The 47,237-nt window shown below is 63.9% G+C and carries 41 protein-coding genes and 3 pseudogenes (1 of these 44 only partly in view); 21 read left to right on the top strand and 23 right to left on the bottom strand.

All coding sequences use genetic code 11. The features are described 5' to 3' along the window. The 4 genes and pseudogenes from NCR93_RS23615 to NCR93_RS23600 all read left to right on the top strand — a co-directional run. Positions 1-150: pseudogene (locus NCR93_RS23615) on the top strand (acetyl-CoA C-acetyltransferase); the annotation flags it as partial. A gap of 131 nt (positions 151-281) precedes the next feature. Continuing rightward, positions 282-1,025, top strand: coding sequence for an acetoacetyl-CoA reductase (phbB, locus tag NCR93_RS23610; RefSeq protein WP_008349175.1), 744 nt, complete (start codon positions 282-284; stop codon positions 1,023-1,025). A 79-nt stretch (positions 1,026-1,104) separates the two neighbouring features. Next, the gene (locus NCR93_RS23605) at positions 1,105-1,323 is read left to right on the top strand and encodes a hypothetical protein (RefSeq protein WP_008349174.1); all 219 of its coding nucleotides are present in this window, start codon (positions 1,105-1,107) and stop codon (positions 1,321-1,323) included. Positions 1,324-1,488: 165 nt separating this feature from the next. Then, positions 1,489-1,827, top strand: a complete 339-nt coding sequence (locus tag NCR93_RS23600; protein ID WP_008349173.1) for a hypothetical protein — start codon at positions 1,489-1,491, stop codon at positions 1,825-1,827. On the opposite strand, the gene NCR93_RS23595 is transcribed toward NCR93_RS23600, so the two are convergent. The 5 genes from NCR93_RS23595 to NCR93_RS23575 form a co-directional block, all read right to left on the bottom strand. After that, a complete protein-coding gene (locus tag NCR93_RS23595) occupies positions 1,793-2,422 on the bottom strand; it encodes an isochorismatase family protein (protein WP_008349172.1) in 630 nt (209 codons plus the stop codon). The genes NCR93_RS23600 and NCR93_RS23595 overlap by 35 nt on opposite strands. After that, positions 2,419-3,459: a 2,5-dihydroxypyridine 5,6-dioxygenase NicX family protein gene (locus NCR93_RS23590; RefSeq protein ID WP_175982098.1), complete on the bottom strand. Its 1,041-nt coding sequence runs from the start codon at positions 3,457-3,459 to the stop codon at positions 2,419-2,421. The genes NCR93_RS23595 and NCR93_RS23590 overlap by 4 nt, the downstream gene beginning before the upstream one ends. Before the next feature lie 17 nt (positions 3,460-3,476). Then, complete coding sequence (locus tag NCR93_RS23585) at positions 3,477-4,292, bottom strand: alpha/beta fold hydrolase (RefSeq protein ID WP_175982099.1); 816 nt, start codon at positions 4,290-4,292, stop codon at positions 3,477-3,479. Positions 4,293-4,967: 675 nt separating this feature from the next. Next, positions 4,968-5,723 carry a maleate cis-trans isomerase family protein gene (locus NCR93_RS23580; protein WP_275445957.1) on the bottom strand — a complete coding sequence of 252 codons (756 nt, stop codon included), beginning with the start codon at positions 5,721-5,723 and terminating at the stop codon, positions 4,968-4,970. Between the two features lies 1 nt (position 5,724). Continuing rightward, a complete protein-coding gene (locus tag NCR93_RS23575) occupies positions 5,725-6,951 on the bottom strand; it encodes an FAD-dependent monooxygenase (RefSeq protein ID WP_175982101.1) in 1,227 nt (408 codons plus the stop codon). 155 nt (positions 6,952-7,106) lie between these two features. On the opposite strand from NCR93_RS23575, the gene NCR93_RS23570 reads away from it, so the two are divergent. Continuing rightward, a complete protein-coding gene (locus NCR93_RS23570; protein WP_175982102.1) occupies positions 7,107-7,760 on the top strand; it encodes an HAD family hydrolase in 654 nt (217 codons plus the stop codon). A gap of 9 nt (positions 7,761-7,769) precedes the next feature. Here the strand turns inward: NCR93_RS23570 and NCR93_RS23565 are convergent, their stop codons facing one another. The 3 genes from NCR93_RS23565 to NCR93_RS23555 form a co-directional block, all read right to left on the bottom strand. Further along, positions 7,770-8,186, bottom strand: a complete 417-nt coding sequence (locus tag NCR93_RS23565; protein WP_008349165.1) for a ferredoxin reductase domain-containing protein — start codon at positions 8,184-8,186, stop codon at positions 7,770-7,772. 277 nt (positions 8,187-8,463) lie between these two features. Further along, positions 8,464-9,561, bottom strand: coding sequence for a glycosyl hydrolase (locus tag NCR93_RS23560; RefSeq protein WP_175982103.1), 1,098 nt, complete (start codon positions 9,559-9,561; stop codon positions 8,464-8,466). A 549-nt stretch (positions 9,562-10,110) separates the two neighbouring features. Then, a complete protein-coding gene (locus tag NCR93_RS23555) occupies positions 10,111-10,497 on the bottom strand; it encodes a hypothetical protein (protein WP_239295003.1) in 387 nt (128 codons plus the stop codon). 118 nt (positions 10,498-10,615) lie between these two features. Here NCR93_RS23555 and NCR93_RS23550 point away from each other — a divergent pair, with 118 nt between their 5' ends. Then, the gene (locus tag NCR93_RS23550; protein WP_008349162.1) at positions 10,616-11,302 is read left to right on the top strand and encodes a CBS domain-containing protein; all 687 of its coding nucleotides are present in this window, start codon (positions 10,616-10,618) and stop codon (positions 11,300-11,302) included. A 10-nt stretch (positions 11,303-11,312) separates the two neighbouring features. On the opposite strand, the gene NCR93_RS23545 is transcribed toward NCR93_RS23550, so the two are convergent. Continuing rightward, positions 11,313-12,059 carry an SDR family NAD(P)-dependent oxidoreductase gene (locus NCR93_RS23545; RefSeq protein ID WP_008349161.1) on the bottom strand — a complete coding sequence of 249 codons (747 nt, stop codon included), beginning with the start codon at positions 12,057-12,059 and terminating at the stop codon, positions 11,313-11,315. A gap of 209 nt (positions 12,060-12,268) precedes the next feature. Between NCR93_RS23545 and NCR93_RS23540 the strand changes: the two genes are divergently transcribed. From NCR93_RS23540 to NCR93_RS23530, 3 genes are all read left to right on the top strand, one after another. Next, positions 12,269-13,588, top strand: a complete 1,320-nt coding sequence (locus NCR93_RS23540; RefSeq protein ID WP_250532290.1) for a hypothetical protein — start codon at positions 12,269-12,271, stop codon at positions 13,586-13,588. A gap of 666 nt (positions 13,589-14,254) precedes the next feature. Then, the gene (locus NCR93_RS23535; RefSeq protein ID WP_239295004.1) at positions 14,255-15,469 is read left to right on the top strand and encodes a trypsin-like serine peptidase; all 1,215 of its coding nucleotides are present in this window, start codon (positions 14,255-14,257) and stop codon (positions 15,467-15,469) included. A 140-nt stretch (positions 15,470-15,609) separates the two neighbouring features. Next, the gene (locus NCR93_RS23530) at positions 15,610-16,368 is read left to right on the top strand and encodes a TetR/AcrR family transcriptional regulator (protein WP_175982681.1); all 759 of its coding nucleotides are present in this window, start codon (positions 15,610-15,612) and stop codon (positions 16,366-16,368) included. 9 nt (positions 16,369-16,377) lie between these two features. On the opposite strand, the gene NCR93_RS23525 is transcribed toward NCR93_RS23530, so the two are convergent. Then, positions 16,378-16,605 carry a hypothetical protein gene (locus tag NCR93_RS23525; RefSeq protein ID WP_033536506.1) on the bottom strand — a complete coding sequence of 76 codons (228 nt, stop codon included), beginning with the start codon at positions 16,603-16,605 and terminating at the stop codon, positions 16,378-16,380. 62 nt (positions 16,606-16,667) lie between these two features. Continuing rightward, complete coding sequence (locus NCR93_RS23520) at positions 16,668-18,077, bottom strand: aromatic acid/H+ symport family MFS transporter (protein ID WP_008349153.1); 1,410 nt, start codon at positions 18,075-18,077, stop codon at positions 16,668-16,670. A 400-nt stretch (positions 18,078-18,477) separates the two neighbouring features. On the opposite strand from NCR93_RS23520, the gene NCR93_RS23515 reads away from it, so the two are divergent. Then, complete coding sequence (locus NCR93_RS23515; protein WP_175982680.1) at positions 18,478-21,918, top strand: response regulator; 3,441 nt, start codon at positions 18,478-18,480, stop codon at positions 21,916-21,918. On the opposite strand, the gene lpdA is transcribed toward NCR93_RS23515, so the two are convergent. Further along, positions 21,915-23,657 carry a dihydrolipoyl dehydrogenase gene (gene lpdA / locus NCR93_RS23510; RefSeq protein WP_175982679.1) on the bottom strand — a complete coding sequence of 581 codons (1,743 nt, stop codon included), beginning with the start codon at positions 23,655-23,657 and terminating at the stop codon, positions 21,915-21,917. The genes NCR93_RS23515 and lpdA overlap by 4 nt on opposite strands. Positions 23,658-23,878: 221 nt before the next feature. Here lpdA and NCR93_RS23505 point away from each other — a divergent pair, with 221 nt between their 5' ends. Next, positions 23,879-25,189, top strand: a complete 1,311-nt coding sequence (locus NCR93_RS23505) for a DUF2325 domain-containing protein (RefSeq protein WP_175982678.1) — start codon at positions 23,879-23,881, stop codon at positions 25,187-25,189. On the opposite strand, the gene NCR93_RS23500 is transcribed toward NCR93_RS23505, so the two are convergent. The 4 genes and pseudogenes from NCR93_RS23500 to NCR93_RS23485 form a co-directional block, all read right to left on the bottom strand. Next, on the bottom strand, positions 25,186-25,587 hold the full coding sequence (locus NCR93_RS23500; RefSeq protein WP_008349149.1) for a winged helix-turn-helix domain-containing protein: 402 nt from the start codon (positions 25,585-25,587) through the stop codon (positions 25,186-25,188). The genes NCR93_RS23505 and NCR93_RS23500 overlap by 4 nt on opposite strands. 113 nt (positions 25,588-25,700) lie before the next feature. Next, positions 25,701-28,199, bottom strand: a complete 2,499-nt coding sequence (locus NCR93_RS23495; protein ID WP_502799858.1) for a two-partner secretion domain-containing protein — start codon at positions 28,197-28,199, stop codon at positions 25,701-25,703. Positions 28,200-28,244: 45 nt separating this feature from the next. After that, a pseudogene (locus tag NCR93_RS32155) lies at positions 28,245-28,367 on the bottom strand (ESPR-type extended signal peptide-containing protein); the annotation flags it as partial. A 365-nt stretch (positions 28,368-28,732) separates the two neighbouring features. Next, the gene (locus tag NCR93_RS23485; protein WP_008349143.1) at positions 28,733-29,218 is read right to left on the bottom strand and encodes a molybdopterin-dependent oxidoreductase; all 486 of its coding nucleotides are present in this window, start codon (positions 29,216-29,218) and stop codon (positions 28,733-28,735) included. A gap of 223 nt (positions 29,219-29,441) precedes the next feature. Between NCR93_RS23485 and NCR93_RS23480 the strand changes: the two genes are divergently transcribed. The 3 genes from NCR93_RS23480 (at position 29,442) to NCR93_RS23470 (ending at position 32,625) form a co-directional block, all read left to right on the top strand. Further along, the gene (locus tag NCR93_RS23480; protein WP_175982677.1) at positions 29,442-30,278 is read left to right on the top strand and encodes an alpha/beta fold hydrolase; all 837 of its coding nucleotides are present in this window, start codon (positions 29,442-29,444) and stop codon (positions 30,276-30,278) included. Between the two features lie 120 nt (positions 30,279-30,398). Continuing rightward, on the top strand, positions 30,399-31,637 hold the full coding sequence (locus NCR93_RS23475) for an MFS transporter (RefSeq protein ID WP_033536488.1): 1,239 nt from the start codon (positions 30,399-30,401) through the stop codon (positions 31,635-31,637). A gap of 73 nt (positions 31,638-31,710) precedes the next feature. Continuing rightward, positions 31,711-32,625 (top strand): NHL repeat-containing protein, encoded by a 915-nt coding sequence (locus NCR93_RS23470; RefSeq protein WP_175982676.1) that lies wholly within the window; start codon positions 31,711-31,713, stop codon positions 32,623-32,625. 12 nt (positions 32,626-32,637) lie between these two features. Here the strand turns inward: NCR93_RS23470 and NCR93_RS23465 are convergent, their stop codons facing one another. The 4 genes and pseudogenes from NCR93_RS23465 to NCR93_RS23450 form a co-directional block, all read right to left on the bottom strand. After that, positions 32,638-33,531: an ABC transporter substrate-binding protein gene (locus NCR93_RS23465; RefSeq protein WP_372492544.1), complete on the bottom strand. Its 894-nt coding sequence runs from the start codon at positions 33,529-33,531 to the stop codon at positions 32,638-32,640. A gap of 128 nt (positions 33,532-33,659) precedes the next feature. Continuing rightward, positions 33,660-34,610 (bottom strand): annotated as a pseudogene (locus tag NCR93_RS23460) (ABC transporter permease subunit); the annotation flags it as partial. 100 nt (positions 34,611-34,710) lie between these two features. Next, positions 34,711-36,255: a sugar ABC transporter ATP-binding protein gene (locus tag NCR93_RS23455; protein WP_175982674.1), complete on the bottom strand. Its 1,545-nt coding sequence runs from the start codon at positions 36,253-36,255 to the stop codon at positions 34,711-34,713. Then, positions 36,245-37,486 (bottom strand): ROK family transcriptional regulator, encoded by a 1,242-nt coding sequence (locus NCR93_RS23450; RefSeq protein ID WP_175982673.1) that lies wholly within the window; start codon positions 37,484-37,486, stop codon positions 36,245-36,247. The genes NCR93_RS23455 and NCR93_RS23450 overlap by 11 nt, the downstream gene beginning before the upstream one ends. 311 nt (positions 37,487-37,797) lie before the next feature. On the opposite strand from NCR93_RS23450, the gene msrC reads away from it, so the two are divergent. Together msrC and NCR93_RS23440 are read left to right on the top strand one after the other, a co-directional pair. Then, the gene (gene msrC / locus NCR93_RS23445; protein ID WP_175982672.1) at positions 37,798-38,292 is read left to right on the top strand and encodes a free L-methionine (R)-S-oxide reductase MsrC; all 495 of its coding nucleotides are present in this window, start codon (positions 37,798-37,800) and stop codon (positions 38,290-38,292) included. Between the two features lie 126 nt (positions 38,293-38,418). Next, positions 38,419-39,402 (top strand): substrate-binding domain-containing protein, encoded by a 984-nt coding sequence (locus tag NCR93_RS23440; RefSeq protein WP_175982671.1) that lies wholly within the window; start codon positions 38,419-38,421, stop codon positions 39,400-39,402. Positions 39,403-39,408: 6 nt separating this feature from the next. On the opposite strand, the gene NCR93_RS23435 is transcribed toward NCR93_RS23440, so the two are convergent. Beyond that, a complete protein-coding gene (locus NCR93_RS23435; RefSeq protein WP_008349133.1) occupies positions 39,409-40,581 on the bottom strand; it encodes a fumarylacetoacetate hydrolase family protein in 1,173 nt (390 codons plus the stop codon). Between the two features lie 101 nt (positions 40,582-40,682). Here NCR93_RS23435 and NCR93_RS23430 point away from each other — a divergent pair, with 101 nt between their 5' ends. Further along, a complete protein-coding gene (locus tag NCR93_RS23430; protein WP_008349131.1) occupies positions 40,683-41,429 on the top strand; it encodes an IclR family transcriptional regulator in 747 nt (248 codons plus the stop codon). Here NCR93_RS23430 and NCR93_RS23425 read toward each other — a convergent pair. After that, positions 41,408-41,950: a universal stress protein gene (locus NCR93_RS23425; protein WP_175982670.1), complete on the bottom strand. Its 543-nt coding sequence runs from the start codon at positions 41,948-41,950 to the stop codon at positions 41,408-41,410. The genes NCR93_RS23430 and NCR93_RS23425 overlap by 22 nt on opposite strands. A 272-nt stretch (positions 41,951-42,222) precedes the next feature. On the opposite strand from NCR93_RS23425, the gene NCR93_RS23420 reads away from it, so the two are divergent. From NCR93_RS23420 to NCR93_RS23410, 3 genes are read left to right on the top strand one after another with little or no spacing between them, the layout of a single operon-like run. Further along, positions 42,223-43,374, top strand: coding sequence for an HlyD family secretion protein (locus NCR93_RS23420; protein ID WP_175982669.1), 1,152 nt, complete (start codon positions 42,223-42,225; stop codon positions 43,372-43,374). 4 nt (positions 43,375-43,378) lie between these two features. Then, positions 43,379-44,965 (top strand): DHA2 family efflux MFS transporter permease subunit, encoded by a 1,587-nt coding sequence (locus NCR93_RS23415; protein WP_008349125.1) that lies wholly within the window; start codon positions 43,379-43,381, stop codon positions 44,963-44,965. 1 nt (position 44,966) lies between these two features. Beyond that, complete coding sequence (locus NCR93_RS23410) at positions 44,967-46,514, top strand: efflux transporter outer membrane subunit (protein WP_175982668.1); 1,548 nt, start codon at positions 44,967-44,969, stop codon at positions 46,512-46,514. Here NCR93_RS23410 and NCR93_RS23405 read toward each other — a convergent pair. Beyond that, on the bottom strand, positions 46,511-46,750 hold the full coding sequence (locus NCR93_RS23405) for a hypothetical protein (protein WP_175982667.1): 240 nt from the start codon (positions 46,748-46,750) through the stop codon (positions 46,511-46,513). The two genes, NCR93_RS23410 and NCR93_RS23405, sit on opposite strands and share 4 nt — an antisense overlap. Before the next feature lie 219 nt (positions 46,751-46,969). Between NCR93_RS23405 and NCR93_RS23400 the strand changes: the two genes are divergently transcribed. Next, positions 46,970-47,237 carry the 5' portion of a response regulator gene (locus NCR93_RS23400; protein WP_175982666.1) on the top strand. 200 nt of this gene lie beyond the right edge of the window, so only the first 268 of its 468 coding nucleotides appear in the window; it begins with the start codon at positions 46,970-46,972; its stop codon lies off the right edge, out of view.

Below are 47,237 nucleotides of genomic sequence, written 5' to 3'. Positions count from 1 at the left end.
ATCGCGATCGGTCATCCGATCGGCGCGTCGGGCTGCCGGATTCTCGTCACGCTGCTGCACGAAATGCAGAAGCGCGATGCGAAGAAGGGTCTGGCGTCGCTGTGCATCGGCGGCGGCATGGGTGTCGCGCTGGCGGTGGAACGTCCGTAACGAATGCAGTACGACGGCGCCGCGCGCGCGTCCCGACGCGTCATCAAAACAATATCAGCGTTGGGCAAGATGGCCGCGTCGGCGCCATTCCGAGATTCATTAACCTGAGAGAAATGACGAGGAGTATCAGCATGACTAAGCGAATCGCAGTGGTGACGGGCGGCATGGGCGGTCTGGGCGAAGCAATCAGCATGAAGCTGCACGACGCGGGTTACGCGGTCGTCGTGACGCATTCGCCGGGCAACGCGAAAGTCGGCGAATGGCTTGCGAGCATGGACCGCCAGGGCTACAACTTCCGCGCGTATGGCGTGGACGTCGCCGATTACGATTCCGCCCAGCACTGCGTGGCGAAGATCCAGGCTGAAGTCGGCCCGATCGATATCCTCGTGAACAACGCCGGTATCACCCAGGACACGACCTTCAAGAAGATGACGAAGGTGAACTGGGATTCCGTGCTGCGCACCAACCTCGACTCGGTTTTCAACATGACGAAGCCGGTCTGCGAAGAGATGGTGTCGCGCGGCTTTGGCCGCATCATCAACATTTCGTCGGTGAACGGCTCGAAAGGTCAGATCGGCCAGACGAACTATTCGGCGGCGAAGGCGGGCATGCACGGCTTCACGAAGTCGCTCGCGCTCGAAGTCGCGAAGAAGGGCGTGACGGTGAACACGATTTCGCCGGGCTATCTCGCGACCAAGATGGTGACGGCGATTCCGCAGGAAATCCTCGACACGAAGATTCTTCCGCAGATTCCGGCGGGCCGTCTCGGCAAGCCCGAGGAAGTCGCGGCGCTCGTCGCGTTCCTGTGCTCCGATGACGCGGGCTTCGTCACCGGCTCCAACATCGCGATCAACGGCGGCCAGCACATGAGCTGATGTCCGCGAGCGGCGCGTGTGTCAGCGCGCGCCGCTTCGTGTTCGCATCGAATCGATCTTCATCTGAAACACCCGTGCCATGCACAACGTCAGCGCGCGCGCACTCCTTTATAGCGTCGGTCATCTCGATTCGGCGATCGAACATCTCGAGCAAGTGCTGAGCCTCGAAGGCGCGAACTCGCTCTTCTCCAAGACATACTGGCGCGGACGCGTCGTGCAGGCGCTTTCCACACCGGGACTCGCGCCGTCGCAGCATTCGCGCCTGCAACGCCTGCTGGATCGCATCGCTCAGGCCTGAGCGGAGCAACAAAGCGCGCACGCGGTCGACCGTGAAAACGCGCGCAGGCAAGGCCCGCGCCGCCGCTTGTCCGGCCCCGTCGTGCAGCGTCATTCCTCTGATCCGTGAAGAAATTCGCGTCCGCTTGTACCATTCGGCCGTGTCTCAAATTCACGGTTCGCCAGCATGTTCTCTTACATCAGATCGATGATTTCGACGCCGCGCAGGTTCGGCGCGTTCGGGGCGCTCGCGCTCGCGTGTCTGCTCGCGGCCTGCGGCACGACGAACGGCGTCACGGCCGGCGCGCAGCCCAACACCTACACCGTCACCGGCAAGGCGACGGGCACGCGCATGTCGTGGGTGACGGCGCGCAACGCGGCGATGGACGCCGCCTCCGAATACTGCAAGCAGCGCGCGCAACGCGTCGCGATCCGGTCGGAAGCGACGAGCGGCGTGCGCTCGCTTCAAGAGCAGACATCGACCGTATCGTTCAGCTGCGTGCCGGAGAACGACGCGCGCGGCTGAGCAATTCATCCGACGACATCACGGCCGCGTACTTCTGCGCCATATCGAAAAGATTGGCGTCATGCGGCGCGAGCGCGCGATCGCCGACGCAATCGGATAGCACCACGGGACGAAAGCCGAACTGCATCGCATCGACGACGCTCGCGCGCACGCAGCCGCTCGTCACCGCGCCCGCGACGGCGAGCGTGGTGACGCCGCGCATGGTGAGCCACGCGGCGAGCGACGTGCCGAAGAACGCCGACGGCACGTTCTTGCGCACGACGAGCTCGCCGTCTTCCGGCGCGAGTTGCGGCACGATCGCGCTGTCGTGCGCGTGCTCTTTCAGCGTCAGCATGCCGGGGACTTTGAGCGAGAAGATGTTGGCATCGGCGTCGTCATCGGCATAGACAATGCGGCTATGCGCGATCGGCCAGCGCAACTCACGCGCCGCGCGCAGCAGCGGCACCGTGCGCTCGATCGCCTGCGCGATGTTGCCGCCGCCGAACACGTCCGGATTGGCGAAACCGTTCACGAAGTCGACGATCAACAGTCCGATGCGGCCTTCGATGCGAAGGTCGTTGCCGAAACCTTGCCGCTGATAAACCTCGTCGTTCATGACGTTTCCTCGATGGTTCTTCCTTCGCGCACGACGTCCACGCCGTCGAGCGAGACGGTGCAGCGGCGCAAGGGGATGTCGATATGGCAAGCCGTCGTGCGCTTGCCGCCGCCTTCGTTGTTCGGACCGAGCGAGAACAGGAAGTTGCCGTCGAACGCGCGGGCGTCCATGCCGAGCGTCGCCTCGCGATCGTAGAGACCGAGCGTCGACCAGTGCGCGCGCTTTTGCAGGCCCCAGCCGATGTGCGAGATCGCGAAGGCTTCGGGGTCGTCGAACGAGAGCATGTATTCGCGCAGGAGATCGGCATCGACGCCGCCTTCGATGCGGCGCGCGTAGCCGCCTTCGACGGTCAGCACGACCGGTTCCGTGCAATAGCTCTTCTGCGGCAGAAGGATGTCGCCGCGATCGATCACGATGCGCCCGTTCGCGCCGCCTTCGTTCGGAAAAGTGAGCGCGAAACCGCTCGGCCAATGATCCCAGCGGCCGGGTTCATCGACGAAACCATATTCGGCGATGGCCGGAAACTCGCCGAGCGGACAGCGCAGATCGGTGCCCGCTTTCGATGTGACGCGCATCTCGCGCGCCTGTTCGATGCGCTTCGCGGCGGCGAGCACGCGCCTTCTGTCGTCGAGCGACGGCGTCATGCGAACGAGCACTTCGGGCGGTTCGACGGCGAGCAGGATCTTCGTGCCCGACGCGAGAATGTCGTGTTGCTCGGGCGAAAAAAGCAGCGTCATCAGATCGAGCACGAGATCGCTTGCCTTGAGGGCCGCGATGGCCGCGCGGTTTCCGGTGAGCGGCGTTTGGCCGAGATAGGCGAGGGCGTCGCGGCTCAGCGCCTTCTCGCCGTTGACGGGCGGAAGATCGAGCCGGTTGACGATGGCGCCCATCGATTGCGTCGCAATCAAGGCGCAGGCGAGCGTTTGCGGATGCGTTGCGGCGCCGGTGAGGATCGTCACGGTCTGGCCTGCTTTCAGGCGCGACAGCGTGAGCACCTCTTTCCACGCTTGAATCAGTTGATGGTCGCTGATTGGCATGATGTGTCGCCTACGTTTCAGGTGAGTGTTGCGCCGAAGAACGAACCGAGCGCGCGATAGAAGCCTTGTTCGTCGTCCCACGGGATCATGTGGCCTGCGTTCGGCACTTTCACGACTTCGAGTTGCGGCATCAGATCGCGCATTTCTGCGATGTCTTCATCGCGGATCACGTCGCCGCGGCCGGCTGACATCAGCAGCGTGGGTTGCGTGACGTGCGGCATGTCGGCGTGGATGTCGTCCGTATGGAAGCCTTCGAAGCTCGCGCGGATCGCGCGTTCATCGCAGGTGTGCAGCCATTGCGCGCGCAGGCGCAGTTGCTCGTCGGTCCACGTCGGGCAGAACGCGCGCATGCCTTCTACGTCGATGCCTTTGCGTGCGCGCGCGATCGAATCGATGTACCACGCGAGTTGCGCGGGGTAGGCGCGACGGCCCGGGCCGGACACGGGCGGATCGATGAGCGCGAGTCGCGCGATGGACTTTGTTTGCCGTGCGGCGCGCAGGGCGATGCGTGCGCCCATCGAATGGCCGAGCACGTTGGCTTGCTTCAGGCCGATCGCTTCGATGAACGCGATGAGATCGGCGGTTTGCGCGTCGAGACTGTAATCGAGCGTCGATGAGGCTTCGGAGAGGCCGCGGCCGCGGACGTCAAGCACGTAGGTATCGAAGTGGCGGGCTAGCGTTTCGGCGACGAACCCCCAGGTGATGGCCGGGCTCGTGATGCCGGGGATTAGCACGATGGCATCGTGGGTTGCTTGCGGCCCGCCGTAGCGCAGATAGTGTTGGCGGATGCCGTTTGCGTTGATGTTTGCGCCGTAGAGTAGGGTCGATTTCATCGTGTGTCTTTCTCGTTTACTTCCGTTTTCGCCGGATCCCGTTTTCGGGTCGGTCTATTGGCACTGCCCCTGTGCGGGGCGGCACTCACTTTCTTTGCTGCTGCAAAGAAAGTAAGCAAAGAAAGCAGCTACTGACACGCCCGCGGTCACACGCAATTTGGGTAGTCCTCTCGTCCATCGTGGGCTGCCTAAAGAGTGCCCTCATAGGCCCAACCGGGCTTGGATCGCGCACGGTCTGCCACATCGCACCACACAACAAGCTGGTTCAGCACCAAATAGCTCCAGCCCGCTTCGCGGCCGACCGGTCAATCGGGTCCGCGCGTGCTTCTTTGCTGCCGTCTCCATCTCACTGCACTTGCCGCTCGTCGCTTTCCCTTGCAGACCCAGCGGCAGCGCGTAGCGCTGTGCCGAAGCTGTTTCGTGCTGAACCAGCGCGCTCAACGTATTCGGGCGGCAGACCGTGCGCGAGCCAAGCCCGATTAGGTGTTTGAGGGCACTCTTTAGGCGAGTGCCGCCTGTGACGAGAGGACTACCCAAATTGCGTGTGACCGCGGGCCTGAAAAGCTGCTTTCTTTGCCTACTTTCTTTGCAGCAGCAAAGAAAGTAGGTGCCGCCCCGCACAGGGGCAACGCTAATAGACCGACGCGAAAACGGGATCCGGCGAAGAAAAAAAAATCAAAAAGCCCCAGACAATAAAGCCCCGGCCCCGGGCACAACCCGCTTGAGCCCAAGCTGAGACAACATCGCAAAAGTAGTAGCGATTGCAGCAGTCACGACGGGCTTCCCGGTCAACGCCTCGACCATCGGCACAACGGATAAAGACGGCATCTGCACGCAAGCGGAGAGAACGACGACATCAGCGTCCTGATAGCGCATCGACTGCACGATAGCGGGCAGAAGAACCGGATCATGCCGCGCCACATCGAGATTGTCGGGAATCTCGAGCGCGCGATAGTCGATGACATCGAACCCTTCGCTTCGAATATAGTCGACCACAAGCTCAGTCAGCGCCTTCATATAAGGCGCCACCACGACGACGCGTTTCGCCTTCATCACCTTCAACGCATCGACCAAAGCACCAGCGCTCGTCACAACCGGCGCCTCGCCGCCATTCGCAGCCGTATGCCGGGTCAAACGCGCCTGCGATACGCGGTGATAACCGCGCCCCATCGCCATGATCGCGACGAGACACGCATAACCCAGCACATCGACGCGCGCATCGGAAAGCTCGACGGCGCAGCGGTCCGACTCCGCATCCATCGCGGCGAGCTCTTCCTTCACGACCTTCTTCATCCGCATGCGGCTCGAATGAAAGGTGAAACGCTCCGGTTCGATGGATTGACGCGCAGTCAGCATCGCCGGAATTTCGGTTTCCATCGTCGTATTCGAACTCGGGACGATCTGCCCGATGCGATAAACCTTTCCCGGCATCTCAAACCTCCGCTGAAACGTTGGACACAGCCGCACGCGGCGCGAAATCCGTTGCGTTGTACGCATAGACCCAGTTGGCCTGAATGCCCGACGCCTGCGGATTCAGATACGACTTGAACTTGTAGATGAGATCGCGCTTTCTCTGCGCGAACGCGCTCGGCAAGTGATACGTGCGGCCCCGCTCGCGCGATTCGAGTTGCACGCGGCTCGTGCGCGGCAGACGTTCGGCCTCGTAGTCGCCCAATGCGTGCGCGATGTCCGTGCCATGCGCCGCGAGCGATTGCGCGAGCACGTAGCCATCTTCGATTGCCATCGCCGCGCCTTGCGAGAGAAACGGCAACATCGGATGCGCGGCGTCGCCGAGCAATGTGACGTTGCCACGCGACCAAGTCCGCATCGGATCGCGATCGAACAAGCCCCATTTGAAGACCGATTCCGCGCGCTCGAAAAGACGCTGCAAATTCGGATGCCAGCCTTCGAACGCGTCGAGCAATTCCTCACGGCTCGACTTCGCGTTCCACGATTCCTCGACCCAGCTCTGCGTCTCCGCGACCGCGACGATGTTCACCGCCGCGCCGCCACGCACGTAATACGTGACGACATGCGCGTGCGGCCCGAGCCAGAACGACGAATCCGGACTCACAAATTCGGGCGTCTCATCGAAGGGCACGACGGCGCGGAAGCACATGTTGCCCGTGAAGCGCGGCGCTTCGTCGCCGAAGAGCTTCGCGCGCACGATCGAACGCACGCCGTCGGCGCCGACGATCACGTCCGCTTCGAATTCGCTCCCATCGTCGAAGACGGCGACGGCGGCGTCCCTCTCCTGCCGAATGTCGATGCAACTCGTCGACAGACGCGCGGCATCGGCGGGCACGAGCGTCGTCAGCAGGCGATGCAGATCCGCGCGATGCACGTGATAGAACGGCGCGCCATACAGCTTCGGGCATTCCGAAGCGAGCGGAATGCGGAAGTTCTCGCGCGCGGTCTCCCAGTTGCGCCCGACGATCGCTTGCGGCACGAACGCGACATCGCGCAGCGCATCGCCGATGCCGAGCGCCTGCAGCACCTTCACCGCATTGGGCGTCATCTGGATGCCCGCGCCGACATCGCCGAAAACGCCCGCGCGCTCGAAAAGCCGCACCTCGATGCCGTGCCGCGCGAGCGCGCCGGTCAATGCGACCCCGCCGATTCCGCCGCCGACAACGCCGACGCGAAGTGTTCTGCTCATGATCTCGTCCTTCCGAAGATTGAGTCGTATGGATTGATGTCGATATTATATGGCCGTATAAATAAATGCAACGGCAATGACGATGCTCGTGACGGCGTGATAGGCTGCGCCCATTTCGCGGCGACCGTCCGCATACGACAAGGAAGAGTCAGGCTTTGATCAAGGCGATTTTGTGGGACATGGACGGCACGCTCGCGGAAAGCGAGTCGCTGCATCTGAAGACGTTGATCGCTGCGCTCGCGCGGCACGGCGTGGAGGCGGGCGAGGAGATGCATCCGCTCGTCTTCGGCAAGACGGGGCGCGAGGTGCATGCGCTGTGTCGTGAGCGCTTCGGCTTGACGGTCGACTTCGCGGATTGGTCGATGTTTCGCGCGCGGACGTATCTGGAGAATGCGCCCGCGCTCGTGCCGCGTCCCGGCGCGCTGGAGGTGTATCGCGCCGCGAAGGCCGCGGGCATCACGCAGGCGATCGTGTCGAATGCATCGCGCATGCTGCTCGAAGCGAATCTGCGTGCGCTCGGTATCGAAGAGCCTTCGCTCGTGAGCATCAGCGTCAACGATGTTCGCAACGGCAAGCCGAGTCCCGAGCCGTACGAGCGCGCGGCGTGGCTCTTGCGGCTCACGCCCGAGGAAGTGATCGCAGTCGAGGACAGTCCGACCGGCGCGCGTGCCGCCATCGCGGCGCATATGCGCGTTCTGGCATGGCCTTTCGACGATGAAGGCGCCGCGCTTTTCCCCAGGGAAGCGCAGGTCGTGCGCTCGCCGCGCGAGTTGGCAGAGGCGCTGGGTCTCGATCCCGCGGCGCTTTGACGGCTTGCGTCAGTTGCGCGCAGCGAGATCGTTGAGCACGATCTTGTGGATGTTCGAGGCGTGCACCCATTCTCGCGCCTGACGCTCGACCAGATCCGTGAACGCGGGCGGTCCGCTGCAGTAGATTTGCGTGCAAGCGCGCGTCGGACTCATGGTGAAGGCGCTTTCCTGTGCGAAGAGATCATCGGTCAGGTCCAGATGATGGTAGATCTTGCCGTGCTCGCGCAGTGCGTCGAATTCATCGACGAACATCGCGTGGTCGGCCGCTCGCGCGAAGTGGTGCACTTCGAACTGCCTGCCCGCCGACGCGAGCCGCTTCGCGATTCCGACGATCGACGCGGCGCCGGATTCACCGCAATAAAGAATGGATCGCACGCGCTCTTTGAGCACGTCGCGTTCGATGACCGGAATCAGGTTGTCGCGCATATCTTCTCCAATAGGACCGGCATCCTCCGAGAACGGAAGATGAGGCAGTGTATGGATCGAATGGGATGGCCAAACCCGGCGGTGATCGTCGGGGCAGGCTCGCAGTCAGAGTAGGGTGGACCGCAGCCGCCGACAAGCCGCCATGACGGAATACCAGTCATACGGCCGCGCCGATAAGGAAACCGCCTGTTTTAAGGGCTCAAAACGCAACGAGCGACCACTGTGGGTCGCTCGTTGATCGTTGGGTCAGTTAAACGGGGTGACTTGCCCCGCGCAATTACATCGGGTGGGTCGCAACGAAGTTCTTGTACGACCAGTAAGCGGGCTTCGTCGTCTGACCGTCGGACTTCATCAGCCCGAAGTTGCCTTCGTTGTCGTCATAGAGCTCGAACGCCTGGATCGACTGGATGTTGTACTTCGATGCGACGCTCTGGTACTGCGCCATCATCATGCTGCCGACCATGTAGTTCGCGATCTGCTGATCCGTGCCGTAGTTCGGACGCACGCCGAATTCGCTGAGCCACACCGGCTTGCCGAACGAATGGAGAACGCCGAGCATGTCGTAACAACCCGTGCCGCCGCATGCGCGCGTCATGTTGCCCTGATCCGAATACCAGTGCCATGCGGTGATGTCCCAGCTAACCGTCGGGTGGCCGCGGGTGCCGTCCGGCTGCGAGCCGTCCATCAGCATTTGGAAGAACGCGTAGTGCAGCCACGTTCCGTTGACGACAATCTTCGCCGTGCTGTCCTTCGACTTCACGCCGGCGATGAGACCGCGGATCACGCCGCGCGCGACGACGTAGGGCTGATTCTTGTAATGCGTCCAGCTCGTGCCGTCGACGTTGCCGTTCAGCGCCGTCGCTTCGAGTTCGTTGCCGACTTCGTAGTACTTGTACTTGTACGTGCTCGCGACTTGCGCGCCGAGCGTGTAGGCAGCGTTGTACGCATCCTGTTCGTTGCTGAAGCCGGTGCCGAGCAGGATCACGGGATACACGGTCACGCCGCTCGCCGCCATCGTCTGCGCCATCTTCGCGATGACCTTCGCCGACGCCAGGTTGTATACGTCGTTACGATAGATCGTCGCGCCGATGTCCTTCAGTTGCGCGAGCTGCGTCGCCACGGGCGTCGAGTCGTACGCGCCGCCGTTCGTGTTGCGGCCGTTCGCGCCGTAGAAGATCGACGTGCTCGTCGCCGCTTTCGCCGTCGATTCCGGAGCGGCGGCGCTCTTGGCAGTCGCGTCGTCGAACGCGGTTTCACCGCCGCCGCCGCACGCGGCGAGCAGCACGCTCGTAAGCGCTGCCGTGGCGATCGCTGCGGCCTTGCGAGCCGAGAAAACGTTGAAGTTACGAAGCGAGGTCTGGTTAAGGTTCGTCATTGTGTTTAGTGGTACTAATGTACTTGCGTAAGGCTCGTAAAACCCAGAATGCTGCCCGGACCTCTTCAGTGATTCACGATGCCACTCGGAAACGTGGCGATCGTCTGATCCGTTTGTCGTCGAAATGACACTCGTTAGTCATCCAAACTACATGCTCAGGACAGACTGTTTGCGCGACGCCGAAGTTAGGCGCTAAAGGACAGACTGAACGGCACGGATTCACTGCTGGGTCCATTGCGCGATGCAGCAGGCGCTCTGGATGGCTGAGTCGAGCAAACGATTGCGTTCGCTCTCGTGGGCCTTACGAAATGACAAACCTGCTCAGTTCGAAGGCATCGTCGTCGGATAGGTAACGTTTGCGCGTTTGCAGTCAAACTTGCCGAATCGTTTCGGAGTTCTTCCGCTACCTCGGCAACCGTTGCCGAAACCTGATCAACGGCTGCAAGGTTATCGTCTTATGAGATGAATGTAAACGTCTGTCACAGTAAAAAAATCTGCTGCGGCGTTGCGGTGGCAGAAAAACTTACTTCTTTGGAATCGAGTTCGGAGTCAGTAAATTCTCCCGACGGCTCTGACGGCCTTTGTTATCAGGCGGTACAGACTTCCCGGCGCTCTCCTTCGATGTTGCATCGCGGAAGCGTCGGGCCGAGATTCGAGTGCTGCGTCGATGGGTGCCTGGTCGAATTCCGATAGATGGCACTCGACGGCGGGAAGAATGACCGTTTCTGCAGTGCGCCTGTGATTCGCGCAAAACTCGACGGATTCGTCCATGATCGTGCGCAGGCCGAAGAGCGCGGGTTCGACCTTCAGCTCGAACCGCGTGAGCGCATACTTGAGATCGGTATCGCAGCGCGTTCTGTTGTATCGTTCATCAAGCTCCCGATGATGGGTTCGCATCGCGAGCAGCGGTGCGAGAGGGCGGTTCCGTTTCTTCATCGCGCGCATTCTGACCGTTGACCTGTATCAAGCTCGACGCACGCGCCGGCCGGACGACGACCCGACGCCGCAGGCACCATAACGCTTATCCATAACGCCACTGTCTTTTCAGAGGGAGATGAACGTGCGAGCTGCCGACATCATGACGACATCGATCGTTTCCGCCAGTCCCGATATGTCCGTGCGCCAGGCCGCGGGCACGATGGTATTCGCCGGCATCAGCGGCATGCCTGTGATCGACGAGGAGGGCAACCTGCTCGGCATCGTCACCGAGGGCGACCTGATGCATCGCGCGGAGATCGGGACCGGCGTCAAGCAGCGTGCGTGGTGGCTCGAACTCGTTGCATCGACGCGCGAACTGGCGAGCCAGTATGTCAAGGAGCACGCGCGCAAGGTCAGCGACGTGATGACCACCGACGTCGCGACCGTGAGCGAAACATGCCCCGTCGCCGACATCGCCGAGCTGCTTGAACGCAAGCGCATCAAGCGCGTGCCGGTGCTGCGCGACGGCAAGGTGGTCGGCGTGGTGAGCCGCGCAAATCTGATTCGCGCGCTCGTCACAATGGCGCCCGAGTTGCCCGTCGATGCCGATATCACCGATCACTCGATCCGGGAGGCGGTCATCGCGGCGATGTCGGGCCATCCGTGGGCGCTCGCTCGCGAGAACGTCATCGTCGAAAACGGGACCGTGCATCTGTGGATGACGGTCACGAACGACGACGAAGCGAAGGCCGTTCGCGTCGCGGCCGAAAACGCGCCGGGCGTGAAGGAAGTCGTCACGCACGTCGGCCCGCCGAGGGTGTAGCAGCGTCTCTTCAGATGAAGCTGGCGCCGCCGTTCACCGGAATCGTCTGTCCGGTGATGAACGCGTTGCCGATTAGCGTCATCACGACGTCCGCGACTTCGTCCGCTTCTCCGAGCCGCCCGACGGGCAGCCGCTCCGCAACATTCGACGCCTTGAGCGGTTCGGCCATTTCGGTGTCGATCGGTCCGGGCGCGACGGCGTTGACGGTGATGCCATCGCGCGCGAGCCGTGCGGCGTAACCGCGCGTCAGACCTTCGAGGCCCGCCTTCGATGCGTTGTAGTGAACGCCCACCAGACCCGGCCCGCGCGCCGCCGCCGACGACAGATTGACGATGCGTCCCCAGCGCCGCGCGCGCATGCCGTGGAGCACGGCTTGCGTGCAGAGAAACGCCGACTTCAGATTGACGGCGAGCGTGCGGTCGAACTCGGCTTCGGTGAGATCGTCGATATCGATCATCGTCGCTGTGCCCGCGTTGTTCACCAAGATGTCGATGTGGCCGAGGCGTTGAACGATGTCGTCGATCATCGCGGTGACGTCGTTGCCTGTCGACACGTCGGCGCGTACCGCGATCGCGCGATTGCCGCCGCGCTCGATTTCCGCGACCACGCCGGTGGCCTCGTTTTCGCGCTGCCGATAGTTCACCGCTACCGATGCACCGGATGCGCCGAGAGCGAGCGAAATCGCGCGACCGATGCCGCGTGAGCCGCCCGTCACGAGCGCGACGCGGCCGTTCAGATCGAGAGTGTGAGAGGGCATGGCGCGATCCTTCGTCGTGGGTGAGAAGGGCCAGTTTGCGCGCGTCGTGATGATTTCGCTGATCGCGATGCGATCGATGATCGGGTATCGCGGATACGCGCGAGGCGCTCACGGCAAGTAAAGGAAAAAACCGATGCCGGGTTAAGAGCATCGGTTCTTCCTTGCGCCATGCTGCCAAGTTACCGGCCGCCGTGGCCTCCGCCGCCACCGTGACCGCCACCGCCGCCGTGACCGCCGCCGTTGCCGCCGCCGCCGTTGCCGCCACTGCCGTTGCCGCCACCACCGTGACCGCCGCCGCCGTTGCCGCCACCGCCGTGACCGCCGCCGCCGTTGCCGCCACCGCCGTTGCCGCCACCGCCGTTGCCGCCACCGCCGTTTCCACCACCGCCGTGACCGCCGCCACCATTGCCGCCGCCGTTGCCGCCACCGCCATTGCCACCACCACCGTGACCGCCGCCGCCACCGCTACCGCCGCCGCTTCCACCACCGCCGTGACCGCCGCCGCCATTGCCGCCGTTGCCACCGCCTTGACCGCCGCCACCGTGACCACCGGCTGCGCCGCCATTGCCGTTACCGCTACCGTGGCCGCCAGGCGAACCGTTGCCATGGCCGCCGTCGCCATGACCGCCGTCTCCGTGACCAACTCCGCCATGACCGCCGTCGCCATGACCATCGCCGTGGCCGTCGCCATGGCCATCGCCGTGACCTACGCCGTGGCCGTCACCATGACCATCGCCGTGACCGTCGCCATGCCCTACGCCGTGTCCATCGCCGTGTCCATCCCCGTGGCCATCACCGTGTCCGTCGCCGTGGCCATCACCATGACCATCGCCGTGGCCATCACCGTGTCCGTCACCATGACCATCGCCGTGGCCATCGCCATGACCATGACCGTGGCCATCACCGTCACCATCGCCGTGGCCATGTCCATGACCGTGGCCATGCCCATCGCCGTCGCCGTCACCATCGCCATGCCCGTGCCCGTGACCATGGTGCCCATGTCCACTCGAATCGCCGCCCGAGTCCCCGCCGGAGTCGCCACCGGAATCTCCAGCGCCCTGACTGCCGTTACCTGTTCCACCCGATCCTGTGCCGGTTCCGGTGCCTCCGCCGCTCGTGCTTCCGCCAGCCCCCGCCGTCGCGCCCGGACCGCTGCTGGACGAGCCTTGACCGCCGCCCGCACCCGCACCCGCACCCGATCCCGAGCCACTCGAATTTCCGCCGCCCGAAGCCGCTCCAGGCGATCCCTCGCCACCGCGACCGCCCTCGAGCAACGGCACGACCGCCGACACCGTTTCGACGGTCGGATCCGTCGTCGGCGATACGCGCGTCTGCGAGTCCGCCGCCGCAACCATCATCACGGCGCTCGTGCCGAGCGGCACGCATCCCTCGGAAGTCTGGTTGCAAGGATTCCCCGTCGTTTGCGCGGACGCGAAATTCGACATGGCCGCCGCGATCACGATGACGCTGAGTTTGATCGCAGTATTCAATTTGAATTTTTTAGGATTGCTCATTTGTGCCCCTTGTAGTGTTTCTTCGCCACGCGTCGGATGCAGAGTCGAACGCGATGTGGGGCAAGAATGACAGGCTGTACGGCGCGTTCTGTGCGGTAATTAACCGGGCGCGAGGGCGTCGTCATTTCGCGCAGTGCGCGAGCGCTCAGAGAACGTTTGCGGACGGCCGGAAGCGTCGTAAGTTCGTACGCTCGTCCCGGTCTTGCACGTCAGAATCGCGCGCAGGCGCGGCGGCCAGCCAGCAGCGGTATCGCATGTCGATGAATCTTCGCGATGCCGAATGTCACGCGTATCGCGCACCCGTTGCTGGCTTCCGTAGAAAGGTGAATGTAGGCTATCTGTATGGATGCGAAGCGTCAAACGCGCTCTGTGCCGTAGACCGCACTCCAAGCGCACGACCGGTCAATCGGACGGGGATATCGTCTCTATCCGCTGATCAAAGACCGGGATCGAGATTGGCGCAAATTTGAACTAGAGTTATTTATCGTTCGCTTTCCTGATCTATTGCATAGACGCGCGCGCATTCGTCGAAGCAAAGCGCGCAGCCAAGCATCCGACGAATCAGAACACGAACGCAAGATCGACAAGCCGGCCCAGTGTTGTTCATAAGACTTAGGAATACCAAAGAACGGCGGATCGATGCGTCAGCCGACACATCGTATCTTTCAACCGGAGGGTGTCATGAAGAGATCGAAACGAGTCGCGTGCGTGGAGGCGACGGCGCTTGTCGCTCTGTCGATGGCGAGCGCAGGCGTCGCTCATGCAGACGACGAAGCCGTGGTGAATCCGAATCCGGCGGCATCGCGCGAGGCGCCGGCGGATCTGTCGAATCTTAAGCCGGTCGTCAATGTGCTCGCGCCGCCGGACACATCCGCGATCATGCCGGAAACCAGCGCCGGGCCTTATACGCCGGGCGTCAACACGCCGGCCGGCATCGTGAGCAATGCGCAGACGAGAGCGTATGGCACCTTCGGCATACCCTATTCGACCGGCCGCGTGCAGGACGGCAACCAGAGCGCGGCGGGCTCCACGAGCGCGAACTATCTCAGCACGACGTATCCGTATCGGGCGATCGGCAAGCTGACCTTCAGCGCCGGCTACTGCACCGCGAGCCTGATTCGCAGAAGTGTGATCGTCACGGCGGCGCACTGCATCCAGAGCTTCGGCAGCGGAAGTTCGCTGTTCTCGAACTGGCAATTCCGCCCCGGACACTACGGCGCGTCCGGCGCCACGTCTGCTCAGATCGCGCCTTATGGAACGTGGAACTGGGCGGCACTCGTGCGGCCATCGGCGTGGGCGAACGGCACCGATACCGGCTCGGGCTCGGCGCGCAACAATGACATCGCCGTGATCGCGATCGCAAAGAACGCGTCGAATCAGTTTATCGGCGATATCACCGGCTATTTGAGCTATGGCTGGAACAACTATTCCTTCATATCGTCGCCGAAGACCGGGAATCTTCAGACAGCCGCCGTCACGACCTTCGGCTATCCGACCTTGCTCGACGGCGGCGCGATCATGCAGCGCACCGATGGCCCGGCCTATACGACGACCGTGAGCGGCGCATCGCAACTCTGGCAGGGCAGCAATCTCACGAGCGGCGCAAGCGGCGGACCGTGGATCGTCAACTTCAGGCCGCGCGATGCCGTGCTTTCCGGGGGCGCGGTCATCGGCAATGCGTCGAATCTGTCGATCATCGGCGTGACGTCCTGGGGCTCGTCCGATCCGAACGCGATCAAGGACAACTATGCGTCGCAGTTCCGTCAGAACACGCAGTATCCGAACGCGACTTATGGCAATTACGGAGCAGGCAACATCGCGTCGCTGCTGAACACGCTGTGTTCGACCGCCGCGCCGGGCGGCGGCACGTACGCATCGCAGGGATATTGCAACTAGGCCGGTCGCGGTGGCCCGTTCGCTTCGAACGGCGCGCGGGCCACTTCGCCTTTTCCGACGAATTCGCTGGAGCATGCCTCAAACGCCCGTAGAATACGAAGCGAACCGGCTTCTCACTTCATCGGCAGCATCGCTCAGGCATGACGAAAGACGACACCACTCACGTCCGCGCACACGGCGCATCGAGCAAGCGCAAGCGGCTCGGCCGCCCGGCGGGCAATATCAATCAACGTGAGAACATCCTCGACGCAGCCGAGGTCGATTTCTCGCAGCGCGGTTACGCGGGCACATCGCTCAAGGAAGTGGCCGCGTCGTGCGGCGTCACGCAGGCGCTCATCACGTATTACTTCGGCACCAAGCAGCAGCTTTTCGAGCAGGTGTTCCTGCGCCGCGCGATGCTGATCTCCGAAGAGCGCGTGACGCTGCTCAATGAACTGATCGATGGAAAAGAGGCGAACGTGCGCGATATCGTGCGCGCGTTTCTGCTGCCGCTCGTCGCGCTGCGCAAGACGGACGGCGGCCGCGCGTTCATTCGTCTGCAGGCGCGCCTGCACACGGAGCCGCCCGAAATCTCGTACAGCCTGCGCAGCACCGCTTACGGCGATTCGACCGATGCCTACGTCGAAGCGCTGCGCGCCGCACTGCCCGGCCTGCCCGCGAAAGATCTCTACTGGCGTGTGACCATGATGATCGGCGCATATCTCTACGCGTTCTCCGACACGCATCGTCTCGACGTGCTCGCCAAGGGCGCGTGCGATCCGTGGGACGCGAACGAAACGCTGGAGCAGTTGACGAACTTCATCGTCGGCGGTCTGGAGGCGCAGGCGAGCGCGTCATCTCCGGCCAGCGCGAAGAAGGTCGCGAAGCCGAAGACGACGCGCTCCGCACGCGCCGCATAAAAGCAAGGTTCAGCGCCGCAAACCGATTTCCATCGACTCGATCACTTGCGCGATGGTCGAATGCATCGATGCGAGCGTCGCGCCGGGCAAGTCCGACGATGCCGTTTCGCCGATCATGTCGCGCAATGTTTCCTGCACATCCGCCGATGCCTGTTGCGGCAACGCCGCCGCGATCACGCTGAGCGCGGCGGTGAGGCCATGCAGCTTGCCGGTCAACACTTCCAGTTCCTGACTCATCTTTGCTTCCTGTCGTTTCAAAGAGATGATGCGGACCGCGCGTCGTGCGCGGCCCGCGAGAATCACGCGCGTTCCGTCTCCGGGTGCGCCTTCAGCTTCACGAACAGCGCGATGCCCGCGATCACCGAAGGCACGGCGAGCAGCGCGAACACCGCCGGCAGGCCGAGCTTCCACTGCGCGAACAATCCGCCGAGCGCGACGCCCGCGATGCCGCCGAAGCGCCCGACGCCATACATCCACGAAACGCCGGTTGCGCGGCTTTGCGTCGGGTAGAACATCGCGGCGAGCGAGGGCATCGACGATTGCGCGCCGTTCATCGTCGTGCCGGCGAGAAAGATCAGCGCGCTCACGAGCCCGATGCTGCCGATCGCCTGCCCGACCACGAAGATCAGCACGGCGGTCAGCAGATAACCGAGCATCACGACGACGTTCGCGTTCCAGCGATCCATCAGCCACCCCGATGCGATCGTGCCGATGCCGCCGCCGAGCGGAAAGAGCGCGGTGAGCAGCGCGGCGCGCTCGGGCGTGAAGCCGGCTTCGTTCATGAGCAGCGGCATCCAGCTCATCAGCAGATAGAAGATGACGAGGCCCATGAAGTACACGAGCCACAGCATCAGCGTGCCGACGACGAAATTGCGCGAGAGAATCGCGCCGACCGACGATTTCGCGTGCGTTTGCGTGCGCTCGGACAGACGAAACGAATCGATGCGCGCGAGATCGAGCGGCGCGATCCTCGAAAGCGGCGCCCAGATTTTCTCTTTGGACGCGCCGCGCTTGACGAGATAGCGCACCGATTCCGGAACGAGCATCGCTACGAACAGCGCGAGCACGAGCGGCACCACGCCGCCGACGACGAAAAGGCTATGCCATCCGAATGCGGGAATCAGCCACGATGAAATGAAGCCGCCGAGCGCCGCGCCGACCGTGAAGCCGCAATACGTCGTATTGACGATGATCGAGCGGCTCTTTGCCGGCGCGTATTCGGAGACGAGCGTGATCGCGTTCGGAATCGCCGCGCCCAGACCGATGCCGGTCAGAAAGCGCAGCGTGACGAGCGATTCGACCGAGCCGCAGAACGCGGTCGCGAGACTCATCGCGCCGAAGAAGGCGGTCGCGGCGATGAGCACCGCGCGCCGACCGAAGCGATCGGCCGCCGGCCCGGAAACGACCGCGCCCGCCGCGAGCCCGAAGAGCGCGGCGCTTAGAACGGGCGCGAGCGCGCCCTTCGTGATGCCCCAGCCCTTGACGAGCGCCGGCGCGATATAGCCGATGGCCGCCGTGTCCATGCCGTCGATCAGCACGATCAGAAAGCACACGCCCATCAGCGTCCATTGAAAGCGCGAGAAGCGGTGCGCGTCGATGAACTCCTCGACAGGCACGCTCCCGCTCCACGCATCGCCCCGATCGGACGCCGTCGAATGCCCGGCGCGCGGCGGGAATGCCGGGCCGGTGTGAAGCTCTGCTTGCGACATGACCAACTCCTCGTTGTCGACGGCGCTTCGCCGTCCATTGTCACCAGGCCGGCGACATGCCGGTGTTCACGCGAAGCGGGGGCCCACCGGTTTCGACGCTGGTTTATTATATGTACCTATAATTAATAAACGCAATGCGGAAAAAATAGTTCTGGACGCGCGATGAGCGGGCGCTCCGCACAGGCGTTCAGCGCGATGAAAGCATTCGAACGAATGTGCAGAAAGGAAGCGATGCGACGCTTCGCGAGCGCGCCGGAGGCCCGCTACGTGGCGCAGGCGAACCGGGTATCATGCGCAGCGGCTGAAACAAGAACTACAACTTTCGCGATCGTCGCCGTCGTGCGGGCCGCTTCCAGACATCTGCCCGGCACGCGACCTTCACGCCACATCGGAGCTGTTTATGCCATTGCGGTCCGGCGTCGACGAGGCCAGCTTTCGTCGCATCCTCTTTCGCAACATCGCGCTGCCGCTCGGAACGGGCGTCGTGACGGCCGTCGCGTTCGTCGCGCTCGTGCTGTATCTGCTGTCGGGCATCAACTGGGTCGAGCATTCGGAACGCGTGATCGGCAATGCGCAGGAAATCGGCCGGCTCGTCAGCGAGAAGGAAAGCGCGATTCGCGGCTATCTGATTACCGGCGACGAGAGCTTTCTCGCGCCGTATGACACCGCGAAGCCGAAGCTCAGCGCCGATATCGACACGCTCGCCGATCTCGTCTCCGACAACGCGCCGCAAGTCGATCGCCTGATTCGCATTCGCGCCTTGCAGACGCAGTGGGACAAGGTCGCCGACGAGCTCATCGATGCGCGCCGCCGCGCGCAGGATTCCGTTCCGCTGGTGCGCGCGGGGCGCGGATCGGCCGAACGCGCGGAGACCGAGCGCGAGCTTTTCGCGTTTCTCAACATCGAGCAGGCCTTGCGGCTGCAGCGCGTGGAATCGGCGAAACAGCTCACGACGATCACCGTCGTCGTCTTCCTGATCCTGAGTCTCGCGCTGTCCGTGATTCTCGCGATCTTCGGCAGACGCGAATTGATGCAGCTTTCCAGCGCGTTCGGCGCGGCGATCGGCGAGCAGGAACGGCAGACGCGCGCGCTTCAGGAACAGGCCTGGCTGCGCGAAGGGCAGACGCTGCTTGCAGAGAGGGTCATCGGCCGGCAATCGCTCGATCAGCTTTGTCAGACGATCCTCGATTTTCTCGCGGATTACCTGAAGATTTCGATGGGCGCGTTCTATGTGCTCGAAGCCGACGGCGCGTTGAAGCGCACCGCGAGCTTCGGCTTCGATCCCGACAGCGCGCCGGTTCCCGAATCGCTCGCGGGCGTGAAAAGCCTCGTCGGGCAGGCGGTGCACGCGCGCAAGCTGACGAGCATGAACGACGTGCCCGCTGGTTACTGGAAGGTGACATCGGCGCTCGGCGCGAGCGCGCCCGCGAGTCTCGCGATCGTGCCGATAGAGAACGAAGGCCAGGCGAACGGCGCCATCGAACTGGGCGCGATGCACAAGCTGACCGAACGCGACGAGCAGTTCCTGAAGTCGATTGCGGGGAATATCGGCGATTTCGTCGAGGCGGCGCAGTATCGCGAGCGCCTGCAACGCGTGCTCGAAGAAACGCAGCAGTTAAACGAAGAGCTGCAGATGCAGCAGGAAGAACTGCGCACGACCAACGAGGAACTCGAACAGCAGACGACCGCGCTTTCGCAGGCGCACGTTTATCTGGCGAATCAGAAGGCCGAACTCGAACAGACCAACGATCGGCTCGCGGAACAGGCGCGCGTGCTCGACGAACGCAACGTCGCGCTCAATGCCGCGCAGGGCGAACTCGAAACGCGCGCCGAAGCGCTGCAGCGCGCGAGCCGCTACAAGTCGGAGTTTCTCGCGAACATGTCGCACGAACTGCGCACGCCGCTGAACAGTTCGCTGATTCTCGCGAAGCTGCTGTCGGAGAACAAGCCCGGCAATCTGACGAAAGACCAGGTCAAGTACGCGCAGACGATTTACTCCGCGGGCAACGATCTGCTCAATCTCATCAACGACATTCTCGATCTCTCGAAGGTCGAGGCGGGCAAGCTCGATTTGCATATCGAGGACGTGCCCTTGCAGCGCATCATGGATTCGCTTGCGCGCACCTTCGATCCGCTCGCGCGGCAGAAGAAGCTCCGGCTCGAACTGCGCAACGATATCGACGACTATCCGACGCTCACGACCGATTTCCGCCGTCTCGAACAGATTCTGAAGAACCTGCTGTCGAACGCGGTCAAGTTCACGGATGCGGGCGCGGTCTCGCTCACGCTCAAGCGCGCAGGCGAGGGCGCGGTGCAGTTCGTCGTGACGGATACCGGCATCGGCATTGCGCCGGATCAGCTCGAAGCGATCTTCGAAGCGTTCCAGCAAGCCGACGGCACCACGAGCCGTCACTACGGCGGCACGGGTCTCGGCTTGTCGATTTCGCGCAGTCTCGCGCATCTGCTCGGCGGCGATATCGCGGTGCGCAGCGCGCAGGGCGCCGGCAGCACGTTCACGCTGACGATGCCGCTCGTCTACGGCGCGTCCGACGCGTTGCCGAGCGCCGTAGCGGAAGCGCCCGCGCCCGTGGTCGTCGAAGAAGAGGCGCCGATCGAAGCGCTCCACGTCATCGACGACGATCGCTTCGATGTCACGCCCGGCCGACGTCTCGTGCTCGTGGTCGAAGACGAGCCGGGCTTCGCGCAAGTGCTGCTCGATCTGGCGCACGAACTGGGTTATCGATGCATCGTGAGCGGCACGGCGCGCGAGGCGCTCAAGCTCGCGCAGGACAGCGCGCCCAACGCGATCCTGCTCGACATCGCCTTGCCCGACCGCTCGGGGCTCGTGCTGCTGCAGGAACTGAAGGCGAATCCGAAGACGCGGCACGTTCCGGTGCATGTCGTGTCGGCGTCGGACAGAAGTGAGGCCGCGCTGCATCTCGGCGCGATCGGTTACGCGGTGAAGCCGACGACGCGCGAGCAACTGACGGCGATTTTCCAGCGCCTCGAAGAGAAGAGCAGCCAGAAGATCAAGCGCGTGCTGCTCGTCGAGGACGATGCGCGTCAGCGTCAGAGCATCGTCGAACTCATCAGCGATACGGACGTGGAGATCACGCCGGTCGAGTTCGGCCGCGACGCGCTCGAACTGCTGAAGACGACGATCTTCGATTGCATGATCATCGACCTGAAGCTGCCCGATATGCAGGGCGGCGACCTCTTGCGCCAGATGGCCGCGATCGACGCGTATTCGTTCCCGCCGGTGATCGTCTACACGGGCCGCAATCTGACGCACGACGAGGAAGCGGAACTAATGCGCTACTCGCAGTCGATCATCATCAAGGGCGCGCGTTCGCCCGAGCGTCTGCTCGATGAAGTCACGCTGTTCCTGCACAAGGTCGAGACGGATCTTTCCGCGGATCGTCAGGCGATGCTGCATGTTTCGCGCTCGCGCGACCGCGTGCTGGATGGCCGCCGCGTTTTGCTCGTCGACGACGACATTCGCAACATCTTCTCGCTATCGAGCGCGCTGGAGCATCAGGGATTGAAGGTGGATATCGGCCGCAACGGTTTCGAGGCAATCGAGGCGCTCGACAAGAATCCGGACATCGACGTCGTGTTGATGGACGTGATGATGCCCGGCATGGACGGACTCGAAGCGACGCGGCGTATTCGCGAGGACGCGCGCTTTCGGAAGCTGCCGGTGATCGCGATCACCGCGAAGGCGATGAAGGACGATCAGGAGCAATGTCTCGCGGCGGGCGCGAGCGATTATCTGGCGAAGCCGATCGACATCGACCGGCTTTACTCGCTGTTGCGCGTGTGGATGGCGCGGCGCGTTTAGATATTCAGCGCGCGCTTGTCGACGGCGAGCGCCGCTTCGCGCATCACTTCCGACAGCGACGGATGCGGGTGGCAAATGCGCCCGATATCCTCGCTCGCCGCCTTGAACTCCATCGCGACGACGGCTTCCGCGATCAGATCCGACGCGTTCGCCGAGATGATGTGCACGCCGAGAATCTCGTCGGTTTTCGCATCGGCGAGGATCTTGATGAAGCCGTCCGTTTCGCCGATGCCCATCGCGCGGCCGTTGGCGAGCATCGGAAACTGGCCGGCCTTGAATGCGCGGCCTTCCGCCTTCAGCGCCTGCTCCGTCTGCCCGACCCACGCGATTTCCGGATGCGTGTAGATCACCCACGGAATGCAGTTGTAGTCGATGTGCGGCTTCTGCCCGTCGATGATCTCCGCGACCAGCACGCCTTCGTCCTCCGCCTTGTGCGCGAGCATCGGGCCACGCACGACATCGCCGATCGCGTAGACGTTCGGGACTTTCGTCGCGCAATGGCCGTCGACCGGAATGAAGCCGCGTTCATCGACCGACAAGCCGATGGAATCGAGACCGAGATCGTCCGTGTTCGGCACGCGGCCGATCGACACGATCAGACGATCCGCGTCGAGCGTCTGCGCGTTGCCGTCCTTGTCCTTGTAGGAGATCGAGACGCTCGAATCCGTCGTCTTCACGCCGTCGATTTTCACGCCGAGATGAATCGTGAGACCTTGCTTCTTGAAGAGCTTCGCGGCCTCCTTTTGCAGCGCGGAGTCGGTCGTGCCGAGGAATTCGGGCAGCGCTTCGAGAATCGTCACTTCCGCGCCCAGCCTGCGCCACACGGAGCCGAGCTCCAGCCCGATCACGCCCGCGCCGATCACGGCGAGCTTCTTCGGCACGGACGTGAAGGCGAGCGCGCCTTCGTTGTCGGAGACGATCTTGTTGTCGACCGGCACGTTCGGCAGATGCCGCGCCTTCGAGCCCGTCGCGATGATCACATGCTGCGCGGTATGCGTTTCACCGCCGACGTCGATCCTGAAGTTCGCGCCGTCCTTGCCCGCGAGCTTGCCGTGACCTTTGATCCAAGTGATCTTGTTTTTGCGGAAGAGGAACTCGACGCCGCCCGTGATCTTCTCGACGATCGCTTCCTTGCGGCCGACCATCTTGCCGACATCGACGGAAAGGTTGTCCAGGTTGATGCCGAGCTCGTCGAAATGGAGTTGCGCCTTCTCGAATTGCTCCGATGACGCGAGCAGCGCCTTCGACGGAATGCAGCCGACGTTCAGACAGGTGCCGCCGAGTTTCGGCTTGCCGGCGTGGTTGATCCATTCCTCGACGCACGCCACCTTGCGGCCGAGCTGCGCGGCGCGGATCGCGGCGATATAGCCGCCGGGCCCGGAGCCGATGACGATCACGTCGAAATCGGCCTTCTGACCTGACGCGGCGACGGGCTTTTCAGGCGCAGGCGCCGGGGCAGACGCGGGAGCGGGCGAGGGCGCCGATGCCGATGCCTTCGCGTCCGTATCGATGACCGCGATGACTTCGTCCGCGTGAACGATGTCGCCTGCTTCCTTCAGCACTTCCACGATCGCGCCGGCCGATGGCGCGGGCACTTCGAGCACGACCTTGTCCGTTTCCAGCTCGATGAGGATTTCGTCCTGCGCCACGGCGTCGCCCGCATTTTTCTTCCACGGCAACATCGTCGCTTCGGTGACGGATTCGGAAAGCTGCGGAACCTTGACTTCAACCCTGGCCATTCAGATTCTCCTGTTGAGCAATTCGTCGCGATGGGAAATGTCCGGCTGCGTGCCTTGCGGACGCGGCCTTGTCCGGCCGGCCTGACGCGCCGAAGGACACAAGGATACGCCGTGTCCGGACCGCGCGCGCGGGATACGGCCCTCGACTCGCGCATCGCCTCGGCTTTGAGTCATCGTTATATTCGATGGTATATTGCGAAACACGAAAGCACGAGGTGATCATGCGGACCCCTCCGTTTCAACTTGCACGCTCGAGCGCGCCCGGCCTACGCGATGCGTGCTGTCAGCCGACCGAATCCGATCTTCGCGCCTCGCGTCGTCGCGCGCGTCTTGCCGAACTGGATTCGCATCTGCATTGCTCGGTAATCGGCACTTGTCTTTCGACGGGCGAGCTACGCAAGCTCGTGCCCAGATTCACCGATCTCGACCGCCATCACGCGAGCGATCTGGAGATTCATCACGCCGCTGTCGAACTCGCGATCGCGGGCGGCGCGGGCGCGAAGGCGCTGAACAAGGCGCTCGACGAACGCTATTCAGGCGCGATCCGCCGTTTTGACGCCGCGCGCGATACGCAGGCGCTGCTCGATCTGTGGAACGAGGCGCTGAAGTCCGGCGATATTCCGCCCGCGTATTGGGCGGTGATGTCGCATCCGCACGCGACGATTGCAGTGCGCCAGTCCGCGTTCGGCGAACTTCATATGCTGTCGCATCTCGTCGGCGCGGCGAATCGCGCGGATATCCGGCGGCTCGTCGCGCTCGAAGCGAAGAATCAGGAGCTTAGGGAAAAGATCGATCGGCAGCAGGCGCGTCTTTTCGAACTGAGCGCGGAACGCGATGCGTTCGTCAGACAGGCGAGCGAGCACGCGCTGCAACTCGCAGCGTTCGGGCAACGCAAGGCGGATTTGCCGACGGCGCAGCTCGAAGCCGAAGTCGAGCGCCTGCGCGAAAAAATCGAGGACGGTGAACGCAGGCTCGCGCTGCACACGAGCCGCCGCGAAGCCGCCGAGCAGCGCGCGCTCCGGGACGAGGACGAGACACGCGCATTGCGCAACAAGCTGGGCGAAGTTCAGGCGCTGCTGAAGGTCGTACAGGCCGAGTGCGCGGCGCTGGAACGCGCGACGCTCGGTGCCTGCGATCGCCCCGACGTGCGCCGACGCGCGATGGAATGGGTGAGCGGCAGGCGCATCGTCTATGTCGGCGGAAGGCCGAATTCGAATGCGGTGCTGAAGGCGCTGGTGGAGGCTGCGGGCGGCGAGCTGATCGTCCATGACGGCGGCATCGAAGATCGCAAGGGCTTGCTCGCGGCCGCGCTGCCGAACGCGGATGTCGTGCTGTTTCCCGTCGATTGCATCGATCACGATTCGATGAGCCTGCTCAAGCGCGTCTGCGACCGGCATGGCATCGAGTATTCGCCGTTGCGCACCGCGAGCGTCGCGAGTTTCGTGGAGTTCGTCGGACGGCTCACGTTTGGCGCGCGTGGCGGTCAGGCGAGCGCGCCGCCGCCGTCGGCGTTCTGCTTACGACACGGTTAGGGCTTGAGCAACTGCGTGAGCGATTCGATCTGCTCGGCGCACGCGGCTTGCGCCTGTGTTTCGACATCGCGATAAAGCCGCACGATGCTTTCGCCGACGGGCGTCAGCACGCAGCCGCCGCCGCTTTGCCCGCCTTGTTCGGAGATGGTCGCGGGCGATTTGAGCGAGCGATTGAGCTCGTCGATGAGCAGCCACGCGCGCCGGTACGACATGTCGAGGCTGCGCGCCGCCGCCGATATCGAGCCGTGCTTGCGCACCGCTTCGAGCAGCGACACCTTGCCCGGACCGATGGCGATGGTCTCGCCTTTCGTGATGCGCATGCGAAAGCGCACTTCGATCGGCTGGTTCGCCGCGTCGGTGTCTGATGCGTTTTCCGGTGTTTTCAGGGTCGTCGCCATGCCCGAGAGGATACACGAAGGAAATCGGAGGGGCGAACCGGTGAGCGTGGTATCGCGCTCGGAGAGGGTCATCACCTTGCCGCCCGCGACGATCGCGCTGCCGAGTTGCCGGCTCACTTCATCGTGACTGCCGTTCTGACCGTGTGCGTGTGCACCTCGCGCGTGCTCGTGAATTCGGTCGTGCCGACGTTGATATCTCGCCCGGCCTTGATACCCGCATTGCCGCCTGCCTGAATCATCGCGCCGTTCAGATTCACGTCGCGGCCCGCGATCACCGCGACGTTGTTCGTCCCGGAGATCGTCCCAGCACTGATCCCACTCTTCGTCGTCGCGTGCTCGTTGCCGCTGTCGTTCTGCGAGATCATCGGCGAGACGCCCCCGCCATCGGATACCGCCGTCACACCATTGGCCTTCGCGCTGTTCGGTGCCCCCATGGACCCGCCTGCGCTGAACCCACTGCTCTTCGCATCGTAGTTCGACGCGTTCGCGATATCGCTGAAACTCAGGGTGCCCGTCGTGAGCGTGTTCTTTGCGGCCTCCGCATCGCTCGAGATATACGCACCCTTCAGGTCGGTATTCCCCTTCACGTTGATGTCGAACCCGCCCGCACCCGCATGGATGCCTGACTGTTCCTCAACGCCCGCATAGTCACCATGCGCGTCGCCCTTCTGCTGGCTGTAGCTCGCGCTGCCGCCCGCCTGGCTGATGCTGACACCGGCGCTCTGACTCGCCTGATGCGCCGCGCTGTGGCTCGTATCCTGCACCGACTCGATGTTCAGATTGCCGCCGATCAACGCCGACACCTGCCCGCCATCGACCGTCGCGCCCTTGATGTTCGTATCGCCACCGCCACCGCCCAGGTCGATGTTCGCACCGGTCGCGGTCAGATCGCCTCCGACACCGATCTCCGACACACCACCGACGACCACCGAGCTGCCCGTCATCTGATTGATGTTGGTGTTCGACACGCCGTTGGCGCGCTCGACGACCTTATGTTCGCCCGTCTGCGCCGCGCCGAGGTTCCAGTCTCCACCCACGGTCATGTCGAGGCCGCCGCCCACGTTCAGATTGCCCGCGTTCTGCTCGACGTTCCCACCGGTCACGATGAGCGCGTTGCCCGCCACGTTCAGGTTCGCAATTGGTCCGAGCGTCGTCGTGGTGCGCGTCGCGCCCGTCGCGCTCACCTGATCGACCGTATTGACCGCCGTATTGAGGATCAGGTCGCCGCCCGCCTTCAGCGCCAGACTGCCCGCGTTCACCGTCGACGACGTCAGATCGACGTTGCCCTTCGTCGTCAGCAACATCAGCCCGCCGCTTTGCAGCGTGCCGAACGCGTTGTCGATTGCCTTGCCATCGATCGACAGCGTATTGCCCGCCTGCACCGTGCCGCTGTTGGTGAAGGTCTGCGCGTTCTTCAGGTCGACATCGCTCGCCGCGATCAGCGGCCCTTGCATCTTCTGCTGGCTGCCCGCAGCAAGATAGACGACCGGCACCAGCACGGACTGCCCGTTGACCACCTGCGTCTGCAGGATGATGACGTTGGAAGTCAGCGCCGCCACCTGCTCCGGCGACAAGGCCATGCCCAGCGGCAAATCCAGCGACTTGACGAGCGATGCCCCCGCGGTCAGCAGCGACTCGTACATCGATTCGAGGTCGGTGTAAGGGCCCAATACCGCGCGGCCCGTCAGCGATGTGATCTGGTTGCGCACGAGTTGTTGCTCGTAGAAACCATCGCCCAGACGCTTCTCCGTGACCTGCGGATCGAAGCCCAGTTGCTGCAGGAAGTAGTCGCTGGAGATGAACGACTTCTGGTTCGTGAAGGCGGGGTTCGTCTCGATCAGGTAGTTCGCGCCCGGCGTGCCCGACGGTCTGAACAGCCCGCCCTGCGGGATCGTCAGGTTGCTCAGGACATTGAGCGCGGTCGCGCTCGCGATGATCGGATTGACCAGCCCCGAGCCACCGTTGACGCTCGCCGCGCCCGCCTTCGTGCCGCCCGCATTGCCGCTCAGCCCGCCGATCGTCACGCCCGAGAGCGCCTGGCCGGGCGCAAGTCCGAGCGACGGAATCCCGGCATTGGCCGCCGTATTGTCGATGCTGACGCCCGTACCCGAGAGCGTGATCGTCCCGCCTGTGACGTTGAAGCCCGTCAGATTCCCCGATGGCCCGAAATTCGGCGTTCCGGTCGTCAACACGGCTCGGGACGTATTAATGAAACCCGCGCCGTCGACCAGAATCCCTTGCGGATTCGCGACGACCACCTCTGCGCGCGATCCCGCCACTTCGAGATACCCGCGCAATTGCGACGGCGCATTACTCTGCACCTGATTGACGATGATCCGCGCCTCACGACCGGGCGTCAGATTCGGATTGCCATTCACGTATCCGGCCTGTTGCGTCTGCGTGATGGTTGCAGCGTTATTCAGGATCGCGCCCTGGCGCTGGACGTCGAATTGTGAATAATTGTTGACCGACACGCCCGCCGAACTGGGTCGCGAGATATTGACTTGCGGCAACCCGTTTTGCGTCTGTATGACTTGAGCGCCCGAGCCGGGCACCGCGACTATCTGTGCAATTGACGGCGCGCTCAGGATGACATTGCCGATAAGGACCATCGCGGCGAGAACGAGCGCGCGCAATGCGGGCACGGGCCCGGCGTGATGAGAGCGCGTCGCGGGACGACGCGCGCCGGGCGCGGTGCGATGAGCGCTGGCGAAGTCCGCGACGGCGACGAGCATATGCCGCACGCGGCTATAGACGAGTTTGTAAAAACCCTTATTCATGATTCTTTTCGGGATTGAGTCGGCGGGGTCAGCGTCTGCGCGCCACTGCTTAGCGGCAGAGAACTCCGAATTTTCAGCCATCCTTAACTGAAAATTCATACGGATAACTCTGAAAGAAGAAACGCCTCGCGAGATGCGAGGCGTTTATTCGAGTGGGGAAATTCTGAGTTTGGAACGAACGAGCGCGAGTCCCGGTCTGTGCGCGGCGATCTAGGGCGTGTCCGGATACCGGATCACAAAATCCTTACATCGCGGACAACCCGGCGCACACGTCGTCTCAACGCCTCGCGCAAGCGCGACTTCCTTCGCCGAAGTGATCGTCGCGCCGATTTCCCGCGCGAACAGCATGCGATCGGCCGATCCGTTCATCGATGCGACGCACCCAGAACGTGGGCATCGACGCGCGCGAGGCGCTTCAGATGGCGCGGCGCGCGCACCGTGTCCGCGCCGGAAACGAGCACCGGCAATCCGTCCTCGATGCCAAGTTCGCGATCCTCGCACTCATACGCGACAATCACCTGCGCGCCGATCGGCGTATTGAAAAGCTCGTGCCAGGAGAACGTCACCGCATAGCCATCGTGCGCGTGCGCGAGGAACACGGTGCGCTTGAAATCGGTGTTGTCCGGCCGGCGCACGCCCGCGGCGTCGAGCAGCACGCGCAATGGCACGCCGCGATAGCTTCCCATCGGTCGAATGTAGCGGCCCGTCGAAAAGCACACGAGATCGAACGGCTCGATGCTCACGCGCCCGAATTCGCGCATTGCGGCGACGTCGAGCGTCAGCGGCCTTTGCACCGCGCCGCCGATCTCGATATATGGGCTACTCGAATTGCTCTGGCTCGATGACGACATGATTCCTCGAAACATGGGGTCGCGCGAAATGGGCTATATCCGGGAATATATTACGATGTCGCACCGATGACATTTCTGTCCGCACATAATCGGCATGCCCGGCGCACGATTGGGCAACAAAATGGGCAAACGTGTACTGTTCTACCCGCGAGAACGTCGCAGCCGGCTGAGCGATCCGCCCAGCCGGCATCCCGCTCCATCCCATCAACGAGAGAGGATTGTCATGCCGTTCGTCACGACCAAAGATAACGTCGAAATTTTCTACAAGGATTGGGGCCCGAAGGACGCGCAGCCCATCGTTTTCCATCACGGCTGGCCGCTTTCTTCCGACGATTGGGACGCGCAATTGCTGTTTTTCGTCCAGAAGGGATATCGCGTGATCGCGCACGACCGGCGCGGACACGGCCGCTCGTCGCAAGTCTCGGACGGTCACGACATGGATCACTACGCCGCCGACGCCTTCGCGGTCGTCGAGGCGCTCGATCTGCGCAACGCAATCCATATCGGACATTCGACGGGCGGCGGTGAAGTCGCCCGCTATGTCGCGAAGCACGGCGAACCGGCGGGACGCGTCGCGAAGGCGGTCCTCGTCAGCGCTGTGCCGCCGCTCATGCTGAAGACGGAAGCCAACCCGGAAGGCCTGCCTATCGACGTCTTCGACGGTTTGCGCAAAGGGCTCGCGGACAACCGCGCGCAGTTCTTCGTCGATGTGCCCGCAGGTCCGTTCTACGGCTTCAACCGCCCGGGCGCGACGGTGCATCAGGGCGTCATCCAGAACTGGTGGCGTCAGGGCATGATGGGCAGCGCCAAGGCGCACTACGAGGGCATCAAGGCGTTCTCGGAAACGGATCAGACCGAAGATCTCAAGTCGATCTCCGTCCCCACGCTCGTTCTGCATGGCGAGGATGACCAGATCGTGCCGATCGCCGATGCCGCGCTGAAGTCCATCAAGCTGCTGAAGAACGGCACGCTGAAGACGTATCCGGGCTTCTCGCACGGCATGCTGACCGTCAACGCGGACGTCCTCAACGCAGACCTGCTCGCATTCGTGCGGGGCTGATTCACGCAGCCGGCGCGGACATTGTTCGTCCGCGCCGGCATCTCTGTTCAAGGCACACGGCTTTTTCCCGATTGGAAGCGCGCTTAAAGTGGCCAACTCCAATCTAGCCTCAGTGCCATCATGCAAATCGATACACCAGCAATTGCAGCATCGCCGGAAGGACGTTCGACGTCGATGCGCCAATGGCTCGCCGTCATCGCCGTGGCCGTGAGCGCGTTCGCGTTCGTGACGGCCGAATTCCTGCCCGTCGGCTTGCTGCCGCAGATCGCGCACGATCTCGGCGTGTCGCCCGGCGTCGCGGGTCTCATGGTGACGACGCCCGGCGTCATGGCCGCGATATTCGCCCCGACGCTCATCGTCAGCGCGGGCCGAATGGATCGGCGATATGTCTTCCTGCTCCTCACCGCCGTCCTTCTGATCGCGAACCTCGTCAGCGCCGTCGCGAACAATCTGCCGGTCATGCTCGCGGGCCGCGCCATGCTCGGCGCCGCGTTGGGCGGCTTCTGGACCCTTGCGACCGCCGCCGCGCCGCGACTCGTGCAGCCGAAAGATGCAGCGAAGGCCACCGCGACCATTCTGACCGGCGTGACGCTCGCGACGGTCGTCGGCGTGCCGCTCGGCACGTTCATCGCGTCGTTCGCGTCGTGGCGTTTCTCGTTCGCGGCGACGGCGGGACTCGTCGCCGTGGCGCTGATTGCACAGGCGCTGCTCGTGCCTTCGTTGCCGTCGGCATCGGCGTTGCGCATCGCCGATTTCAGAAAGCTGCTCGCGCGTCCTCACACGCGATTGAGCATGCTGATGGTCGCGCTCGTTTTCGGCGCGCATTTCTCGACCTACACGTACATTGCGCCGCTGCTCGAACAGGACTTCTCGTTGAGCACCATCACGCTGCTGCTCTTCGGCTTCGGCCTCGTCGGCTTCTTCTCGAATGCGCTGATGTCGATGGTCGTCTCCGGTCATCTCAAGAAGTCGGTCGCCGCGATGGTGTTGCTGCTGCTCGGCGCGATTTCGTCGATGCTGCTGCTGGAGCACTCGATCATCGGCGAAACGGCGGGGATGCTGCTGTGGGGCATTGCGTTCGGCGCCTTGCCGCTGTGCTTCAGCGTGTGGATTCAGCGCGGCACGGCGGACTTGCCCGAAGCGGGTTCCGCGATGTTCGTGAGCATCATCCAGGTGGCGATTGCGGTGGGATCGGCGGTCGGCGGCACGATCGTCGACCGTGCGGGCGTACACGCTGATTTCACGTTGGGACTCGCGCTCGCGCTGCTCGGACTCGTCGCGCTGCAACGGCTGGCGGCATGGGAACGGCCGGCCCGGGCGTCCGCATTCAAGCGCGGATACGACGCTTCGCCGGATTGACCTGTCGCAAGCCGCGCTATATTGGTCGTTCGGTCCGACGCCCTTGCGCCGGGCTCATCGACGGGAGAAGTGCATGAAGCGTCGGCTGATGGCGGCAATCGCAATGACGATGTTCCTCGCGGCGTGCGGCTCCGTCCCGCCGGACGCGGCCGTGCAAACCGTCCCGCTCGCGGGCACGCCAAACGGCGTCGCAGTGCGCGATTCGGACGGCGCCGTGTTCGTCACCGACGACCGGACCAACGGCGTCGTGATGACGTCGCATATCGGCGAAGAGGACGCGCCCGCCTTTTCGCTCTACGCGCGCATTCCGGCAGCCGAGGGCGAACGCACGAGCCTGAGCCAGATCGCGTTCGCGCCGAACGGTCATCTGCTCGTCGAGCAATTCGGCTTCGGCACGTCGGCCGCGATCTACGATGTCGCGCCGAGCGGTCAGGTCGCGCTCGCATCGGACACGAATTCCGCGCGGCGGCGTGTCGGCCTGCTCGTGCTCGATGGCGGCACGTTTCTGTCGAGCTGGTTCATGGAGGAGGGTGGCGCGCCGGCAGAAGGCGGCGTCAGCGTGATTACGCGTGGCACGGCGCCGCGGCAGGTGATCGAGCGCGACATCGTCACCGGATTGGGCAAGCCGGTCGGCTTGGTTACGGTCGGCGACACGCTCTACATCAGCGATCAGGCCGCGAACCGCATCTACCAGGTGGACTTGCAGTCGGCGCGGGCGGCGAGCGCGCCCGTGCCGGCGAGCGATGTCTTCGCGACCGTCGAAGCGCCCGACCTGATGGCCGCGACGCCCGACGGCCGGCTCTTCACGAAATGCGGCGCGCACGCCGTATGCAGCATCTCGAAGCGCGGCCGCGCGACGGTCATCGCCGACGATCTGCAATCGCCGCGCGGCGTGGCGGTGGACGTCGCGCGCAAACGGCTCGTCGTCGTGGATCGGTCGAGCGCGCCGGACAAGCCGAGCGCGCTGCGCGTGGTGCCGATCAAATAGCGACGGTGTCGCTCATCGCGGCGACGACCATCCCTTATAGCTGCCGACGTTGTCGCGCGTGACGAGCGTCGACGGCAGCAGGATCGTCGAGTTGGCGGGCTTCTTGCCGTTCATCAGATCGTAGCCGACGCTCACCGCCTGCTGCGCCATCGCCCACGGATCCTGGCTCGCCGACGCCTGAACCATCGTGTCGGTCTTGAGCGCGGTTTCGATATCGGGCGCGCCATCCACCGACGTAATCACGATGTTGTTCCGATGCAGTTGCTTCGCCGCGAGGTCCGTGCCGATCGCTTGCGGATCGTTGATCGCGAACACGCCGTCGAGCTTCGGGAAACGCGTCAGATAACCCTGCATCGCGTTCATGCCGCCTTCGCGCGAGCCTTTCGCGTCCTGATCGTCGGAAAGTACCTTGATGCCCGGGTTCTTCGCGAGCACGCTCTTGCAACCGTTCACGCGATCGATCACCGCCGACACTTGCGGCCCGTTCTCGATCACCACGTTGCCCTTGCCGTTGAGCTTCTTCGCCAGATAATCGCAGGCAATCTCGCCGGCCTGCACATTGTTGGTCTGCACGGTCGCGTCCGCGCCGGCCGCCGCGACGTCCACCGCGACCACGACGATGCCCGCCTTCTGCGCCTTCTTCACCGCCGGCTCGATCGCCTTCGGATCGACGGCGTTCAGCAGGATCATGTCGACCTTCGCCGAAATGAAATTGTCGATCTGCGTGAACTGCTTGTTCATGTCGTAATCCGACGAAACAGCCGTCACCTTCACGTTCGGATTGAGCGTCTTGGCCTTCGCTTCCGCGCCCCTCGAGATCGTCACGAAGTACGGATTGCCGAGCGAGCCGACCGTGATGCCGATGGACTTCAACTGCTTGTCGGCGGCGTGCGCGGATAGCGACATCGTGAAACCGAGAGCGAGTGCGACGCTGGCGAAAAGCTTGTTGTGTTTGCGCATGTTGTTGTCTCCGGGGTGGTCCATATTTTTGAGGGCGGGCGCAAGCGGACCCGAATGCGCCCGGTTCAGCCAGATCAGGTGCGAGCCGAGCCGCGCTGACGGTAACGATCGAGCGCCACCGCGCCGATGATCACGAGGCCCTTGATGATGTACTGCCAGATATCCGACACGCCGAGCAGCACGAGGCCGTTGGAGAGCACCGCGATGATGAGTGCGCCGACCAGCGTGCCGACGATCGAACCCACGCCGCCGACGAAGCTCGTGCCGCCGAGAATGACCGCGGCGATGGCGTCGAGTTCATACGACTGGCCGAGTTGCAAACCGTTCGCGGCGTAGAGACGCGCGGCCGACATCACGGCGCCGAGACCGGCGAGCAGGCCCGAGATCGCGTAGACGAAAAGCTGGATGCCCCACACCTTGATGCCGGAAAGACGCGCCGCTTCCGGATTGCCGCCGACCGAATAGATGCGCAGTCCGAGCACCGTGCGTCGCAGGATGAACCACGACACCAGCACGACGAGCAGCGCGATGATGACGAGCCAGGGCACGCCGAAGAGCGTGTCGTTGCCGATGAAGGCGAACGGCAATTGCGGATTGAAGATCGTCGTATCGTGACCGATGAGCCGCGCGATACCGCGCACGGCGGTCAGCGAACCGAGCGTCACGATGAACGGCGGCAGCTTGAGCAGCGCGATCAGCAATCCGTTGATGACGCCGAAGCCGAGACCGACGGCGAGCGCGGCGGGAATGCCGAGCCATCCCCATCCCGGAATGTTCGATGCGAGCAGTGCGGCGACCGCGCCCGCCGAGAGAATCGAGCCGACCGACAAGTCGATGCCGCCCGTCAGAATCACGAAGGTCATGCCCGCCGCGAGCACGATGTTGATCGATGCCTGCTGCGTGACGATCGACAGATTCTGGAAGCTGAAGAAGCCGTCGGTGACGATGCCGAAGCCGATGCACAGCAGGATCAGCACGGGCAGCATGCCCGCGGTTCGCATCAGCACCTGCATGCGTTCGCGATGCTCGATGCGGTTCTGCCGCTGCGATACGCTCTCCGCCTTCGCAACCGGCGCGCTGTCGTGGTGTTTCGTCGTGTTAGCCATGTCTCTCTCCAGATATCCTTTAAGCCGCCTGATCGAGCGCGACCTTCGAGCCCGTCGCCAGTTCGATGATCCCTTCCTGCGAAATCGGCTTGCCCGAATGGCCGCCGAGTTCGCCCGCGATTTCGCCTTCGCGCATCACGAGCACGCGGTCCGCCACGCCGATCACTTCCGGCAGCTCGCTCGAGATGACGATCACGCCGACGCCCGACCGCGCGAGATCGTTGATGATTCGATAAATCTCCGACTTCGCGCCGATATCGACGCCACGTGTCGGCTCGTCGAGAATCAGCACTTCGGGCTTGGTTTCGAGCAGGCGCGACAGCAGCACCTTCTGCTGATTGCCGCCTGACAGCGCGCCCACGTTCACGCGCATGTTCGGCACGCGGATGGTCAGCGCGGCGATCGCGTCCTTCGCGCGCGCGTTGCCGCGCGGCAGGTCCATCACGCCGGCTTTCGCATCGCGTCCGGCGACGGTGATATTGATGTTGTCGCGCACGCTCATGTCGAGGAAGAGGCCCTGGCCCTTGCGGTCTTCCGTCAGATAGACGAGACCGGCATCGATCGCGTCGCGCGGCGTGCGCAGCTTGAGCGGCTTCCCGTGCATCGACACTTCGCCGCGTATCGCCGGTTCCGCGCCGAAGATCAGACGCGCGAACTCCGTGCGTCCCGCGCCGACGAGTCCCGCGATGCCCAGCACTTCGCCCTTGTGCAGATCGAGGCTGCATCCTTTCACGCGATTGCCGTCCGCCATATCGCGCACGGACAGCACGACGTTGCCCGGATCGTAAGGCGCGTGCTGCTTCTTGTAGAAGCCGGAGATGTCGCGGCCGACCATCATCTTGACGAGGCTGTCGGCGGAGAGTTCGTCGCGCATCAGCGTGCCGACGTACGCGCCGTCGCGCAGCACCGAAACGCGGTCGCTCAGTTCATAAATCTCCGCCATCCGATGACTGATGTAGATGATCGCGATGCCTTCCTCGCGCAGTTGCCGCACGAGCTCGAACAGGCGATCGGTTTCGCGCGAGGAGAGCGGCGTGGTCGGCTCGTCCATCACGAGGATGCGCGCGTGAGCATGCACGGCGCGCGCGATTTCGACGAGTTGCCGCTCCGCGATCGACAGGTCGCCGACGAGCGTATGCGGCTTGAAGTTCGCACCGAGACGCTTGAGCACGTCGGTGCAGCCGCGCTCCATGCCCGCGCGATCGACGAGCCTGCCGCGCCGCAATTCGCGCCCCGCGTAAATGTTCTCCGCGACGGAAAGATTCGGCGCGAGGCTCAGTTCCTGATAGATCACCGCGACGCCGAGCGCGCGCGCGGCGAGCGGCCCGTCGATGGTGACGGTCTTGCCGTCGATCAGGATTTCTCCGCCGGCATCGGCCTGATACGCGCCCGAGAGGATTTTCATCAGCGTGGATTTGCCCGCGCCGTTTTCGCCCATCAGCGAATGCACTTCGCCGGGATAGACCGACAGACGCACGTCGTTCAGCGCGCGCACGCCGGGAAAGGTTTTGCTGATGCCGCGCATTTCGAGCAGCGGCGGTCGGCTGGAAGCATCATGCGGCATGGTTCATCTCCTGCGGTTTGATGCCCGCGTGGCGGATCGCCGCGCGCGGTGAGAAGTTGAAGAACATCGGCAACGTGGCCGCGCCGATCGCGCCCGCATCCGGGCCGAAGGAGCCGCGCACGAGCGTCGGGGTGCCGCGCGCTTCGGGCGCGTTGGCGGCGAGCGTCGTCGACAGACGTGCGACGAGCTTGTCGAGGAGGCCGCCGTCGATGTCGGAATCGATCACGACCATCGGCACGTCGAGCACGCAGAGCGTCGCGCGCAGGGCGGGCGCGAGCGCTTCGATGCAGTCGTCGATCCATTCGTCGACGGCGGGAAGACTGCGCTCGATGCAAGCCTGCAGATCGACGCGGTTATCGGCCGCGGCGCCACAGTAGTTGAGATGCCGCACGAGCGCGTTCAGCGATGCGCGCGACAGCAGGATGTCCCACTGGCCGGCCGGTTGCGGCGCGGACGGCAGGCGGCTCGGCGGCACCGGAATCACGCCGATGTCGCCCGCATTGCCCGACGCGCCGCGCAGGCAGTCGCCGTTGATCGCGATGCCGCCGCCAATCGCGGAGCCGAGAAAGAGATAGACGAAGTCGTCGCAACTGCGGCCGTGGCCGTAGAAAAGCTCGGCCGTCGCGGCGGCGTTGCCGTCGTTTTCGCTGAAAACCGGCAGCGAGAGCGTGCGCGCCAGTTCATCGGCGAAATCGGTTTCGTCCCACGCGCGGAAGCGTTCGGCGGGCAGGCCGAGTTCGCGCAGCCAGCTGCCGAGATTGAAGGGCTGCGCGATGCCGATGCCCGTCAGCCGCTCGCGCTCCGGCTCGGAAAGCAGGCGAAGCATGCTTTTGACGTCGCGTTGCACGATTTTGAGCACTTCGGACGGATGCGGCAGGATGGCATCCAGCGCGCTGCGGGCGAGCACGTCGCCGGCGAAATTCACGAGCACCGTTTCGATGCCCGTGCGATCCAGCCGCACGCCGATACCGAACGCGCCGCGCGGATCGAGCCGGATCAGCGACGCGGGCTGGCCGCGCTGCCCTTCGAGACGACGACCGGTGTATTCGATCAGGCCCGCATTTTCCAACGATTCGACGATGCTGCCGACCGCCGTGCTCGTGAGATTCGCGTGACGCGCGAGGTCGGCCTTCGATGCCGGCTCGGTGCGCCGCAGCGCCTGCAGCAGCAGACGTTCGTTGTACCGGCGCACGCTCGCGGAATTGCTGCCTCTGCCGCTTGGGGATTTCACGCGCTGTCTCCGAAGTAGCCGGCCATCGAGTCGTGGCCATTAATTAAATCAAGTTGATTTATTTAAGACCGACGGCGCGGCGAAGTAAAGCAGGGAAATCCCGAAGCATTTTGTTCAGCGGAATGCGAAACGCGCTGCGCGACCATTGCAAACCGCGGACCCGGTGCGCTTTCACACTAGGCGATGCAATCGTCAGTTCCAAGCTTTGCGACACGGCTTTGCAGCCAGCTTTCGACGCGCGGCGCGCGCAGCGTCGTGCGGATCGATGTGCTATCGTCGGCGACACTTTTCGACACATTGGCCGCCGTTTCATGTTCTCGATTTCCGAAGCCACGCACGCGACCAAGGCCGCGCAATACGACGATCTGCTGCAGCAAGCCCGCGCGCTCATCGCCGATGAAACCGACTTCATCGCCAACGCGGCGAATTTTTCGTCGCTCATCTATCACACGCTGCCGGATCTGAACTGGGCCGGCTTCTATCTGTTCGACGGCACCGAACTCGTGGTCGGGCCGTTTCAGGGCAAGCCGGCGTGCGTGCGGATCGCGCTTGGACGCGGCGTCTGCGGCACGGCGGCGCGCGAACGGCGCACGCAGGTGGTGCCGGACGTGCACGCGTTTCCGGGCCACATCGCCTGCGATTCGGCGTCGCGCTCGGAGATCGTCGTGCCGCTCGTCGGAAGCGACGGCGCGCTGATCGGCGTGTGGGACGTCGATAGCCCCGTGCCGAACCGCTTCGACGATGAAGACGCGCTCGGCATGGAAGCGCTGTGCGCCGAGTTCATTGCGCTCGCGTGGAAAAAATGAACGTCGAAGCAGCGGATAACGGCGCGGCCGCGCTCGTGGAAGCGGCATCGCGCTGAGAATTTGTCCTCATCGGACGACTGGTCGCGTGCGTCTACAATGGGACGTTTTCATCCGTCTCAAAATTTCATGACGAGCCTCGTCCGCCGCCGCCTGCTTGCCGCATGCGCCATGAGCGCGTGTGCGTTCGCGCGCGTGCGCGACGTGCGCGCGGCATCGGACAAGGCGACCGTCGCGCTCGTGATGAAGTCGCTCGGCGATCCGTTCGTCGTGTCGATGATCGAAGGCGCGCGCAACTATCAGCGCCATTACGCATCGCAGCTCGATCTCACGACGAACGGCACGCTCACCGACAACGACGTCGCCGGGCAGATTCACATCGTCGAGTCGCTCATCGAAGCGAAGGTCAACGCGATCGTCATCGCGCCGGCGGATTCGAAGGCGCTGCTGCCGGTGGCGGCGAAGGCGATCGCGGCGGGCATCATCGTAATCGCCATCGACAATCCTTTCGACGAAGCCGCGCAGGACGCGGCGCGCGTCACGATTCCGTTCGTCGGACCGGACAGCCGGCGCGGGGCGAGGCTCGTCGGTGGGTATCTCGGCTCGAAGCTGAAGGCGGGCGATGAAGTCGCGATCATCGGCGGGCCGGCGAACGATCGCAACGCGCAGCAGCGCACGGTCGGCTTCACGGACGCGATGAACGCGGCGGGCATGCGTATCGCCGCCGTCGACAGCGGCGACTGGACCCTCGTGAGCGGCAAGGCGAGTGCGCTGGAGATGCTCTATGCGCATCCGGACTTGCGCGGCTTGCTCTGCGCGAACGACAACATCGCGATGGGCGCGATCGACGCGATCCGCATCGCCGGAAAAAGGGGCCGCGTGCTGGTGACGGGCTACAACAACATCGAAACCGTGCAGCCGATGCTCGACGACGGCCGCCTGCTTGCGACCGTCGAGCAATTCGGCGCGCGGCAGGCGGTGTTCGGTCTGGATGTCGCGGTGAAGGCGCTCGTGGAGAAGCGGCGGCAGAGAGACTTGTCGCCGTATATGGAAACGCCGGTGCAACTGGTGACGAGAGGGGCAGCGAAGGGGTTTCGGTTCGGGGCTTCTTAGAGCGCGTTAAACCAGCCCCCGCGCCGCAAGACTCCGATACAGCGCCCGCACCCCGAACGTCCACGGCTCGATTTCCGTCGACAGCTTCACCGTATTGACGAGCGCGCCGAGACTGGGCGTCGAGATCGTCACGACATCGCCGAGATGATGCGTGAAGCCGCCGCCTTCGGTGTCGCGGTCCTTGATCGGCGAGAACATCGTGCCGAGGAACAGCATGAATCCATCCGGATACTGATGATGCGCGCCGTGCGTCTGCGTGACGAGATCCGCCGGATCGCGGCTGATCTCGCTCATGTGGCTCACGCCTTCGAGCACGAAGCCATCGTCCGCGCCTTCGATGCGCAGCGACACGCTCGTCGCGCGCACCGAATCCAGCGTGAAGCGCTCGTCGAAAAGACGCACGAACGGGCCGATCGCGCACGACGCGTTGTTGTCCTTCGCCTTGCCCAGCAACAGCGCGCTGCGGCCTTCGATATCGCGCAGATTCACGTCGTTGCCGAGCGTCGCGCCGACGATCTCGCCACGCGCATTCACCGCCAGCACGATCTCCGGCTCCGGGTTGTTCCATTTCGACGTCGGATACAGGCCGACATCCGCGCCGAACCCGACCGAGGACATCGGCTGCGACTTCGAAAACACTTCCGCGTCCGGCCCGATGCCCACTTCCATGTATTGCGACCACGCGCCGCGACGCTCCAGTTCGGCCTTCAGCTTCATCGCGGCGTCCGAGCCGGGCTCGATCTTCGACAGATCCGCGCCGATCAGCTTGTTGATCGTGTCGCGCACTTCCTGCGCGCGGCTTGCGTCGCCGCCCGCCTGCTCTTCGATGACGCGCTCCAGCAAACTCACCGCGAACGTGACGCCGCACGCCTTCACCGCCTGCACGTCGCAGGGTGCGAGCAGGCGCAGGCCGCCGGCGGATGCATCGAGCGTCGCTTGCAGCAGATCCTGAACGTTGCCGAGATGCTCGCCTTCGGCGTTGCGGGCGATGTCGAGCGCATCGGCGTGATCGAAGAGGTCGGCGGTGGTCGGCGCGGCGCGCGTGATGTCGAACACTTCGCCCTTGCGCACCGCGACGACGGCGGGACCGTTCACGGGCGCAGGGCGCCAGACACGGCCGATCAGCACGGCGTCGGCGAAATCTTCGGGCAGACAGGAGGAGACGTTGACGGTTTGCATGAATGCGATGACAGGCGGGAGAGGAATGCCGATCGTAGCCCGCGTGTCGAAGAGTGTCCATTGGGTTGATTAAATGTCCAACCCGTTGGAATAATGCGGTCATGGAAAAAACTTACGACGTTCCCGCGCTGCGCCGCGCCAGCGACATTCTCGAAGCGCTCGCCGCCGCCGCGAAACCGGTGCGTGCGGCCGCGCTCGCGGAACAAACCGGCCTCTCGCGCAGCACGCTTTATCTGATGCTGGAAACGCTCGCGCGCATGCAATGGATCGAAAAGCGCGACGACGGCTACATGATCGGCGTCGGTCTCTTCGAGCTCGGCAACGCCTATGTGCGGCACGACAAGCTGCAAGCCGCGTTTCGCGAAGGCGCCGGCGCGTTCATCAACAAGCACAACGAGGTCGTGCAGCTCGCCGTGCTCGACGGCGTGCAGGTTGTCTACATCGCGCGCGAGGACGCGCATCGTCCGGTGCGGCTCGTGTCGGATCTCGGCTCGCGTCTGCCCGCGCATTGCTGCGCGCTCGGCAAGGCGCTGCTTTCCGGAATGACCGATGAAGCCGTGATCGAGCGCCTGCCCGACCGTCTCGAAGCGGTGACGCCGCGCACCATCACGCGGCGCGCGGCGCTACTGCGCGAACTCGCGTCGATTCGCGCGAGCGGTCTCGCGGTCGAGCGCGAGGAAGTCGCGGAAGGCCTCGCGTGTTTCGCGGCTTACGTCGGGATGACGCCGGCGGGCAAGCGCGTCGCGGTATCGACGAGCGTGCCGGTCGGCCGGCTCGATCCGAAACGTGAGAAGCAGATTTCGATCGGCATCGTGCAGCTTGCAGCTCACTTGCGCGGCGCGCTCTGACGATGTGATACGCGCGTGCCAGCGCAGGCCGACGAAGCGGCGACGCGCGCGTGATCGGTTCCTGCGGAAAGCGGTGCGCTCGCGTGCGCCGCGATCAGCACGTCGCATGTTGCGTGCGAGCACACTACATCGCGCAGACGCGCTTCGCCGTGCCGCCAGCCGGTTTCCGCCTCGCCGCCGAGCACGATCAGATCCGCGCCCGCCGCTTTCGCCTCGCGCGCGATCAGTTCGCCGACGCTCGTGCCGTCGAGCGGCTGCGTGACGCTGCGCGCAATGCCGTCGATGCCTGCGCTATCGATCAATCGCGCCGCATAGTGCGTGACGGCGCGCGCGTGATCCTCGATGACATCGAGCGTTTCGCCCGGATTGCTGTCGGCGGTGACGATGGCCCACCACGGCGCCTGATCGACGATGTGCAGCGCGGTCAGCCGCGCGTTGCAGTCGCGGGCGCGCGTGATGGCGGTGGTCAGGGCGCTTTCGCTGAGGCTCGTGCCGACCGCGACGAGAATGTGCTTGTACATGATGAGTCTCCGTCTGTTTGGTTCAGAGCGGATGATCGGCTCGCAAAGTTAGCGGGAAATGAGCGCGCAATTGCATCTTTTACAAAGCGACTGGATCGCTGGCCATTGCGCCCGCGCCGCTGCGCCTTCGCGTATCGAAACCGTAAGGGAATACCGTTTGCTGATCGTGTGCCTTCCGAATGCCTTGATCGAGCGTCCGAGCGCTCCGGCATTCGCGCAACTTCGCCCGGCGTTCGTCCGGGTCTCACCCGATTACCCGATAGCGAGCGGCGATGTCAGACCGAGACGACTCCGATACTCAAGACGAAGCGCGCGAGAATGAGCGCAAGGACGCGAAAGACGACGGCGACAAAGCGGAAGACAAAGCGGAAGACAAAGCGCGCAAGAAGCCCGGCAAAAAGCCGCTGATCATTCTGGGCGTCGTCGTCGTGGTGCTGGCGATCGGCGCGTTCGTCTGGTGGTTCCTGACGCGCAATCAGGTCAGCACCGACGACGCCTACACCGACGGCGATGCCGTCACGATCGCGCCGAAGGTATCGGGCTATGTCGTGACGATGAACATCGACGACAACCGCTTCGTGCACAAAGGCGATCTGCTCATCAGGATCGATCCGCGCGATTATCAGGCGCAACTCGATCAGGCCAACGCGCAGCTCGGTCTCGCGCAGGCGCAACTGCACGCGGCGCAAACGCAGCTCGAAGTGGCGCGCGTGCAGTATCCAGCGCAGCTCGCAGAGGCCCAGGCGCAGGAGCTCAACGCGCGCGCCAATCTCGCGCAGGCGAGCGCGGCGTACGAGCGGCAGCATTCCGTCGATATCCGCGCGACGTCGCAACAAAACATCGACACCGCGGACGCGCAGCAAAAGAGCGCGCAGGCGAACGTCGCGCAGGCGCGTGCGCAGGTCCGCACCGCGAGCCTCGTGCCGCAGCAGATCGCGCAAGTCGTGGCGACCGTCGAGGAGCGGCGTCAGCAAGTGCGGCAGGCGCAGGCGCAAGTCGAATCGGCGCAACTGAATCTCTCGTACACGGAACTGCGCGCGCCCGCCGATGGCTGGATCACGAAGCGCAACGTGCAATACGGCACGTTCCTGCAGGCGGGCACGTCGATACTTTCGCTCGTCACGACGCGCGTCTGGATCAGCGCGAACTTCAAGGAGTCGCAACTGGATCGGATGCAGCCGGGCGACAAGGTCGATATCGACGTCGATGCGTATCCCGACATGAAGCTGCACGGCCACGTCGACAGCGTGCAGCTCGGCAGCGGATCGCGCTTCTCCGCGTTCCCCGCCGAAAACGCGACGGGCAACTTCGTGAAGATCGTGCAGCGCGTGCCGGTGAAGATCGTCATCGACGATGGATTGAAGCCGGGCACATCGCTGCCGCTCGGGCTTTCGGTCGTGCCGACCGTCATGCTGCGCCATTGACATCATGAGCGACAGCACCGCGGAACACGACCACAGCGGCTGGAAGCCGAGCGCGAATCCGTGGCTCATCGCCGTGGTCGTCACGCTCGCGGCGTTCATGGAAGTGCTCGACACGACCATCGTGAACGTCGCGCTGCCGCACATTTCCGGCACGATGTCCGCGAGCTACGACGAAGCGACGTGGACACTCACGTCCTATCTCGTCGCGAACGGCATCGTGCTGCCGCTTTCGGCGTACTTCTCGAAGATACTCGGGCGCAAGCGCTACTTTCTCATCTGCATCGGGGCGTTCACGGTCTGCTCGTTCATGTGCGGCATCGCGTCGAATCTCGGTGAACTGATCGTCTTCCGGATTCTGCAGGGCTTCTTCGGCGGCGGCCTGCAACCGAGCCAGCAATCGATCATTCTCGATACCTTTCCGCCCGAGCAGCGCGGCCGCGCGTTCTCGATCTCGGCGGTCGCGATCGTCGTCGCGCCGGTGCTCGGACCGACGCTCGGCGGCTGGATCACCGATAACTTCACCTGGCGCTGGGTCTTTCTCATCAACGTGCCGGTGGGCGTGCTGACGACCATCGCGGTGATGCAGTTCGTCGAAGATCCGCCGTGGGAAAAACGGCAAGACCCGAAGAAGATCGGCATCGATGTGGTCGGCATCAGCCTCATCGCGCTCGGGCTCGGCTGTCTGCAAGTATTTCTCGATCGCGGCGAGGACGACGACTGGTTCGCGTCGAACTTCATCGTGACGTTCGCGGTGCTCGCGGCGGTAGGCATCGTCGGCGCGACATTCTGGCTGCTGTACGCGAAGCGGCCCGTCGTCGATCTTCGCGTGATGAAAGATCGCAACTTCGCGCTCGGTTCGGCGGCTATCGTCGGATTCGCATCGGTGCTGTACGGCAGCGCCGTGCTGATACCGCAGCTCGCGCAACAGCAGCTCGGCTACACGGCGACGCTCGCGGGCCTCGTGCTCTCGCCGGGCGCGATCTGCATCGTGTTCCTGATTCCCGTCGTCAGCAAGCTGATGAACGTGATCCAGACGCGCTTTCTCGTCGCGTTCGGCTTCTTTCTGATGGGATGCGCGCTCTTGTATTCGCATCATCTCGTGCCGAACGTCGATTACGTGACGCTGACGAAGATGCGCAGCGCGCAATCCATCGGCATCGGCTTTCTGTTCGTGCCGGTCACGACGCTCGCGTATCTGTCACTGCCGAAGTCGCTGAACAACGATGCCTCCGCGCTCTTCACGATGTTTCGCAACGTCGCGGGATCGATCGGCATCTCGCTCGCGACCGCGATGATCCGCGAGCGCACGCAGGCGAACATGGCGCATATGGTCGAGCATCTGACGCCGCTCAATCAGCCGTACAACGAGTCGGTGCAACGCATCGCGCGCACGCTGATGGACAGTGGCCAGACGATGTCGCAAGCGATGTCCGCCGCGACCGGGCAGATGTACAAGACGCTCGTATCGCAGGCGACCATCCTCGCGTATCTCGACGTGTTCGCCGCGTGCGCGATCTTCGCGTTCATGTTCATACCGCTCACGTTTTTCTTTTCGCCCGTGAAGGCTTCGGGCCAGGCGGGAGGGCATTGAGATGAAGCTGCGTCCAATCATTCCGTTCATTCCGATGTTCGCGCTCGCATTGAGCGCGTGCGCGGTCGGCCCGGATTTCACGCCGCCGAAAGCCGATGTTCCCGCTAACTGGCGCGACACGCAGCGCGCGCAGAACGCGCCGGACGATCCGCGCGTGCCCCATGCCGACGCGCCATCGACGGCGCAGACTTCCGCCGATCCCGATCCGCGCTGGTGGAAGCAGTTCAACGATGCGACGCTCGATGCGCTGATCGAACGCGCCATCGCGGGCAATCTCGATTTGCAGAGCGCGGTGCTGCGCATCGCGGCGGCGCGGGAAGAGAGCGTGTCGGCGGCGGCGCAGGGCTTGCCGCAGTTGAGCGCGAATGCGAGCGTGAAGCGTCAGCAACTCGGCTTGAAAGGCCTGCTCGAATCGCAAGGCGTGTACGACAAGCTCGACGGTCTCGGCGCGAACGGCGCGCAGATCCGTCAGGGACTCGATTCCGCGACCGGTCCGGTCACGCTGTTTCAGGACGGCTTCGACGCATCGTGGGAACTCGATCTTTTTGGCCGCGTGCGGCGTTCGGTGGAATCGGCGAATGCGCAGACGCAGGCTGAAATCGAAAGTCGCAACGACGCGCTCGTTTCGCTCGAATCGGAAGTCGCACGCACGTATGCGCAATTGCGCGGCGCGCAGGCGATCAAGCAGATCACACTCGCCGAGATCGACGCCGAAGAGCAGATTCTCGATCTCACGCGCGAACAGGCGCGCGTCGGCCTGACGAGCCAGCAGGACGTGCAGAGCGCGAGCGCGCAAGTCGGATCGTTGCAGGCGCAACTGCCGACGCTCGATGCGCAGATCGCGCAGGCGATGAACGGTCTCGCCGTGCTCACCGGCAACGCGCCGGGCACGCTCGACGCGGAACTGTCCGATGCGCGCGCGTTGCCGCCGGTGCCGCCGGTCGTGCCGATCGGCTTGCCGTCGACGCTCGCGCGCCGTCGTCCAGACATTCGCCGCGCGGAGGCGCAACTGCATTCCGCGACCGCTGAAGTCGGCGTCGCGGTGGCGCAGATGTATCCGGATATCTCACTAACTGGGCAGGTCGGCACGCGTGCAACGAAGGCGCGCTATCTCGCGCATTGGTCGAGCCTGTTCTGGTCGGTCGGGCCGAGCATTTCGCTGCCGATTTTCGAAGGCGGCGCGTTGCGCGCGAACGTGCGCGTGGCGAAGGCGCAGGCGGGGCAAGCGGCGTTGCAGTATCGGCAGACGGTGCTCAACGCGTTGCAGGAAGTGGATAACGCGCTGGTTTCGTATCGGACCGAACAGGACCGGCGCGCGGCGCTCACGCGCACGGTCGAGGCGAATCGCGTCAGCCTGCAACTCGCGACGGACAGTTATCGCAAAGGACTCACGCCTTTCGTGACCGTGCTCGATGCCGAACGTCAGCTTGCGCAGACGCGCGAGCAGCTCGCGCAATCGACCGTCAACGTGACGACCGATCTCATCGCCGTGTACAAGTCGCTCGGCGGCGGATGGCAGGACGACGCATCCGCGACCGCGCAAAACTAACGTCTGCGCTTTTTCCAGTCGTAGTCGGCGGGCGGATCGGCGACGCCGGGCTTGCCGACCGAATGCGGGTTTTCACTGCATAGCGTGACGAAGCCGATGTTCTCGCCAGCGGCTTGACGGCGGCGCAGGTCTTCGGCGAAACGCAGCGCATCGGCGAGCGCGTTCGCATCGAAGCGCTTGTAGCGTGCCGCGCCTTCGGCGTCAGGGTTGTCGCCAAGCCAATACACGACGAACATCGATTAGCCTCTCGTTTGGAGATGAATGCACCATCGTCGACGCTCATGCGACGACGATGCAAATCCTGCACGGCGCGCGTGCATCGACGCGCCGCGACAGCCACCGGGTAATCCCGAAGTGTAACGTCGGCGCGCCGCATGCCGCCTGACGCCACGCTTTTGCGGGCCCGCGAGGGAATGATCGTTGCTCTCATCTCCGTTCATTCCGAGGCCCGAACGATGCAACGACACGAACGTGTTTCCACGCGAGCGCTGTGGCAGATTCCGCCGCGCGCGACGTGCTGCGACGAGCCGCGCGTGCTCATCGCCGATGACGACATGGACGCGACGCGCGCGATCTGTCTCGCGCTCGAAGACGCCGACTTCACCGTGCGCGCGGTGCACACGGGCCTCGACGCCGTGTCGCTCGCGCGCAAGTGGCGGCCGGGCGTCGTACTGCTCGATCTGATGATGCCGCTCGGCGATGGCTGGGAAGCGGCCGAAGCGA

The organism is Caballeronia sp. ATUFL_F1_KS39, from assembly GCF_023630985.1.
GTDB classification, from domain to species: Bacteria; Pseudomonadota; Gammaproteobacteria; order Burkholderiales; family Burkholderiaceae; genus Caballeronia; species Caballeronia zhejiangensis.
Note: the sequence above shows the minus strand (reverse complement) of the source record. Positions and strands in the feature narration are given on the sequence as shown.

Bases quoted from the DNA above. Each gene is read 5' to 3' on its own strand.
- NCR93_RS23575 (WP_175982101.1), bottom strand. From the start codon at position 6,951: ATGAGCAGAACACTTCGCGTCGGCGTTGTCGGCGGCGGAATCGGCGGG.
- NCR93_RS23405 (WP_175982667.1), bottom strand. From the start codon at position 46,750: ATGTTCGTCGTGTATTGGCTTGGCGACAACCCTGACGCCGAAGGCGCG.
- NCR93_RS23525 (WP_033536506.1), bottom strand. From the start codon at position 16,605: ATGAGTCAGGAACTGGAAGTGTTGACCGGCAAGCTGCATGGCCTCACC.
- NCR93_RS23515 (WP_175982680.1), top strand. From the start codon at position 18,478: ATGCCATTGCGGTCCGGCGTCGACGAGGCCAGCTTTCGTCGCATCCTC.
- NCR93_RS23595 (WP_008349172.1), bottom strand. From the start codon at position 2,422: ATGAACGACGAGGTTTATCAGCGGCAAGGTTTCGGCAACGACCTTCGC.
- NCR93_RS23535 (WP_239295004.1), top strand. From the start codon at position 14,255: ATGAAGAGATCGAAACGAGTCGCGTGCGTGGAGGCGACGGCGCTTGTC.
- NCR93_RS23480 (WP_175982677.1), top strand. From the start codon at position 29,442: ATGCCGTTCGTCACGACCAAAGATAACGTCGAAATTTTCTACAAGGAT.
- NCR93_RS23555 (WP_239295003.1), bottom strand. From the start codon at position 10,497: ATGAAGAAACGGAACCGCCCTCTCGCACCGCTGCTCGCGATGCGAACC.
- phbB (WP_008349175.1), top strand. From the start codon at position 282: ATGACTAAGCGAATCGCAGTGGTGACGGGCGGCATGGGCGGTCTGGGC.
- lpdA (WP_175982679.1), bottom strand. From the start codon at position 23,657: ATGGCCAGGGTTGAAGTCAAGGTTCCGCAGCTTTCCGAATCCGTCACC.
- NCR93_RS23425 (WP_175982670.1), bottom strand. From the start codon at position 41,950: ATGTACAAGCACATTCTCGTCGCGGTCGGCACGAGCCTCAGCGAAAGC.
- NCR93_RS23470 (WP_175982676.1), top strand. From the start codon at position 31,711: ATGAAGCGTCGGCTGATGGCGGCAATCGCAATGACGATGTTCCTCGCG.
- NCR93_RS23530 (WP_175982681.1), top strand. From the start codon at position 15,610: ATGACGAAAGACGACACCACTCACGTCCGCGCACACGGCGCATCGAGC.
- NCR93_RS23500 (WP_008349149.1), bottom strand. From the start codon at position 25,587: ATGGCGACGACCCTGAAAACACCGGAAAACGCATCAGACACCGACGCG.
- NCR93_RS23580 (WP_275445957.1), bottom strand. From the start codon at position 5,723: ATGCCGGGAAAGGTTTATCGCATCGGGCAGATCGTCCCGAGTTCGAAT.
- NCR93_RS23475 (WP_033536488.1), top strand. From the start codon at position 30,399: ATGCAAATCGATACACCAGCAATTGCAGCATCGCCGGAAGGACGTTCG.
- NCR93_RS23605 (WP_008349174.1), top strand. From the start codon at position 1,105: ATGCACAACGTCAGCGCGCGCGCACTCCTTTATAGCGTCGGTCATCTC.
- NCR93_RS23420 (WP_175982669.1), top strand. From the start codon at position 42,223: ATGTCAGACCGAGACGACTCCGATACTCAAGACGAAGCGCGCGAGAAT.
- msrC (WP_175982672.1), top strand. From the start codon at position 37,798: ATGTTCTCGATTTCCGAAGCCACGCACGCGACCAAGGCCGCGCAATAC.
- NCR93_RS23520 (WP_008349153.1), bottom strand. From the start codon at position 18,077: ATGTCGCAAGCAGAGCTTCACACCGGCCCGGCATTCCCGCCGCGCGCC.
- NCR93_RS23415 (WP_008349125.1), top strand. From the start codon at position 43,379: ATGAGCGACAGCACCGCGGAACACGACCACAGCGGCTGGAAGCCGAGC.
- NCR93_RS23455 (WP_175982674.1), bottom strand. From the start codon at position 36,255: ATGCCGCATGATGCTTCCAGCCGACCGCCGCTGCTCGAAATGCGCGGC.
- NCR93_RS23505 (WP_175982678.1), top strand. From the start codon at position 23,879: ATGCGGACCCCTCCGTTTCAACTTGCACGCTCGAGCGCGCCCGGCCTA.
- NCR93_RS23485 (WP_008349143.1), bottom strand. From the start codon at position 29,218: ATGTCGTCATCGAGCCAGAGCAATTCGAGTAGCCCATATATCGAGATC.
- NCR93_RS23550 (WP_008349162.1), top strand. From the start codon at position 10,616: ATGAACGTGCGAGCTGCCGACATCATGACGACATCGATCGTTTCCGCC.
- NCR93_RS23440 (WP_175982671.1), top strand. From the start codon at position 38,419: ATGACGAGCCTCGTCCGCCGCCGCCTGCTTGCCGCATGCGCCATGAGC.
- NCR93_RS23600 (WP_008349173.1), top strand. From the start codon at position 1,489: ATGTTCTCTTACATCAGATCGATGATTTCGACGCCGCGCAGGTTCGGC.
- NCR93_RS23585 (WP_175982099.1), bottom strand. From the start codon at position 4,292: ATGAAATCGACCCTACTCTACGGCGCAAACATCAACGCAAACGGCATC.
- NCR93_RS23590 (WP_175982098.1), bottom strand. From the start codon at position 3,459: ATGCCAATCAGCGACCATCAACTGATTCAAGCGTGGAAAGAGGTGCTC.
- NCR93_RS23410 (WP_175982668.1), top strand. From the start codon at position 44,967: ATGAAGCTGCGTCCAATCATTCCGTTCATTCCGATGTTCGCGCTCGCA.
- NCR93_RS23430 (WP_008349131.1), top strand. From the start codon at position 40,683: ATGGAAAAAACTTACGACGTTCCCGCGCTGCGCCGCGCCAGCGACATT.
- NCR93_RS23545 (WP_008349161.1), bottom strand. From the start codon at position 12,059: ATGCCCTCTCACACTCTCGATCTGAACGGCCGCGTCGCGCTCGTGACG.
- NCR93_RS23565 (WP_008349165.1), bottom strand. From the start codon at position 8,186: ATGCGCGACAACCTGATTCCGGTCATCGAACGCGACGTGCTCAAAGAG.
- NCR93_RS23560 (WP_175982103.1), bottom strand. From the start codon at position 9,561: ATGACGAACCTTAACCAGACCTCGCTTCGTAACTTCAACGTTTTCTCG.
- NCR93_RS23435 (WP_008349133.1), bottom strand. From the start codon at position 40,581: ATGCAAACCGTCAACGTCTCCTCCTGTCTGCCCGAAGATTTCGCCGAC.
- NCR93_RS23495 (WP_502799858.1), bottom strand. From the start codon at position 28,199: ATGGTCCTTATCGGCAATGTCATCCTGAGCGCGCCGTCAATTGCACAG.
- NCR93_RS23465 (WP_372492544.1), bottom strand. From the start codon at position 33,531: ATGTCGCTATCCGCGCACGCCGCCGACAAGCAGTTGAAGTCCATCGGC.